At 36.6% G+C, this 57671-nt stretch carries 56 protein-coding genes and 1 pseudogene (1 of these 57 only partly in view); 25 read left to right on the forward strand and 32 right to left on the reverse strand.

What is annotated here, in order from left to right; all coding sequences use genetic code 11:
• The 6 genes from rny to AAEU33_RS18565 all read right to left on the reverse strand — a co-directional run.
• Positions 1-885, reverse strand: the 5' portion of a protein-coding gene (rny, locus tag AAEU33_RS18540) for a ribonuclease Y (RefSeq protein WP_172277676.1). The gene continues 684 nt to the left of window position 1, outside the view; only the first 885 of its 1569 coding nucleotides appear in the window; its start codon is at positions 883-885; its stop codon lies beyond the left edge, outside the window.
• A 226-nt stretch (positions 886-1111) separates the two neighbouring features.
• A complete protein-coding gene (locus AAEU33_RS18545) occupies positions 1112-1399 on the reverse strand; it encodes a cell division protein ZapA (RefSeq protein WP_172277674.1) in 288 nt (95 codons plus the stop codon).
• On the reverse strand, positions 1399-1701 hold the full coding sequence (locus tag AAEU33_RS18550) for a hypothetical protein (protein ID WP_172277672.1): 303 nt from the start codon (positions 1699-1701) through the stop codon (positions 1399-1401). The genes AAEU33_RS18545 and AAEU33_RS18550 overlap by 1 nt, the downstream gene beginning before the upstream one ends.
• 138 nt (positions 1702-1839) lie before the next feature.
• Complete coding sequence (locus AAEU33_RS18555) at positions 1840-2622, reverse strand: porin family protein (protein ID WP_172277670.1); 783 nt, start codon at positions 2620-2622, stop codon at positions 1840-1842.
• Positions 2623-2625: 3 nt separating this feature from the next.
• Positions 2626-3357 (reverse strand): bifunctional demethylmenaquinone methyltransferase/2-methoxy-6-polyprenyl-1,4-benzoquinol methylase UbiE, encoded by a 732-nt coding sequence (ubiE, locus tag AAEU33_RS18560; protein ID WP_172277668.1) that lies wholly within the window; start codon positions 3355-3357, stop codon positions 2626-2628.
• Positions 3354-3923: a hypothetical protein gene (locus tag AAEU33_RS18565; protein WP_172277666.1), complete on the reverse strand. Its 570-nt coding sequence runs from the start codon at positions 3921-3923 to the stop codon at positions 3354-3356. Before AAEU33_RS18565 ends, ubiE begins: the two co-directional genes overlap by 4 nt.
• Positions 3924-4023: 100 nt before the next feature.
• Between AAEU33_RS18565 and AAEU33_RS18570 the strand changes: the two genes are divergently transcribed.
• Complete coding sequence (locus AAEU33_RS18570) at positions 4024-5091, forward strand: ketoacyl-ACP synthase III (protein WP_172277664.1); 1068 nt, start codon at positions 4024-4026, stop codon at positions 5089-5091.
• Between the two features lie 67 nt (positions 5092-5158).
• Entirely contained in the window at positions 5159-6364 is a 1206-nt protein-coding gene (locus AAEU33_RS18575; RefSeq protein ID WP_345989579.1) for a metallophosphoesterase, read from the forward strand.
• 82 nt (positions 6365-6446) lie between these two features.
• Here AAEU33_RS18575 and AAEU33_RS18580 read toward each other — a convergent pair whose 3' ends face one another.
• The 3 genes and pseudogenes from AAEU33_RS18580 to AAEU33_RS18590 all read right to left on the reverse strand — a co-directional run bounded on the left by AAEU33_RS18580 (position 6447) and on the right by AAEU33_RS18590 (position 11189).
• On the reverse strand, positions 6447-7199 hold the full coding sequence (locus AAEU33_RS18580) for a polysaccharide deacetylase family protein (RefSeq protein WP_345989582.1): 753 nt from the start codon (positions 7197-7199) through the stop codon (positions 6447-6449).
• An 84-nt stretch (positions 7200-7283) separates the two neighbouring features.
• Positions 7284-8249 (reverse strand): NAD-dependent epimerase/dehydratase family protein, encoded by a 966-nt coding sequence (locus AAEU33_RS18585; RefSeq protein WP_345989584.1) that lies wholly within the window; start codon positions 8247-8249, stop codon positions 7284-7286.
• A 106-nt stretch (positions 8250-8355) separates the two neighbouring features.
• Positions 8356-11189: pseudogene (locus tag AAEU33_RS18590) on the reverse strand (TonB-dependent receptor).
• Between the two features lie 253 nt (positions 11190-11442).
• Between AAEU33_RS18590 and ggt the strand changes: the two are divergent.
• Entirely contained in the window at positions 11443-13131 is a 1689-nt protein-coding gene (gene ggt, locus AAEU33_RS18595) for a gamma-glutamyltransferase (RefSeq protein ID WP_345989586.1), read from the forward strand.
• A gap of 134 nt (positions 13132-13265) precedes the next feature.
• The gene (locus AAEU33_RS18600; RefSeq protein WP_345989587.1) at positions 13266-14546 is read left to right on the forward strand and encodes a dicarboxylate/amino acid:cation symporter; all 1281 of its coding nucleotides are present in this window, start codon (positions 13266-13268) and stop codon (positions 14544-14546) included.
• Here AAEU33_RS18600 and AAEU33_RS18605 read toward each other — a convergent pair.
• From AAEU33_RS18605 to gyrB, 6 genes are all read right to left on the reverse strand, one after another.
• The gene (locus AAEU33_RS18605) at positions 14543-15394 is read right to left on the reverse strand and encodes a YegS/Rv2252/BmrU family lipid kinase (protein WP_345992791.1); all 852 of its coding nucleotides are present in this window, start codon (positions 15392-15394) and stop codon (positions 14543-14545) included. The two genes, AAEU33_RS18600 and AAEU33_RS18605, sit on opposite strands and share 4 nt — an antisense overlap.
• A gap of 44 nt (positions 15395-15438) precedes the next feature.
• Entirely contained in the window at positions 15439-16260 is an 822-nt protein-coding gene (locus AAEU33_RS18610; RefSeq protein WP_172277650.1) for an RsiV family protein, read from the reverse strand.
• Positions 16261-16332: 72 nt separating this feature from the next.
• The gene (locus AAEU33_RS18615; RefSeq protein WP_345989589.1) at positions 16333-16746 is read right to left on the reverse strand and encodes a DUF5684 domain-containing protein; all 414 of its coding nucleotides are present in this window, start codon (positions 16744-16746) and stop codon (positions 16333-16335) included.
• A 65-nt stretch (positions 16747-16811) separates the two neighbouring features.
• Positions 16812-18740 (reverse strand): DUF3857 domain-containing protein, encoded by a 1929-nt coding sequence (locus AAEU33_RS18620; protein WP_345989590.1) that lies wholly within the window; start codon positions 18738-18740, stop codon positions 16812-16814.
• Between the two features lie 2 nt (positions 18741-18742).
• On the reverse strand, positions 18743-20635 hold the full coding sequence (locus AAEU33_RS18625; RefSeq protein ID WP_345989592.1) for a DUF3857 domain-containing protein: 1893 nt from the start codon (positions 20633-20635) through the stop codon (positions 18743-18745).
• Positions 20636-20753: 118 nt separating this feature from the next.
• A complete protein-coding gene (gene gyrB, locus AAEU33_RS18630; protein ID WP_172277642.1) occupies positions 20754-22688 on the reverse strand; it encodes a DNA topoisomerase (ATP-hydrolyzing) subunit B in 1935 nt (644 codons plus the stop codon).
• Positions 22689-22915: 227 nt separating this feature from the next.
• On the opposite strand from gyrB, the gene AAEU33_RS18635 reads away from it, so the two are divergent.
• Together AAEU33_RS18635 and AAEU33_RS18640 are read left to right on the forward strand one after the other, a co-directional pair.
• Positions 22916-24259, forward strand: coding sequence for a cytochrome ubiquinol oxidase subunit I (locus tag AAEU33_RS18635; protein ID WP_345989594.1), 1344 nt, complete (start codon positions 22916-22918; stop codon positions 24257-24259).
• Positions 24256-25260, forward strand: coding sequence for a cytochrome d ubiquinol oxidase subunit II (locus AAEU33_RS18640; RefSeq protein ID WP_172277638.1), 1005 nt, complete (start codon positions 24256-24258; stop codon positions 25258-25260). The genes AAEU33_RS18635 and AAEU33_RS18640 overlap by 4 nt, the downstream gene beginning before the upstream one ends.
• Positions 25261-25263: 3 nt before the next feature.
• Here the strand turns inward: AAEU33_RS18640 and AAEU33_RS18645 are convergent, their stop codons facing one another.
• The 5 genes from AAEU33_RS18645 to AAEU33_RS18665 all read right to left on the reverse strand — a co-directional run bounded on the left by AAEU33_RS18645 (position 25264) and on the right by AAEU33_RS18665 (position 29534).
• Positions 25264-26085: an OmpA family protein gene (locus tag AAEU33_RS18645; protein ID WP_345989596.1), complete on the reverse strand. Its 822-nt coding sequence runs from the start codon at positions 26083-26085 to the stop codon at positions 25264-25266.
• A gap of 103 nt (positions 26086-26188) precedes the next feature.
• Positions 26189-27886 (reverse strand): lysine--tRNA ligase, encoded by a 1698-nt coding sequence (lysS, locus tag AAEU33_RS18650; RefSeq protein ID WP_172277634.1) that lies wholly within the window; start codon positions 27884-27886, stop codon positions 26189-26191.
• 110 nt (positions 27887-27996) lie between these two features.
• Complete coding sequence (gene rlmF, locus AAEU33_RS18655) at positions 27997-28932, reverse strand: 23S rRNA (adenine(1618)-N(6))-methyltransferase RlmF (protein ID WP_345989597.1); 936 nt, start codon at positions 28930-28932, stop codon at positions 27997-27999.
• Positions 28933-28935: 3 nt separating this feature from the next.
• Positions 28936-29310: a c-type cytochrome gene (locus AAEU33_RS18660; RefSeq protein ID WP_345989599.1), complete on the reverse strand. Its 375-nt coding sequence runs from the start codon at positions 29308-29310 to the stop codon at positions 28936-28938.
• Positions 29310-29534 carry a hypothetical protein gene (locus tag AAEU33_RS18665; RefSeq protein WP_172276484.1) on the reverse strand — a complete coding sequence of 75 codons (225 nt, stop codon included), beginning with the start codon at positions 29532-29534 and terminating at the stop codon, positions 29310-29312. The genes AAEU33_RS18660 and AAEU33_RS18665 overlap by 1 nt, the downstream gene beginning before the upstream one ends.
• A gap of 138 nt (positions 29535-29672) precedes the next feature.
• Between AAEU33_RS18665 and AAEU33_RS18670 the strand changes: the two genes are divergently transcribed.
• The 15 genes from AAEU33_RS18670 to AAEU33_RS18740 all read left to right on the forward strand — a co-directional run bounded on the left by AAEU33_RS18670 (position 29673) and on the right by AAEU33_RS18740 (position 42217).
• Positions 29673-30317, forward strand: a complete 645-nt coding sequence (locus AAEU33_RS18670) for a hypothetical protein (RefSeq protein WP_345989601.1) — start codon at positions 29673-29675, stop codon at positions 30315-30317.
• Between the two features lie 263 nt (positions 30318-30580).
• Positions 30581-32002, forward strand: coding sequence for an anthranilate synthase component I family protein (locus AAEU33_RS18675; protein ID WP_273647465.1), 1422 nt, complete (start codon positions 30581-30583; stop codon positions 32000-32002).
• Positions 32003-32012: 10 nt separating this feature from the next.
• Positions 32013-32612, forward strand: coding sequence for an aminodeoxychorismate/anthranilate synthase component II (locus AAEU33_RS18680; RefSeq protein ID WP_273647464.1), 600 nt, complete (start codon positions 32013-32015; stop codon positions 32610-32612).
• A gap of 38 nt (positions 32613-32650) precedes the next feature.
• A complete protein-coding gene (trpD, locus tag AAEU33_RS18685; protein WP_345992793.1) occupies positions 32651-33637 on the forward strand; it encodes an anthranilate phosphoribosyltransferase in 987 nt (328 codons plus the stop codon).
• A 60-nt stretch (positions 33638-33697) separates the two neighbouring features.
• Positions 33698-34480, forward strand: a complete 783-nt coding sequence (gene trpC, locus AAEU33_RS18690) for an indole-3-glycerol phosphate synthase TrpC (protein ID WP_345989603.1) — start codon at positions 33698-33700, stop codon at positions 34478-34480.
• Positions 34480-35133 (forward strand): phosphoribosylanthranilate isomerase, encoded by a 654-nt coding sequence (locus tag AAEU33_RS18695; protein ID WP_345989605.1) that lies wholly within the window; start codon positions 34480-34482, stop codon positions 35131-35133. Before trpC ends, AAEU33_RS18695 begins: the two co-directional genes overlap by 1 nt.
• Positions 35130-35651: a hypothetical protein gene (locus tag AAEU33_RS18700; protein ID WP_345989606.1), complete on the forward strand. Its 522-nt coding sequence runs from the start codon at positions 35130-35132 to the stop codon at positions 35649-35651. Before AAEU33_RS18695 ends, AAEU33_RS18700 begins: the two co-directional genes overlap by 4 nt.
• Positions 35635-36174, forward strand: a complete 540-nt coding sequence (locus tag AAEU33_RS18705; protein ID WP_345989608.1) for a hypothetical protein — start codon at positions 35635-35637, stop codon at positions 36172-36174. Before AAEU33_RS18700 ends, AAEU33_RS18705 begins: the two co-directional genes overlap by 17 nt.
• Before the next feature lie 11 nt (positions 36175-36185).
• Positions 36186-37370 carry a tryptophan synthase subunit beta gene (gene trpB, locus AAEU33_RS18710; RefSeq protein WP_345989609.1) on the forward strand — a complete coding sequence of 395 codons (1185 nt, stop codon included), beginning with the start codon at positions 36186-36188 and terminating at the stop codon, positions 37368-37370.
• Positions 37371-37457: 87 nt separating this feature from the next.
• The gene (gene trpA, locus AAEU33_RS18715) at positions 37458-38192 is read left to right on the forward strand and encodes a tryptophan synthase subunit alpha (protein ID WP_345989611.1); all 735 of its coding nucleotides are present in this window, start codon (positions 37458-37460) and stop codon (positions 38190-38192) included.
• A gap of 75 nt (positions 38193-38267) precedes the next feature.
• A complete protein-coding gene (gene lipB / locus AAEU33_RS18720; RefSeq protein ID WP_345992795.1) occupies positions 38268-38996 on the forward strand; it encodes a lipoyl(octanoyl) transferase LipB in 729 nt (242 codons plus the stop codon).
• 17 nt (positions 38997-39013) lie between these two features.
• A complete protein-coding gene (locus AAEU33_RS18725; protein WP_345989612.1) occupies positions 39014-39388 on the forward strand; it encodes a hypothetical protein in 375 nt (124 codons plus the stop codon).
• Between the two features lie 179 nt (positions 39389-39567).
• Positions 39568-40602 carry a serine hydrolase domain-containing protein gene (locus tag AAEU33_RS18730; protein WP_345989614.1) on the forward strand — a complete coding sequence of 345 codons (1035 nt, stop codon included), beginning with the start codon at positions 39568-39570 and terminating at the stop codon, positions 40600-40602.
• A 271-nt stretch (positions 40603-40873) separates the two neighbouring features.
• On the forward strand, positions 40874-41836 hold the full coding sequence (locus tag AAEU33_RS18735) for a protein-glutamine glutaminase (RefSeq protein ID WP_273647455.1): 963 nt from the start codon (positions 40874-40876) through the stop codon (positions 41834-41836).
• A 105-nt stretch (positions 41837-41941) separates the two neighbouring features.
• Entirely contained in the window at positions 41942-42217 is a 276-nt protein-coding gene (locus AAEU33_RS18740; protein ID WP_345989616.1) for a hypothetical protein, read from the forward strand.
• A 7-nt stretch (positions 42218-42224) separates the two neighbouring features.
• Here the strand turns inward: AAEU33_RS18740 and AAEU33_RS18745 are convergent, their stop codons facing one another.
• A complete protein-coding gene (locus AAEU33_RS18745) occupies positions 42225-42980 on the reverse strand; it encodes an SDR family oxidoreductase (RefSeq protein ID WP_345989617.1) in 756 nt (251 codons plus the stop codon).
• A 179-nt stretch (positions 42981-43159) separates the two neighbouring features.
• Here AAEU33_RS18745 and AAEU33_RS18750 point away from each other — a divergent pair, with 179 nt between their 5' ends.
• Entirely contained in the window at positions 43160-43792 is a 633-nt protein-coding gene (locus tag AAEU33_RS18750; protein WP_345989619.1) for an NAD(P)H-dependent oxidoreductase, read from the forward strand.
• A gap of 29 nt (positions 43793-43821) precedes the next feature.
• Complete coding sequence (locus tag AAEU33_RS18755) at positions 43822-44256, forward strand: MarR family transcriptional regulator (RefSeq protein WP_172277597.1); 435 nt, start codon at positions 43822-43824, stop codon at positions 44254-44256.
• 34 nt (positions 44257-44290) lie between these two features.
• Here AAEU33_RS18755 and AAEU33_RS18760 read toward each other — a convergent pair whose 3' ends face one another.
• The 9 genes from AAEU33_RS18760 to AAEU33_RS18800 all read right to left on the reverse strand — a co-directional run bounded on the left by AAEU33_RS18760 (position 44291) and on the right by AAEU33_RS18800 (position 53836).
• A complete protein-coding gene (locus AAEU33_RS18760; protein WP_345989621.1) occupies positions 44291-44908 on the reverse strand; it encodes a peptide deformylase in 618 nt (205 codons plus the stop codon).
• Between the two features lie 247 nt (positions 44909-45155).
• On the reverse strand, positions 45156-46028 hold the full coding sequence (locus AAEU33_RS18765; protein ID WP_345989623.1) for a ChaN family lipoprotein: 873 nt from the start codon (positions 46026-46028) through the stop codon (positions 45156-45158).
• 194 nt (positions 46029-46222) lie between these two features.
• Positions 46223-47251, reverse strand: a complete 1029-nt coding sequence (locus tag AAEU33_RS18770) for a ChuX/HutX family heme-like substrate-binding protein (protein WP_345989624.1) — start codon at positions 47249-47251, stop codon at positions 46223-46225.
• Positions 47252-47256: 5 nt separating this feature from the next.
• Positions 47257-47907: a class I SAM-dependent methyltransferase gene (locus AAEU33_RS18775; RefSeq protein ID WP_345989626.1), complete on the reverse strand. Its 651-nt coding sequence runs from the start codon at positions 47905-47907 to the stop codon at positions 47257-47259.
• Between the two features lie 2 nt (positions 47908-47909).
• Positions 47910-48683, reverse strand: coding sequence for a heme ABC transporter ATP-binding protein (locus AAEU33_RS18780; protein WP_172277582.1), 774 nt, complete (start codon positions 48681-48683; stop codon positions 47910-47912).
• On the reverse strand, positions 48683-49723 hold the full coding sequence (locus AAEU33_RS18785) for an iron ABC transporter permease (RefSeq protein ID WP_345989628.1): 1041 nt from the start codon (positions 49721-49723) through the stop codon (positions 48683-48685). The genes AAEU33_RS18780 and AAEU33_RS18785 overlap by 1 nt, the downstream gene beginning before the upstream one ends.
• Positions 49707-50588: an ABC transporter substrate-binding protein gene (locus AAEU33_RS18790; protein WP_345989630.1), complete on the reverse strand. Its 882-nt coding sequence runs from the start codon at positions 50586-50588 to the stop codon at positions 49707-49709. Before AAEU33_RS18790 ends, AAEU33_RS18785 begins: the two co-directional genes overlap by 17 nt.
• A gap of 21 nt (positions 50589-50609) precedes the next feature.
• The gene (locus AAEU33_RS18795) at positions 50610-51722 is read right to left on the reverse strand and encodes an HmuY family protein (RefSeq protein ID WP_345989631.1); all 1113 of its coding nucleotides are present in this window, start codon (positions 51720-51722) and stop codon (positions 50610-50612) included.
• An 11-nt stretch (positions 51723-51733) separates the two neighbouring features.
• Positions 51734-53836, reverse strand: coding sequence for a TonB-dependent receptor (locus tag AAEU33_RS18800; RefSeq protein WP_345989633.1), 2103 nt, complete (start codon positions 53834-53836; stop codon positions 51734-51736).
• Positions 53837-53929: 93 nt separating this feature from the next.
• Here AAEU33_RS18800 and AAEU33_RS18805 point away from each other — a divergent pair, with 93 nt between their 5' ends.
• Both AAEU33_RS18805 and AAEU33_RS18810 read left to right on the forward strand, forming a co-directional pair.
• Entirely contained in the window at positions 53930-54733 is an 804-nt protein-coding gene (locus tag AAEU33_RS18805; RefSeq protein WP_345989634.1) for a choice-of-anchor J domain-containing protein, read from the forward strand.
• A 207-nt stretch (positions 54734-54940) separates the two neighbouring features.
• Positions 54941-56212, forward strand: a complete 1272-nt coding sequence (locus tag AAEU33_RS18810) for a T9SS type A sorting domain-containing protein (RefSeq protein ID WP_345989636.1) — start codon at positions 54941-54943, stop codon at positions 56210-56212.
• Positions 56213-56293: 81 nt separating this feature from the next.
• On the opposite strand, the gene AAEU33_RS18815 is transcribed toward AAEU33_RS18810, so the two are convergent.
• Both AAEU33_RS18815 and AAEU33_RS18820 read right to left on the reverse strand, forming a co-directional pair.
• Positions 56294-56584, reverse strand: a complete 291-nt coding sequence (locus tag AAEU33_RS18815) for a putative quinol monooxygenase (protein WP_172277563.1) — start codon at positions 56582-56584, stop codon at positions 56294-56296.
• A gap of 83 nt (positions 56585-56667) precedes the next feature.
• On the reverse strand, positions 56668-57555 hold the full coding sequence (locus AAEU33_RS18820) for a sulfite exporter TauE/SafE family protein (protein WP_345989638.1): 888 nt from the start codon (positions 57553-57555) through the stop codon (positions 56668-56670).
• Positions 57556-57671 lie beyond the last annotated feature (116 nt).

A 57671-nucleotide genomic window follows, 5' to 3' on the forward strand; every position in this document is an offset into this window, starting at 1 on the left:
TTTTCTCGTTTTTTCAACAACTTCTTCAATTCTTGCTGGGTGGATTCTTCCATCTGTAACCAATCTGTGAAGTGATAATCTTGCAATCTCTCTTCTTACAGGGTCAAAACATGAAAGAAGAATAGCTTCCGGGGTATCATCTACGATAATCTCAACTCCTGTTACCGCTTCCAGTGCACGGATATTTCTACCCTCTCTACCGATAATTCTACCTTTTACTTCATCAGATTCGATATTGAAAACCGATACTGAGTTTTCGATAGCCTGCTCTGTCCCGATTCTTTGAATCGTTTGAATTACGATTTTTCTGGCTTCACTCTTGGCATTAAGCTGGGCTTCTTCCATGATGCTCTGAACATGCGCCTGAGCTCTGGTTTTAGCTTCTGCTTTCATGGATTCTACCAATTCAGCTTTTGCTTCTTCTGCCGTATAGTTAGATATTTTCTCAAGAATTTCAACTTTTTTAGAAGTCACAGAATCCAATTCCTGTTGTTTTCTTTCTAAAATTTCGTTCTTCTTTGCATAATCTGCAATCTGCTTATCCAGATCCTTTTCAAGCTTTCCGGTCTTACTAAGCTCATCATTCAGCTTATGTTCCTTATCTTTTGTTCTTTTCTCAATCTCCTGTATTTTCTTTTCACGGGCCTGGATATCGGCATCGTGCTGAGATTTTAATTCAAGGAATTTCTCTTTAGCTTGAAGGTTCTTTTCTTTTTTTATGGATTCGGCTTGTACGTTAGCTTTTTCTATAAGGTTTTCAGCATTTTTCTTTGCATCATCTATAATAAATTTTGCCTTGGCATTGAGTGAGCTCTTAGAGAAAAGAATCCCTATAACCGCACCAACTACCAAGCAAATAACGCCGACTATAATGGCTGTTGTCATATATATTGAGTTTTAATTGTCTTTAATCATTTAAATAAAAAAAGCCTACAATAATCCAGTGATATAGAGTAAACTCCTAATCAACACGATTTGAACTGATTTCCACTGTCTGTAATCCGGAGAACCGGCACGCCATTCGATGGACATTTGTTCGGTAATTGTTTAGCGTTGAGTTTACCTTTAATGTGTTAGAACTATTGTAGGCAGTTGTTTCAGGAAAAAAAATCTATTTCCCAATTTCATTCAACGTCTGATTAATCTTTACTAATCTTTCGTTGGTTGAATTTATGTTTTTTTCGTAGTTAAGTGATACTACTTCAGCATTGGTTCCTAATTTAAGGGCACACATGGCCAAAGCATCCTGTTTATCTCTTACATCGAAGTTTTGTTCAAAATCTTTAATCATACTTTCAATCTGCTTCCCTACTTTACGCAAAGTCTCTTCCTCTGCGGCCGGTACGTTCAGCGGATACACTCTTCCTGCAATGTTGATGGTTATTCTCCTTACCTCCATTATAATCCACTGTTTTGAAGCTGAGCAATACAGAAATCAATTTCCTTTACTAATCGATTGATATGGTTTTTCATTAATCTATTATGTTCGGGATTTCCTGATATTGCTGAATAAAGTTTTATCTTTTTTTGTTCTTCTGCTAATACCTGACTTTTTTTTCTTTCCTCATCATATTTCTTCTTCAATTCTTCATGCTCTGTATTCAATTCCGTAAATTTCTCAGTAAGATTCTGATAGTTTTTATGTAAATTCAAAATCTTTTTTTCCAGCTCTGAAAAATTATTCTCTAAATCTTGAAGCATTCCAGGTTTTATATATTCTAACTGTTAGCAAAAATATAAAAATATTGACATTAACAAAAATAAAAGTCTCTATATTTTGATATGATGAACAAAAAAGGAGATGCTTTCGCATCTCCTTTTTATATTTTAAGTCTTTTCTTATTCAAATTTCAATACAAACATGATGGCTCTTGTCTGTAAAGTAGACATTGCAGCTGCCCAGTAAGGAGGAGTGTTTGCGTTATCCGCAACAACTTCGTTGTTCATAATGAACGTACCTCTGATGGCCGGAGTCAGTTTAAACTTATTGAAGTAAAACTGGATTCCCATCTCCGCAGACCACGCAAAGTTATGTGTAGTGGATCTGAAAACCTGCTGAAGGTTATCATCAGTGGAAGTAGAGTTGGATTGAAGATTCACGATATAATTTACCCCTGCAGCGACATAGGGTCTGGAATTGTACCATCTCTGTCCGTGAAGCTCAAGCATGACCGGAATATCCACCAATGTTGATTTTACCTGTCTTACTTTATCTTTTTCCGTTAAAGGAAATGGAGTAAAAGGAGCATTTGTTAAAGTACCAGCCGCATACTGGTCATTAGACTGCGTGTTGAAAGTAAGTTCCCTTTGAGCAAATTGCAAGCCTGGTTCTGCTCTTAAATCTAAATAGTCATTCAATCTCCATTTACCGATTAATCCGGCTCCGAAGCTTGTACTGCTCTTAGATGTAACAAGATTTTGATTCCCATTCATACCATATCTTGGGTTTAATACGATACGGTAGTCCAGTATATTGCCATTCAGATAAAAACCCCAACTGAAGACTTGTTGATCAAATTCCTCCAACTTATCCATTCTGTTTCGGGTTCTAAATTGCGCATCCGCAAAGATTGCAATATTTACTGAGGCTAACACCAGTGCTTTTAATAAAAATTTATTCATAGGTTACTTTGTTGCTTTATAAATTGTGGCTATACCTAAACTTAGTTTTTTATATTCTACTTTCTTAAATCCTGTATCTAAAAGAATTTGTCTCATCTTCTCCCCGTAAGGAAAAGCATTTACAGAATCCGGAAGGTATGTGTATGCCCTATTATCTTTAGAAACCAATTTCCCTATGGCAGGTAATATGTTTTTAAAATAAAACATATAAAATGGCCCCAAGAACCCCTCAACCTTTGAAAACTCAAGTATAAAAACACTTTTGTTATCTTTTACTACTCTTCTTAACTCTGCTAAACCTTTTGTAAGGTTTTCAAAATTCCTCACTCCAAATGCAACGGAAACAGAGTCGAATCTATTGTCCTCGAAGGGTAAATTTTCTGCATCCCCCTTCTGCATGGAAATTTTGCCGTCTAATTTAAGTTTTTTTATTTTAATAACGCCAACATTTAACATTTGTTGCGATAAATCCAAACCAACTACTTTTGCATTGGTTCCTTTTTCAATTGTAATGGCAAGATCCCCCGTTCCTGTAGCCACATCCAGCACTTCCTGAGGGTTGTCATTTTTCATCCATTTGACCAATTTATTTCTCCATATGATATCAATCTTCATTGATAAAACACGGTTTAAAAGATCATACTTGGGTGCAATATTGTCGAACATATCCTCTACCTGGCTTTTTTTTGTAGCATCAGAATTGTAGGGAGTTACTTGGTTGATATCTTTTGTCAAAACTTGTAATATTCTTTATAGTAATTAAGGTAATCTTGCTTTCTGAAAATCTTTGAACGGGATTCTACTTTGTCAATATTTTTAATGATCTTATCATAATCCTCATCTACATTATAATAAAAATCATCAGTAAACAGTTTATTGAAATGCTTTGCCCCGCCCAGATATTCTTTTCCGTCTATTACGGTTTTATTAAGCTCCAAAAGTAATGAATCTTTTTTAAGATTGTATCCATAATATTGGCGGTTAATATAATAATCCTGATGAGCGATGTTCAATAACCCGCGAATTTTATTTACCTCAAAGGCAGAATCGTAAAGTATTTTTTTATTCTGATCGAAAACTTTAATAGAATTTTTTCCTTTATTCAAATCAACCTTCACCGACTGTCCTGCTGAAATAATTCCTTCAGAACCGTTATTAATTCTATAGTAATAGGTATTGGGAGTGGGGTTGTCTACTAAGTAATAATTTTTCTTAGCTAAAAAAAGGAAATAAATCCCAAAGGCAATGATAAACGCCACAACAGCAATAAGTAAGCCTTTTAAGGATGGATTATTTTTCATAGACTGTAAAGTACAATTTTTGCAAATTTAATAATATTTTTAATTCTTTCTTATTAAGATTAATTATTAACTTTGCGTTTTTAAAAAATCATTTAAACGAATGCCGAATACGATCATTATTGGTTCTGGATCTTACCTTCCTAAAAGGATTATCGGAAGAGACTTTTTTCTAGGTTCAGAATTCTATACAGAAGACGGGGTAAAGATTGACAAGCCTACTGAAGAAACGATTGCCAAGTTTGTAGAAATTACAGAAATAGAAAACAGAAGATTCATTGACGAAGATCTTTCAAACTCACAAATAGGTTACGAAGCTGCAAAGCTAGCCATTGCAGATGCTAAAATTGACGGTGAAGAACTGGATTATATTATTTATGCCAGTAATTTTGGAGAAGTTACTGTAAACGGATACGCTGATTTCATGCCTACAATGGCTGCCAGAGTAAAGAATAAACTGGGTATTACGAACAGAAAATGTGTAACCTATGACATGCTTTTCGGATGTCCGGGATGGGTGGAAGCAATGATCTTAGCAGATAATCTGATCAAAGCCAAAGCAGCAAAAACCATTTTAGTAATCGGTGCGGAAACTTTAAGCCGTGTTACAGATCCACACGACCGAAACAGAATGATTTTTGCAGACGGAGCCGGAGCTGTAGTAGTAAGAGCTACAGATGAGGAAAATGTAGGAATTATTGCACACAATACAATTTGCGATAATGGAATTGAATTGAACTACCTTGCCAACGGACCTTCGATCAATAAAGACTCTGATCAGACCCGCTTATTTGTAAGAATGCAGGGTAGAAAGATCTATGAATACGCATTAAAAAATGTTCCGGCAGCTATCAAAGAAACTATTGATGACGCTGGGCTTTCTATTGAGGATATCGACAAAATATTAATCCACCAGGCTAATGCAAAAATGGATTACGCTATGATCGAAAGACTTCACAAGCTTTATGATGTAAAAGATTATGATCATACTATCTCTCCGATGACCATTCAGGAGTTTGGAAATTCGTCTGTAGCAACCATTCCTACCATGTATGATTTAATAATTAAAGGAAAAATGGCCGGTCATTCGTTTAAAGAAAAAGGTAACGTTGTTATGACTTCGGTAGGTGCCGGAATGAACATCAATGCTATCGTTTATAAATTTCCTTAAGAATAAATAATTTAAAAATATTAAAAGCACAAAGGGAAATTTTCTTTTGTGCTTTTTTAATCTGATTATGCAAAAAAATTTTTTAATTATTGCCGCCATATTTCTGTTTTTGGAAATATACATTTATCAGGCGATAAGGACATTGACGGATAATTCCTGGGTGAAAATCGGTTACTGTGTTTTATCATTAGCTATTTACGGGCTTTTCGCCTATGAGCTTGCCCATTTTCAGAAAGCAGACCGGAGTTCTGTAAGAATTCAATGGATGATGTCCCTATTTCTCATTTTCATCCTTCCCAAAATTTTCATTGTTCTGTTTTTATTGATCGATGATATTTTCAGGACCGGTACCTATATCCTTGGATTCCGGAACCCTGCGGAAAACTTTTTCCCGGAAAGAAGAAAGTTTTTAAGCTTAATGGGACTCGGTCTGGGAGGTGTACTTTCGGCACTTTTTATTGATGGAATTACATTTGGTAAGTACAGGCATAAAGTGAGAAAGGTTAAAGTAAAAATTGCTAATCTTCCTAAAAACTTCAAAGGTTATAAGGTCATACAGATCTCCGATGTCCACAGCGGGAGTTTCGCCGATCCAAGCAAATTAGAGCACGCCATTGAGCTGATTAATGAGCAAAAACCTGATCTGGTCTTATTTACTGGAGATATGGTCAATAATGTTTCTGAAGAGTTCAAACCATTTATACCCTTATTTTCAAAAATAACAGCCAAGGATGGCAAATTTGCAGTACTGGGAAACCATGATTACGGTGATTATGTTACCTGGACTTCTCTAGATGCCAAGAAAAAGAACCTGGAAACGCTTATTGACTATGAAAAACAGGCCGGATTTGACATGCTGAGAAATGAACACAGAATCATCGAAAAAGATGGTGAAAAGCTTTTTATTCTGGGTGTAGAAAACTGGGGGCTTAAACCGTTCCCTCAATTCGGAGATCTTGATAAGGCGATTGCAGGAGTACCGGAATCAGCCGCAAAAATATTAATGAGCCACGACCCTACTCACTTTGATTCCATTGTAAAACAACACCCCGGAAATGTTCAGCTGACATTATCAGGCCATACCCACGGAATGCAGTTCGGTCTTGATCTTAAAAACATCAAATGGTCACCGGTCCAGTACCGTTATCCAAAATGGGCGGATATCTATGAGAGCGAAGGTAAATTCCTGTATGTAAACAGAGGGTTCGGAGTGCTTGGATATCCAGGGAGAGTTGGAGTTTTACCTGAAATCACACTTTTTGAGTTGAGTTAGAAGACAAAATTAGATCTTAGGTATCATTTCAATAAACTACTTAAGACATTTTTCAATTCGTCTGTTACTGTAAACTTTCTTATTAAAAAATATAATCTTTCATGCGGGAAGTAGCCATTTCTTTCTCGTTGATCCAGGTAAGGAGGGCATTTAATTTGTCCTCCATTTTTTTTCCTGACGAAAAGCTTCTGTAAAAAGGAATATCAAAGGGATAGGTCTTAAAATCCGTAAACTGCCAGGAGTTAAGATAGATCAAAACAAATTCATCATTCTTTAATGTTTCAAAAACCATATTCTGGTAATATTTCATGGGCAATATCTGAAATACAAAATCATTATAGGGTAATTGACTGTACGGCGAAATACTTTCAGGAACAATACTTAACCCATCTTCTTCTGTAATCTCAGTATCTCTTTTCAGCCTTTTGAACGGAAAAAGAATATTGGCATTATCGATATTGGAAACATAATTAAACTCTAGTAATTTTAAATTCTCCTGCGGATGTTTTACATCTTTCTGGCGAATTCCCCGGATCTGTTTTCCAAAACATTCTTCTATATTTTTCTTAACCACTTCGATCTCCTGAAGGGAAGAATTTTTATTATAAAAAGCAATTTCATGCCCACGGGTTGAAATTGCTTTTATAAGATGATGGAGTTTTTCAACGATAGAGACCTCAATAAAAAATGTGGCTTTCGTATCGTGAATATCCAAAATTCTGAGAATAGCTTTTGTATTATCAACTGTTATTTTTAAACGGTCATCGCCTGTAATCTGAGCATTAGTTTTAGTCTTTGCTTCAATATCAAGGATGTTAAAAGTTAATAATACCATTTAAACTTAATTTTATATAAATTTTATAATACATTAAAAATGAGACGTTAAAAACATTTTTAATTAAAGCTATACTTTAAGTAATTAATTTTTATCTAATTTTACTTTAAGATTCTTGATCATGTCTTTTGTCATTTCAGAAATTCCAAAATCATACGTCAGTCCCCAATCTTTTTTGGCGATTGAATCATCAATTGAAGCTGGCCATGAATCTGCAATTTCCTGTCTGAAATCAGGTTTATAATCGATCTCAAAATCCGGAATTTCTTTCTTGATTTCTTCTGCCAATTCTTTTGGAGTAAATGACATTCCACCTAAATTATAAGAAGAACGAACCGTTAAACTTTCTTTTGGAGCCTCCATTAATTTCAATGTCGCATTGATAGCATCATCCATATACAACATAGGCATCCCTGTATTTTCAGAAATAAAACTCGTATACTTCCCCTCTTCTATCGCTTCGTAAAAAATCTCTACCGCATAATCCGTAGTTCCTCCTCCTGCCGGAGTCTTCCATGAAATCAACCCCGGATAACGGATACTTCTCACATCCACTCCGTGTTTGTCAAAGTAATACTCACACCATTTTTCACCTGCCATTTTAGAAATACCATAAACGGTAGTAGGATTCAGGACTACATCCTGCTCAACATTTTCTTTTGGAATTCCTTTTCCGAATACTGCAATTGAACTTGGCCAGAAGATCTTTTTAAGCAATCCTTCTCTTGCCATTTCACAAAAATGAAGGAGAGGCTCCAGGTTTAGCTTCCATGCAAAAATAGGCTGCTTTTCTGAGGTTCCGGACAATAAAGAAGCTAAGTGATAGACAGTCGTGATATCATAATCTTTAATGATTTGTCTCACAAGCTGGGTGTTGGTAACATCCATTCTCTCATAATAGCCGGCTGATGTAATTCCCTTCTGCCATCTGTCGAGGCCTGAGGCTACAACATTTTCCGCTCCGTGGATCTCAACAAGTCTGTTGGTAAGTTCAGTTCCGATTTGCCCTAAAGCACCGGTAATCAGTATTTTTTCCGTATAGGATTCCATTTTTATTTCTTTTAGGTTTTGAATTTTACAAAAGTAAAAAAATCATGCTTATCATAATAAAAAAAGGTGCGTAAAAACACACCTTCAGAACATTGTCAGAAGTTCTCTAAAAACTAAAATTCAGCCTTGTAAAAAGAAATCTTCCATTCATCCCAAACTGCGAGACATTTCTGGAATATACAAACTGATTTTGATTAGAGAGATCAATTGTAGCGGGTGTATAAACAATATTTCCTGCAGCATCCACAGATGGCCTCTGCACCGGCGTTGGCCCATAATTTTTATCAGGATAGATATCGAACAGGTTATTGGCACCAATCGTCAGGATAAAGCTCTTATTGAATTTAAAACCAACGGAAAGATCGGTTATTACCTTAGCACCCCAAACCGGATGTTCATTTTCAACAACACTGCCATTGATTATTTCATAGCCAATTTTACCATCTCCATTAACATCCATTGTATTAGGATCGGTCACCTTTCCAAAATATACATTTCTTAGTAAAACATTAAATCTACCAATCTCCAGGCCATTATTAAGAGATGCTTTAAACCTCGGAACGGCTTCTTCTACATAGATGCGACTGGTCTCGGAATAATAACGATTGATCTGCCCTGCATTAATTAAAACATCAGAGCCGTGGATATTCCCTACCCTATTTGTTTTGGAAATAGTGACAGCCAGATCGGAATTTAGTGAAATGTTTGATGAGAATTTAGCACGGTGGGAAATAACACCCTCCAATCCTTTTGTCTGAGTATCAATAGCATTGGCGAAAAAAGTTGCCGCATTGGCATTAGCCTTATCAAACTCCCTTTGAAGGTTAAACAAAGGACTTCCGCCTGGATACGTCCCGCTTGGCCTCAAAAACTGGTCCGTTAAAACAACTCTGTTTTTAATTTTAATATAATATCCATCCACCGTAAATGTAAGGTTGGCATTAGGTATTTTAGCAGTAAAGCCGGCGGAATAGCTTACAGATTCCTCCTGTTTCAATTGTGGAATTCCTAAATTTTTTGCTATTTCAGAATCATTAGAGAATGTACCAACTTCATATGCTATACCACCCACAAACTGAGTAGATGTCGCATTATAGTAGATCTGCTGTAAAGAAGGTGCACGAAATCCGGTAGAATGTGCGGCTCTAAGGTTGATCTGATTAGTAAGCTTATATCTTGTCGCAATTTTGTAATTAAATGTGGATCCAAAGTCAGAATAATTCTCATATCTCACGGCACCGCTTATCAGCCATTTATCCGTAACATCAAGCTCAGTATCTATATAGCCCGCGACGGAACTTCTCCCCTTATTTAAGCTATTGGCTGGTCTGAATCCCGGAAATACCTGGGCTCCACCGGGTCTCACCGCACCAAAAAAATCAGTCGGTTTAAGATTAGCAGGTGTTGAAACATCCTGAATATTGCCATTAATATCATAGAGTGCCCAGGAATCCTGTTCTCCACTTTGAATTTTATACCTCTCAAATCTGGCCTCTCCCCCAAATGCAATATTAAACCCCTGAAGCCAGTCAACTTTTGTATCAAAATCCGCATTAACGGTATTCTGTGAAAAATTAAGCCCACCTGCTTTAAATTCTGTTTTACTCGGATAAAGCATAGAAGCATTCGCCGTATTTTTAATGGTATAATCGAAAGTATTCCGACCGTATGTGTTGCTTATATCATAATTAATATTCCCTATTTTACCTTTAAAACCTGTTGCCAGGGAAAGATCTATAACATCAGAAGCGATTTCAGGCAGTAAATAGAAGTAGAAGCCCTACTCTCATAAGGCCTGCGGAAAAAACCTCCCGCATTGCCACTTCTATAGGAAATCCCCCCAAAAGCATATCCTTTTACGGAAGAAGCAAGATCAAATTCAGAATTCATGAAAAACTGCCCCGATGTCAACCTGGACTGTCCTACTCTCATATTAAAATCGTTTCTCGCAAGCCCTCTGTATGTCATTTCATTTTCTGAAACATCAGTTTTTAAAAGTGTTTGAAGCTGAGAAATACTATTGGCATTCTGAATCTCAGTTTGAAAAGCGGGACTAAAATAATTTACATTTTGAGCATATTGATGAATATAATCAATAATCTGTTGGGAATTGGGAGTGTTCCCGATATTTCCGAAAAGGGAGGAAATATTGACACCGTTCTCCAGCGCCCTTTGTTCGATAGCATTATAGGCATTAAAAATCTGCCCGGTAGCAGCATTGGCTCTTCGTGTCTCTTCCCGCTTCATTAAACTTGCCGTAAAATTGATGAATCCATTCTTTCCTATAGCTGTACCATAATTAAGGTCTAATTGATATTTACCTCCATCCCAGCCTCCGCTGTGGTCATTGGATCCTTTGGAATTAAATCCCCCTGCTGTAATTGCCGAAGTAAATGCATTGGTATTCTTCTTCATGATAACATTAATCACCCCCGCAATAGCATCGGAACCATATTGTGCAGAAGCTCCATCTCTCAGGACTTCCAGACGTTCTATAGCAAATGCAGGCAATGCATTCAGATCGGTTCCCACAGAACCTCTTCCGGGAGAACCATTTACATTAACCAGCGAAGAGGTATGTCTTCTTTTACCATTAAGCAAAACCAATACCTGGTCGGGACCCAACCCTCTCAACTGAGCCGGATCAATATGATCCGTACCGTCTGCAACTGTGGTTGAATTTGAGGTAAACGAAGGAGCTGCATAATTCAGAATCTGGTTGAGATCCATCTGCGGAGTGATAACAGACTGTGAGCTGATATTGATAACATCTACAGGTACAGGCGTATCCGTTGCTACTCTTGCTTTGTTTCTGGACCCTAAGGTAATTTTGATTTCTTCTATATTCTTTGTTTTTGTAGAATCGGTTTGCGCATGGGCATAAACGGAAACAAAAAATAATGCAGCGAGAGAAGCTGCCTTCTGGTAATTTTTGATCATACGGTTGTTTTTTTTCCAAAAGTAATGAATTATCTTTTAAAAACAATTTAAACGCAAACAAAAACCGATTTTATTAAATTATAATTATTTAAAACGAATAAAAATTACATAAAATAAACACCATGTGTTGTTTTAATAAAAATAACATAATACGTAATTAATCTTTCAACTGATCAATTATACATATAGACCTGAAAAAGAAATTTTTCATTTAAAAATATATAATTTTGCTATCAATAAAAAGCAAAATGGTATGAAGAACCTATTATTCGCCGCCGTGTTTTTAAGCACAAACCTGTACTGGAGTCAGTATACAGATTTTAATATCGTAAAAGAAGTTAAGGTAAAAAACAAAGGAGTTATTGTTTCTGCCCATCCGCTAGCAAGTGAAGCAGGAGCAAAAATCATGAAGCTAGGAGGAAATGCTTATGATGCTGTCATAGCCACTCAATATGCATTAGCTGTGGTTTATCCTCAGGCAGGAAATATAGGCGGTGGCGGATTTTTAGTGGGTGTAAAAAATAATGGTGAAAAATTTACGATCGATTATAGAGAAACAGCTCCAAGGAATGCATCGAGAGATATGTACGTCGACAAAACAGGAAAAGCCAATACAGACCTTTCGCAGAACGGCAGATTAGCTGTAGGAATCCCTGGTAGTATTGCAGGCTTTTTTGCTACCCTAAAATATTGCAACCTCCCCATGGAAAAAATCATTCAGCCAGCCATAGATCTCGCTGAGAAGGGGTTTGCTATTACAGAGAAAGAAGCTGATATGCTTAATACCCACAAGGTAAATTTCCAAAAACACAATCAATCACCAATTCCTTTTGTAAAAGACACCCCGTGGAAAGCGGGTGATATTTTGGTTCAGAAAGAATTAGCTGAAACTTTAAAACTTATACAGAAAGAAGGAGCAAAAGGATTTTATAAAGGTAAAACCGCAGCCCTTATTGTTGCTGAAATGAAAAGAGGAAACGGAATTATCACTTCTGAAGATTTAAAAAACTATAAGGTTGCCCAGAGAAAAGCTCTTGAATTTGATTACAAAGGAAATAATGTTGTTTCCATGCCCTTACCGTCCAGTGGTGGCGTTCTTTTAGCCCAGATGCTGAGAATGGCAAGTTTCGAAAATTTAGAAAAATACCAGCTGAATTCTACTCCTGCCGTACAGATTATGGTAGAAGCCGAAAGAAGAGCCTATGCTGACCGTGCAGAATATATGGGGGATCCGGATTTTATAGAAGATAAGACCTCTTATCTTATCTCTGATGATTATTTGAAAAAGAGATGGAAAAGCTTTAGTTTTTCTAAGGCCACGCCTAGCTCTGAGGTTGGAAAGATTATTAAGCAACCTAAAGAATCAACACAAACGACCCACATTTCAGTAATTGATAAGGATGGAAATGCTGCATCTGTAACCACTACCCTTAACGGGTATTACGGAAGTAAAGTGGTTGTGTCCGGAGCAGGATTCTTTTTAAATAATGAAATGGATGACTTTTCTATCAAACCGGGAGTTCCGAATATGTTTGGGGCTGTAGGCGGGGAAGCCAATTCTATTCAACCGAATAAGAGGATGCTCTCATCCATGACTCCTACCATACTCTTAAAAAACGGAAGACCTTTTATGGTAGTAGGAACACCGGGCGGAACAACAATTCCGACATCGGTATATCAATCCATCGTAGATGTTGTTGATTTTAAATTGAACGCCAATATTTCCGTAAACGCACCTAAATTCCATCACCAATGGCTTCCAGAAACCGTATCTGTGGAAAACAATTTTCCGGAATCAACAATTTCTGAATTAAAGGCTAAAAATTATGTTATCGAAAAAGTAAAACAGATCGGAAAAACAGAAATGATCGTTATTGATGAGAATGGAAACATACATGCAGTAGCGGACGGACGTGGTGACGACTCTGTCGCAACAGAATAACTTCTGCTTACCTATTTGTAATTTTCAACTAAATATTTAAAGGACGAAAAAAGGAAAAGATCATTTTTTCATGACATCTATCATGATTCCTGATATTTTTTCTTACTTTTCGTCCTTTAAATTAAAACACCCCATTGAAAGCAAAAAAAATCTATCAGCAGCTCTATTTTCAGGTAATCATCGCCATCATTGCAGGTATACTTCTGGGAAGGTTCTATCCCGAACTGGGAGAGAAAATGAAGCCTTTAGGCGATGGCTTTATCAAACTTGTAAAAATGATTATTGCTCCGGTAATTTTTATTACGCTTACATTAGGAATTGCCCATATGACCGACCTGAAAAAGGTAGGGAGAATTGCAGTAAAGGCAATGATCTATTTCTTTACTTTTTCAACATTAGCTTTAATCATCGGATTAATCGTCGGTAACATCCTTCAACCCGGCACAGGCTTGAATATTGATCCGGCCTCGCTTTCTGGAGATATTTCCCAGTATCAGCAAAAAGCCCACGAATCCACACTTACGGGTTTTATGATGAATATTATTCCTGAAACCCTTTTCAGTCCCCTGGTCGGTGAAAATATTCTTCAGGTCTTATTGGTCGCTATTTTAATGGGAGTTGCACTTGTATTGACGAAAGAAAAAAGCCAAAGGATAACCAACTTTCTACAGGATCTTTCAACACCTGTTTTTAAAATTGTGCATATGCTTATGAAACTGGCTCCCATCGGAGCTTTCGGGGCAATGGCTTTTACCATCGGAAAATATGGTCTTCATTCAGTTCTCAATCTTCTGTTCCTGGTAGGGACATTTTATATCACCTCATTACTATTTGTTGTTTTGGTACTGGGTGCTGTTGCCTGGTACAATGGTTTCAGCATTTTTAAGCTGATGTTTTATCTTAAAGAGGAGCTTCTTTTAGTTCTGGGAACCAGCTCTTCAGAATCCGCATTACCGGGAATTATGGAAAAGCTTGAAAAAGCAGGATGCTCCAAAGCTATCGTAGGATTGGTGGTTCCAACCGGCTATTCTTTCAACCTCGATGGTACTAATATTTACATGACACTGGCTTCATTGTTCATAGCACAAGCCCTGAATATTCATCTGCCTTTGGAAAAACAATTAATACTACTCCTTGTCGCTATGCTAAGTTCTAAAGGTGCAGCGGGCGTAACAGGAGCCGGATTTGTAACTTTGGCCGCCACATTGGCTGTAGTTCCGGAGATTCCGATTGCAGGAATGACACTGATCCTGGGAATCGATAAATTCATGAGCGAGTGCCGGGCATTGACCAACGTTATAGGAAATTCCGTAGCCACTGTAGTGGTTGCAAATTGGGAAAAACAACTGGATAAAGAACAGCTCCATTACTCCCTGAACCATCCACAAGAAGTAGAAAAGAAGTTAGAGGCTTAAATTAGAATCGTCAGACTGGCAGGAAGCACCTTAATATGGATCGGGGATTTTATTTTATTAAATTCACCGTCCAGGTGCCAGTTTTTGGTATTGACACTGAACTCGATTTCTGAAACCGGAAGATAGGTCACATAATCATCATCTTTCAGTTTTTTGGTAAACATCCTGTATGCAAATAATGCAGAATAGGTTAATGGAAATTTCTTAACCAAAACCATATCTACCAATCCGTCACTTTTACTCGCGTGCGGAGCAATATATGCATTATTTCCAAACTGACGGGTATTAGCAATATTCAGCATCAGATATCTGCCGTTATATTGCTCGTAAGCTTCATCAACAAATTTAACCTTAATGGGTTTATAATTAAAAAAGGTTTTAAGGGAAACCTTGATGTAATTTTTGAAACCCCTGTCCGTCTTTTCAAATTCTTTTACCACCTTGCCATCAAATCCTGTTCCTGAAACATTGATGGAAAGTCTTTCATTTACGGTAAAAGTGTCAATTTTTCTGGATTTTTTCGCCTTTAGCTTATCCAGTAGCTCATCTAGATTTTTGCTGAATTGGGTTTCGTTCGAGAATCCGTTTCCTGAACCTGCCGGAAAAATAGCTAAAATTTTAGGTGTATTAATCAACTTCCTTGCTACTGTAGAAATAGTGCCATCCCCTCCTATTGCAACAAAAATTTCTATTTCATTGAAGTGCTCTTCAATAAAATCATCTGTTCCCTGAATGGATTCTGAAATATAGTAAAGGGGATTTTTCACCTTTTTTTTCAACTCATTGAGAAATGGCTGATAATTCCTTTTGGCAGAAAACGGGTTGATGATAAAAGCTACTTTTTCCATTACAGCAAAAATAAAAAATGCTTCCTGATTTGGAAGCATTATTCTTATTTAATTTTCATTCTTTCTTTAAACTCGGGCTTAAGCGTCCCTTTAAGATCCTCCCATGATACGGGGATTGTGATGTCTCCAGCTGCGAAAGCTGCAATTTCGTATGGACTATAATGGAAATACAGGTTCTTATCATCAAAGTAGAAATTGCTACTTGCAGGAATTACTTCTACCAGAAGCATATCAGAATTTTTCACCTCTCCTTTCTCATCAGTCGTTCCACTATTCATCTTATTGATATTCTTCATCAGAATTCCCTCAATTTGTTTTTTAGGCATGGTGGTAATATCCGCCAACTGTACTTTCTTATTGTTTTTCAGGTCAAACACCCGCTCGGAAAACCCGTAATTATCGTGGGCTCCCCCTTCATACGCACTGTAAACATATTCAATGTGCATATAATCATTGGTTGTGGATTTCAGATTCATATAGTTACTGGTATACCATTCCTGAGGAAATGATACTCCAAGATCCTTCGCCTCCTTCTTGATAGAATTGAAATATTCTGCCTTTTCTCTTTCCAGGTAGGACTGAATCCCGTTTTTAGAAAAATCTGTTGCCCCTTTATTGATAAAATAGATGCTGTCGAGAAGTTTTTGGTCTTTCAAAGAAGGAAATACTAAAAGTTTCGAAGTATATTTTACAGTTAAAGAATCATTGACCTTCGTAGAGTCGCTAACTTTTACTGAATCGACTACAAATTTTTCGGACTGATTCACTTCTGTTTTTTCTGTCGATGAATCCTTTTTTTCATTCTTTTTACACGCTGCCAGAGCAAAGAACGAGGAAAGCAAAATAGCTGCAATTGTATTTTTCATATTCTATATTTGTGATGTCAATACAAAAACCATTCACAAAATGAATGGTTTTGTAAATTATAATGAATTTTTTTAGTTCGCCGGTATTTTCTGGCTTTCAAATTGATCATTCCCAAAAGCTAAAACAGGAATGAATATAAATCCTAAGAAGAATAAAAGAATCGTGTATAAAGGCGTTTCTTTGCTAAATCCTTTGGCAAGACCATCATTAACCATCCATGATGCAAACAGGTTAACAAGCGGAATAAAAAATAAAATAATCCACCAAGCCGGTTTCTTTACAATATCAAGCAAAACGATGATGTTATAAATAGGAATGAAAGCCGCCCATGCATCTTGGCGCCCAGCTTTCTGAAATATTTTATACATACAATATCCATAGAACAAATATATAATCAGATAAAAGAATAACATTCCGATTCCAATTCCGGCCGCTGCCGCAGAATCCATCCCATCGTAAGGATCTGTTTGTAAAAGAGTTAACATATTATTAATTTTTATTGGTTTGCTCAAATATAACGAAAAAGCTTCTATAAATAGAAGCTTTTAATTTATTTTTTAATTAAACTTATCACCTGATTTTCACTTTTTGAAGCTACTCCCCAAATCTGCTTAAATGCGGGATAATAATCTTTAGGATAATCCGGACTGCTTACTTTGGTCTTTGAGGTGACCTCCAGTTTATTTCCTTTTTGCTCTGCAACATAGCTGTATTCAATCTCCTTATCATCCGTTATTATCTTTTTATTTTTTGGCATTTCTTCAATAACATAACCTTCGGGAATTTCGAAAATGATTTTTTTCGTTCTTGTGTAGGCTGATATAAAATCTATGGGGTATTTTCTTTCATCGGTCTGATCAAATTCATTGGAGTTTTTATTAAGAAACAACATAGGATTTATGATCATTTTTTTCCCTATTCTATCGATTAGGTTTTCTGATGTAAATTTCATTGTACTTTCGAAATCACCATTTTCTAGAACTTTTGAGTTAATATCCGTAAAATCAATAGCAAAGTTTTCCTTGTACTGCTTTTTGTATTTATCCATATTCTCGTCATAGCTTTCTTTGGCAAACATCGCATAGCTACCTGTATCTTTGTCGGAATAAGTTCCGGAAATACTTCCATCTTCATTGATCTTAGCCTCAGCCGTAAGGTAAGTAAAACTTGGTTGTGCATTGGTCATAGATAATTCCTGTACTTTTTCCTTTGGAGCCAGGATCCCAAATTGATTCCAATCTCTTGGAGGCAGCATATCCCTTGAAGATTGCTTGGATGTAGCATCATATAAATGATATTGGTCTTTAATTTTAACGGCTGCCAGGACAAAGTTTAAATTCGAGACATTCGGAGATGCAATATTGATCATTCCGTTACTAACAGTAGAGATCAATAACGGATCTGCCTTTAGTCCTGCTTCTCTAAGCATCATGATTAAAAAAAGATTGATCTCCGCAGCGTTTCCGGTTTTTGTTTCGAGAAGTTTTTTTATTCCATCTTCTGTCCTTACTCCCGAATATTTATTCCAGGTAAAGGCCTTTTGGACATATTTAAAAATAGCATCCGCCTTGTCCATATCTGTAAGCCCCGAAATTCCTGAAGGCATATTTTCTTTCGCCAATTTTGTTCTTTTCAGTTCTCCACCAAAATCTTCATTCTCATATAACCTTTCTTTGATCTTCTCCCAGGATGATGAATACAACTTCAGTTCTTTAAAATTGGTGGAATGCAATTCCGCACTGATCTTCGTTCTGTAATTTCTATCATTTTTTATGAATTTCTCCGTTTTAAAACCTTTCAGGTTTTCATACCCGAAACGATACGTTCTGTAATTGGAGCCATACAGAATCTTTTCCTCAACCTGCTTGTATTTCGGACTTAGCGATCCTGTATAATTGATATTATATGCAATATTGGAAGGAGTATCCAGAATATATTCAGTATATAATGATGGCGTATCAGATTCTATTAATATTTCCGGAATGGAATACAGAAACGGAGAAGTGATCTCATACTGGTATTCAATAACGGAACCATTTTTTACATTAGGAAAAGCAAATTTGGTAACCGATATATACTTATTTTCTTTACTCTTGTACTTTGAACTTTTATCTACTTTAGTCGTGACCACATTTCCGTTTTCAAGATTATAGGTATAAGCTTTCATTTTAGATAAGCTTTCCTGGCTGCTGCCATCCTGATAAAGGGGCACTTCAAGATTAAGCCAGTCTTCGGCTTTTTCTTTATCATAAATCTTCACCCTGTAAAAGGCTCTTTTCTCCAAAGTACCATTATTGGAATCTATATTAAAAGACACAGATTTATACAAAATTTCTGCCGGAGCATTCTCGTCCAGCAATGATTTTTGCTTTGATAAATCGGTATCATTAAATTTAGGAGGGTTGAGAAATTCCTGTTTTTGGGCTTTGAGGCAAACAATACTGATTGAACTTAAAATGACGAATATAATTTTTTTCATGCTTAGATTTTAGTTATTAGAATTTTAGAATTGTCCATGTTTATGGTTTTCTTTCTGAATTTGATGTAATCATTGTATTTTTCTTTAGGATACATTCCTTTATTCACATGAATAGTCCTGGTAACGGTAAGCTCTTGTCCATTCTTTATAAAGTTAAGCTGATAAGTTCCAAACTCAGACGGAAGTTTTACATCCTCAGGAACCTCATCGATCTTATAATTTTTAGGGATTTCAAATGTAATCTTATATTCATCTTCAAAAGACTGCATGATCTCAAACGGCAATTCCCTTTTATCATCTGCTTTATAATTATTATCAGAAAAGATAGGTACCGCTCGGAATACTATACTGCTTCCGGCATTCTTGGAGTAGTTATTAGCCTTAAAATCAAGATTATATTTTATAACTGCATTATCCCTGTCATTAATAAAATCTTTCATTTCAATATTTTCAAAATGTAAAATATTTAAAAGGCTTTTTACTGATTCATTTTTTTCCTTGGGAGATAATGTGGCAAATCTTAAGTTATAATCATATTGACTGCCTGTAAAAGCAAACTCTCCTTTTCCTGCAATACTATTATCTTCATTAAGCTTAATTTTAAGGATTTGCTTTTCTTTATTTTGTTCTGCAGAATATGAAGGCGTATCCATCACTTCAATTCCATCCTTTTTAACCAAAAGAACATTTCGGTCCGTTGTACTGTAGCTCAAATGGTTAAAAGCAATCTGCTGGGATGTATTTTCCAGCCATATGTTTCCCTTTTCAGTAGGCACCATTAAGATAACATGGTTCCCTCCCATTTTTGGAAAATCTTTATCGAAAGACACCGGTGAAGAGCCGGAGTTGATGGTACAATAGTACGATGGAATTCCCGCTTCATCAAGCAAGGTCTTCATATAATTGGATAACCCTTTACAGTCTCCATATCCTTTTTTCTGTACTTCATCCGGCATCATAGGCTGCCATCCCCCAATTCCCAACGCAACAAATATATATCGGGTTTTACCCTGCATATACTGATACAGTTTTCTCACCTTTTCTTCTGTAGACCCCTGTAAATTAAGCGCTGCAACATCAGCTTTTATAGAGGGTGTGGAAACAGACACAGGTTGCAAAATGCTATTATAATACCAGGATCCGAAATCTTTCCAGCTCGTAATACTTCCCTGCTTTCCTTCCAGATTGAATTTTGCCAGTGAAAAACTCACTTTAGGTAAGATCTTAAGTGGTGAAGGAAGTAAAGAAGCATCTTCTATAGCAGGAACATTTTTATATGAATATATTTTTTCTGCCCCATTACTGCTTTCTGCAACCGTAGTATAATTGTACTTCGAAGGATAGGTTTTAGTACGCAGCTCAATACCTGAATTATTAAGAATCTTAAACTGGCTTTCCTCCAATGCTACATTGGTGCCTGAAAAAGGTACAAAATCCGGTATGAAAATAGTGTTTTCATTAGTGATCTGGTACGAAAACTCGAGTGTATAAGGATATTGGGTTGGAGTATAAGCCAATGATAAATATCTGCTATCCGAATAAAAGACTCCCTGGGAATTGTTAGCAAAGTCTCCGAAATCCGATTTGGAATAAGACTTTATTTTTTTACCGGATTCGTCATACACTGTAACTTTTACGTCAGAAATATGATCTCCTTTGTCATATGGAATATAAGCATGAGCCTGGGAATCCCCGTCTTTATTTAAAACCGTAGTTACGGTATTTATCTGATATTTTACCTCATCTATCTTGTTGATCTGGATCGTGGTAAAATCTTTTCGGATCACCGCATTGGCATCCTTCTTTAAATTCTCCGGGATTGCTGATACCGGATAGCTCTGGGCGTAGTAAAGAGAAGCAATACAAACGGCACCAACTGTTAAGATTTTCATCATTGTTTTAAAAAATTTAACAAAAGTAATGAAATCTTAATAAATGTTAAAATTTAATTTTCGAAGACAAAAAAAGGCTCCATAACGGAGCCTTTTTCATTATATTTTTTAGAAAAATAAATTATGCATCAATTTTAGCATATTTTGCATTTTTCTCAATAAACTCTCTTCTTGGCGGAACTTCATCTCCCATCAACATAGAGAAAACACTATCTGCTTCTACAGCATTATCAATAGTTACCTGTTTCAATATTCTATGCTCAGGATTTAAGGTCGTTTCCCAAAGCTGCTCAGGATTCATTTCCCCAAGACCTTTGTAACGTTGTACCTCTACTCCTTTTCCATCCGGAGACATATCCAGAGTAAATTCCTCACGCTCTTTTTCATTATAGGCATACACTTTTTTGTTACCTTTCTTCAATAAATATAAAGGCGGTTGAGCAATATAGATGTAACCATTTTCAATCAATTCTTTCATATATCTGAAGAAGAATGTCAGAATCAATGTAGAAATGTGGGAACCGTCAATATCGGCATCGGTCATGATGACAATCTTATGATATCTCAGTTTCGCCATATTCAACGCCTTGCTGTCTTCTTCCGTTCCTACAGAAACCCCAAGAGCTGTATAAATATTTTTAATTTCCTCGTTGTCATAAACTTTATGAAGCATAGATTTTTCTACGTTCAAAATTTTACCTCTTAATGGAAGGATAGCCTGGAAATGTCTGTCACGACCTTGTTTTGCAGTCCCTCCTGCGGAATCTCCCTCAACAAGGAATATTTCAGATTCTTCAGGACTTTTAGAAGAACAGTCGGACAATTTCCCAGGAAGTCCGGAACCTCCCATCGGAGATTTTCTTTGAACCATTTCACGGGCTTTTTTCGCAGCCTGTCTTGCTTTTGCTGCTAAAACAACCTTCTGAACGATAATTTTAGCTTCGTTAGGATTTTCTTCTAAGAAGTTCGTAAGCATTTCCCCCACAATTTTATCAACTGCTCCGGAAACTTCGGAATTACCCAATTTTGTTTTGGTTTGCCCTTCAAACTGGGGTTCCATTACTTTTACGGAAACCACGGCTGTAAGACCTTCACGGAAGTCATCTCCCGTAATTTCTACCTTTTCTTTCTGAGGGATCCCCAGATCATCGGCATATTTCTTTAAGGTTCTCGTTAATGCACGTCTGAAACCTGCAAGGTGTGTTCCCCCTTCATGGGTATTGATATTATTAACGTAAGAGTGAAGATTCTCATTAAATGAAGTATTGTAACGCATTGCCACTTCAACCGGAATATCATCTCTTTCGCCCTCCATGAAGATTACATTCTCCATAATGGCCTCACGGCTTCCGTCAATATAGGCAACAAATTCCTTTAACCCGCCTTCGGAATGAAAGACTTCTGATTTGAAAGAACCATCTTCCAGAGTCTCTCTTTCATCGGTAAGGGTAATGGTAATACCTTTATTAAGATAAGAAAGCTCTCGTAAACGGCTTGCTAACGTATCATAGTTATATACTAATTCAGTGAAAATGGTATCATCAGGCTGGAAGAACTGCTTAGTTCCTCTTTTGTCACTATTCCCTATTTCTTCAACTCCCGTTTGTGCTTTTCCTTTGGAATATACCTGCTGGTAAACGTTTCCGTCTCTGTATACGGTTGTAATCATTTCATTGGAAAGTGCATTCACACAAGATACCCCAACACCATGAAGACCTCCGGAAACTTTATAGGAATCTTTATCGAACTTACCTCCTGCTCCGATCTTCGTCATTACAACTTCAAGAGCAGATTTTTGTTCTTTTTCGTGGAAGTCAACCGGAATACCTCTACCGTTATCCATTACTTCGATTCCGTTTCCTTCTTTAATGCTAACGAAAATGGTATCGCAGTATCCTGCTAACGCTTCGTCAATAGAGTTATCTACTACTTCATAAACCAAATGATGGAGACCTCTTACTCCTACATCACCAATGTACATTGAAGGACGCATACGAACGTGCTCCATTCCTTCCAATGCCTGAATACTACTAGCTGTATATTGTTTCTGACTCATATCAAATTATTAAACTTTGCCAATTGCAAAGACCTACAAATATCGTGATTTTTTTCGAGATATGAAAGTTAAAATATGTCAAAAAAGATGGAGTTTTCAACACGAATCACGTGCATTTTTATCTTAAAAAAATACAAAGTTATATTGCATTTCAATAATATCAACTGTTTTAAATCATGTGTTCTTCTATAATTAATGCTTAAATTTATTTACTCAAAATTGATATTATGGACGATTTCATTGCAGCCCGTGCCCAGATGGCCATGTCCCTCGGCTTCCACATTATATTTTCGTGTGTAGGTATGGTTATGCCATTTTTAATGGCCTTTGCCCACTGGAAATACCTTAAAACAAAAAACGAAGTATATAAGGGACTTACAAAAGCATGGAGCAAAGGAGTCGCCATTCTTTTTGCAACAGGAGCTGTTTCCGGAACTATGCTTTCTTTTGAATTGGGACTTCTTTGGCCACAGTTCATGAAACACGCCGGCCCCATCTTCGGAATGCCTTTTTCTCTTGAAGGAACAGCATTTTTTATCGAAGCAATTGCTATCGGTTTTTTTCTTTACGGATGGGATAAGTTCAACAAATGGTTTCACTGGTTCTGTGGATTTTTAGTCGGACTCAGTGGATTGGCTTCCGGCATCCTTGTCGTTGCCGCCAATGCGTGGATGAACGCTCCCGCAGGCTTTGATTATATCAACGGACAATATGTAAATATAGATCCTATCAAAGCGATGTTTAATGAAGCCTGGTTTCCACAGGCATTGCATATGACGGTAGCTGCATTTTGTGCAACCGGTTTTGCCGTTGCAGGAGTTCATGCTTTTTTAATTATGCGAAAAAGAAATGTGGAATTTCACACCAAAGCATTTAGAATTGCCGCAGGTTTTGCCCTCATAGGAGCTTTCGGAGCTCCTTTAAGTGGTGATATCGCTGCCAAATCGGTTGCAGAAAGACAGCCTATAAAATTAGCTGCAATGGAAGCTCATTTTAAAACAGAAAAGGGGGCCTCTTTTGTGATCGGAGGAATTCCGGATGAAAAGAAAGGCGAAATCAAATATGCATTAAAAATCCCTAAATTATTAAGTTTTCTCGTCAGTAATGATTTTAATGCCGAAGTAAAGGGATTGAATGATTTCAGCAGAGATGAATGGCCTCCTGTTGCCGTTGTCCACTACTCTTTCCAGATCATGATCTTCTTTGGTGTCATAATGATCTGCATAGGTTCTCTATATGTCTATTCACTATTCTTTAAAAAAGAATGGCTGAGCAAGAACTGGCTGCTGAAAACATTTCTGATCGCCACTCCTTTTGGATATATAGCATTGGAAGCAGGCTGGACTGTAACAGAAGTAGGCCGCCAGCCCTGGATTATTTATGGTATTATGCGAACCGTAGATGCCGTAACACCTATGCCGGGCATCCAGTATTCCTTCTATTTCTTCACCGCAATTTTTGTTTCGCTGTCATTGATTTTAATATTTCTTCTCAAAAGACAAATTCAAATGGTTCCGAAATTATATGACCCTACCGATATTCAGTTTAACGCTAAAAATACAAAATCATGATCTACGTTGTTATAGGCTTTCTTTGGCTGTCAATTTGCCTGTATGTAATCTTGGGAGGAGCTGATTTTGGCGCAGGGATCGTGGAGTTATTTACCAATAAAAAATCCCGTCATAAAACAGAGGAGATTATGTATGAATCAATCGCTCCGGTTTGGGAAGCGAATCATATGTGGGTCATTATTGCTATTGTGATCCTGTTTGTAGGATTTCCTGAAATTTACACAACGATGTCCACTTACCTGCATATTCCGTTAGTTCTTATGCTTGTAGGAATTATTGCAAGAGGTACCGCTTTTACATTCAGGCATTATGATGCGGTGAAAGATGACTGGCAGTTTTTATATACCCACATTTTTTATTATGCAAGCCTTCTCACTCCTTTTTTCTTAGGGCTGATTGCGGCAGCTACAGTTTCTCAATCCATTAATCCGGACGCCACCACTTTCCTGGATCTCTATATTTTCAGCTGGCTGAATTGGTTCGGAGTGACCGTTGGTTTATTCACAGTGGCCCTCTGTGCCTATCTGGCTTCCATATTTTCTCTTAGGGAAACCAAGGACCGTGTGCAACTTAATCTGATGATCAGAAAATCCAAACAAACGATGATCTTTGTAGTGATCACCGGAGCTCTGGTTTTTCTTTCAGCCTATCTTTCGGGCATTCCTCTAGTTACCTGGGTTTTCTCCAAACCTTTGGGAATTATGGCTATTGCCTTTGCAACGATAGCACTGTTATTGATTTTCCGGGCTATGAAACAACGGAAGCTCCTTCCCGTTCGTGCCTTAGCAGGATTCCAGGTTATTATGATCCTGGTGGCCGCAACGTATCAGCATAACCCTGATATCATATTATTAGGGAATGGGCAGCATCTTTCGTTATTAGAACATGTAGCAGCTCCGAAAACGATTTCTGCTTTAGCGTGGGCATTAATGTTAGGATCTTTATTTATTCTGCCGTTTTTATTTTACCTGATGGCTTCATTCAGTAAACTAAGGAAGTAAGGATTATTTTTTAAGTAAAACAATTTCAACCCTCCTATTCATAATCCGGTCCGCTTCCGTTTGTTCGGGATAAGCAACCGGATTAAGATGTCCTTGTCCGCTTGCTTTTATACGGGTGGAATCTATACCTTGCATCTGGAGGAATTCCTTTATGGAATCAGCCCTTGTATGTGAAAGATTAAAAGTACCCAAATCAAGATCTTCACCATCAAAATTATTATAATCACAGCAAATATGCCCCTGTAATTCTACCTGCATAGCCGGATTATCTCTTAGTATTTTAAGCAGCTTAAGAATTGTTTCATTTCCACCCGGGAGCCAGACATGACGGCCGCCAATAAAATTAACATTAGGAAGAGAATATGTATTTTGAACTTTCAGCTCAGCAACACTCAGATCTACAAAACTTGGAGGAACTTTTCGTAGAATTTTTTCTCCCTTAGCCCATTCCCTGTCTATAAAAATATCTACCCTTCTGTTTTTCTTCCGTAATTCTTCTGAACTGTTATCATTGATCTGTTTCCCCTCACTAAGACCTACAACATTTTCAATTGTAATATGAGTTTTAATTTTCTCCTGCAGGTATTTTTTAACTGCATTTGCACGGTTTTCAGACAATACTTTATTGTAATGTATGCTTCCCGTAGAATCACAATTTCCAAAAATCCTGAATCTTAAATTGCCTTTTAACTGAGCCAAACTATCTAATTTCTTTTGGGATTGCTTATCAAGTTTATAGTCATCATGCACAAAGTAAACAGATTCAATCGTTTGCGACTTAATGACAAGACATTGTAACAGAAAAAATAAAACAAAAATTTTCATCGAAATTGAGTTTTTATACACAACGGGAAATAGCAATTTATAGTTTATCGCAAAAAAAAATCCTGAAATATTTCAGGATTTTTTTTAGTATTGTTGTGAACTTTTAAACCAATTTCATCAAAACATTTTCGTCAATCTTTTCAACTTTCACCAAATTATTTTTAGTTAGAGTCTTAGATGCTTTATCCCATTTTTTACCGGATAACTGACTTCTTTCTTTAACTTCTGCTAAAGAGAATGCTTCTTCCTGAGAGTTTAAAATTTCAAGAATTACTTTCTCATCTTCTCCCAATTCAATCTGAGGAACTGTTTTTTCAGGTCTCATCTGAGGGAAGAATAATACTTCCTGGATGGATGCATTATCCGTTAAGAACATGATCAATCTGTCCATACCAATTCCTAATCCGGAAGTTGGAGGCATTCCGTATTCCAAAGCTCTAAGGAAATCCTGGTCGATAAACATCGCTTCATCATCACCTCTTTCAGAAAGAGCCATCTGCGCTTCGAAACGTTCTCTCTGATCAATAGGGTCATTTAACTCAGAATAAGCATTAGCTATTTCCTTTCCGCAAACCATCAACTCAAAACGCTCTGTTAAGCCTTCTTTGCTTCTGTGTTTTTTAGTTAAAGGAGACATTTCGATCGGATAATCGGTAATGAAAGTTGGCTGAATGAAATTTCCTTCACATTTTTCTCCGAAGATCTCATCAATTAATTTTCCTTTACCCATTGTTTCATTAACCTCAATCCCAATAGATTTAGCAAAATCAAACAATTCCTTTTCAGTTTTTCCTGTGATATCGAATCCTGTATATTTTTGGATCGCTTCAGTCATTGAAACTCTAGGATAAGGTGCTTTCCAATTTATCTTATGCTCTCCGAAAGTAGATTCGGCATTTCCATTAACCTGAGTAGCACAGAATTCCAATAGCTTTTCTGTGAAATCCATCATCCAGTTGTAATCCTTGTAAGCCACATAAATTTCCATCGCTGTAAATTCCGGATTATGTGTTCTGTCCATACCCTCATTTCTGAAGTTTTTGGAAAACTCATATACCCCATCAAATCCTCCAACGATCAATCTTTTAAGATAAAGCTCGTTTGCAATTCTTAAATATAATGGAATATCCAAGGCATTATGGTGTGTAATGAACGGTTTTGCCGCAGCTCCTCCCGGAATCGATTGAAGAATCGGAGTTTCAACTTCAAAATATCCTGCATCATTAAAGAAGGTTCTCATGGCATTGAACAATTTTGTTCTCTTCACAAAAATTTCTTTAATATGCGGGTTTACGGTTAAATCAACATAACGTTGTCTGTATCTTAGTTCAGGATCATTAAATCCATCATGTATTACTCCATTCTCATCCGTTTTGGATTGTGGTAGCGGACGTAAAGATTTCGTAAGGAGAGTAAAATTCTTTACCAGTACAGTTTTCTCCCCTACTTGTGTGGTAAAAAGTTCCCCTTCGATACCGATAATATCCCCGATATCTAAAAGGTGTTTGTATACTTCATTATACAAAGTTTTATCTTCTCCTGTACAGATCTCATCTCTGTTGAAATATACCTGAATTTTACCTGTAGAATCCTGCAATTCAGCAAAAGAAGCCTTCCCTTGAATTCTTCGGGACATCAATCTGCCAGCAATCTTCACCTGTTTACTCTCAGAAAAATCCTGTTTTATAGATTCTGTTGTATCTGTAATTTTGTATTCATCTGCCGGGAACGCGTTGATCCCCATTTCAACAAGCTTATTAAGCTTTTCTCTTCTAATGATTTCTTGTTCTGATAATTGCATTTCTTATTTTTCTAAAAGCCTACAAATTTAGGTATTTTTGAGTTGACTGTCAATGACTTTTCCCAGAAATATATTTATTTCTGTAAAAATACGGTTAAAGAGAGGTTTGCCTACAGGAACCAGCCTTTTCTGTCTTGTTGAGGAATAAATGTCCAGGCCAGAATTCTGCTTATTTTTTGGCCCTGAGCCATATCGATGGTTTTGAACTCTACTGTCTTACTCTTTTTCAGGAGTGTGGTAAGGGGATACAGATTATCTTTTTTAGAAACCAGACAGGTAAACCACAGGACCTGCGAAGCGAATAAACTGCTTTCATGTATCATCCTGGTGATAAAAGCAAGCTCCCCACCTTCGCACCATAATTCCGATTGTTGTCCCCCAAAATTGAGTAAAGGCTTCTTAACTCTGGATTGACGGAGATTTTTAGTCTTTCTGAGATTTCCTTTTATGGCAGATTCCTCAGAGTCATGAAAAGGAGGATTACACATTGAAAACATAAATTTGTCTCCTTCTTGGATCACATTCCTAAATATACATTCAGAAGCCGGCTGATGCTTCAAATGAATAAAAGATGACAGATCCGGGTTATTGTCCAGAATACGTTGTGCATTTTGTAACGAGTCTTTATTAATATCTGTTCCCGTCATTGTCCATCCGTAAGACCTGTGAGCAAGTAAAGGATACACGAGATTAGCTCCAACACCTATATCCAGGCAACTTATTGAAGAGCCCTTAGGGATTTCACCGGATTCAGATTCGAGAGCGAGTAAATCAGCAATGTAATGGATATAATCTGCTCTTCCGGGAATCGGAGGGCATAAATTATTTTCAGGAATATCCCAGTTCCGGATATGGTAAAAATGTTGTAAAAGGGCTTTGTTGAGTAGTTTTACCGCCTTTGGAAGGCTGAAGTTGATCGTTAATGTTTGGTGTGCATTAACAAAAACATAGTGCTTCAGTTCTGGCACACAAGAAATGAGCTGATCAAAATCATAGGGATCACGATGAAGATTTCTTGTGTGCAGACTGGATTTTTCAGCAGACATATTTTATTTCTTCTGACTTAAAATATATTCTACCATTTTTTTTGCATCCTCTTTAGATACCTGAGGATGGGGCTGCATAGGAACACTTCCCCAAACTCCGCTTCCGCCTTCTATAATCTTGGAGGCCAGCATTTCAATATCTTTTTCAGAATATTTGTCAGCTATTTCCTGATAAGAAGGTCCTATCATTCTCTCATTAACCGTGTGACATCCTGTACAATCCAACGTTTCTATGATCTGGCTCCCGGAAAGATTGGTTTTTGCCGGTTCAGAAGCAGCAGTTGTTTCTGATGAAGGAGTATCAACAGGTGTATTTTCTTTTTTGGAACAGGAAAGAATAAAAAATCCTATGCATCCTGTCAAAAACAGTTTTTTCATTATTTAGTCAATGTATCTGCTTTTGCGTCCTTTGCAGGTACGGATACTGCTGCATTTACATCTGCTTCTGGTTTGTTGCGGGCTGTTGCGGTAGTGTCTACAACTGTAGTTGCTTCAGGCTCTTCAAGCATTGTGTTGCTATCTTGTAGTGAATGATCTGGTTTCTTTTTGCAGTTTACAACTAATAAACCTCCGATAAATGCAAGTGCTAATACTTTTTTCATTATTTTTTCTATAAAATTTAAGCAAAAGTATAAAAAATAAATTTTTAAAGTGATGATAAATATCCGTTTCAACAATAATTTATCTGGAATAAGATTACTAATGTTCTTTTATCTAAATAAAAATTTTAATTTTAAAGTATGATATTCATTTCTAAAATTCTGTTTTTCACCAGTCATCATGGTTTTTACACCGTGGTCCTCCTGATTGTTTTCTTCAGCTTAGTATCATTCCTTACTAAAAAATGGTGGTTATTACTGCCGATTATCCCTTTAGGAATAGCCAATGCCTTTGCGGGACAGTTTTTGAATGCCTGGTTTTTAAACAAATACGGAACTGAAAGTACTGCAATCATTACCTCCGATGTGGAGACAAGTTCTACATTAAACGATATGTATATCCATGATTATGAAGCAATTGTCAAAAAGCAGGACGGTAAATATATTACAACTTTTTTCTCTACAACTTCGGCTTCCATATACCCTATTGAAAATGCAATCCGTATTCCACAGGTAAACAGTCCGTTTCCCGTAAAATATATTCCGGGATATGAGAAAAATATCGTGATTTTATATGATCAGTCCGAAGAAGGCAGACGTCTTCGCCAATATGAAATGCGGGCTCCTATCAATACAGCAAAAATAAAATATGAGGCAGATCCCACCAATAAAGAATTCATCAAAGAATACCTAACTGCATTAGAAAATTATGTAGAAGTTTATAAAGATGATAACTACAATATTCAAATTGAAAAGCTGAAGAAAGAATTGGAAGAGGGCCGATAGTTAATTTTATCTTAAGTTTTTTTAATTTTATTCTTTTTTGGTTTTGATATTAAAAAAAATTTTTACATTTGTGCCATGTTTAATACGAGCAATAATTTTTGGTGGTGGCTTTCAAACTCTTCGTCGGGTCTGAAAGGATTATCGTATTGCTAATTGTTAAGCTGCTTCGCAATAAAATAAGATAAACAAAATATCAAGACTTTGACGGATTCCGTTGAAGTCTTTTTTTATTATTTAATCTCAAACAAAAATAAAAACATCAAATGTTTAATAAGAATATAAAGGTAAAAACCGTATCAAAGAAAACACTGGGAGATCTTCAGACTCCCATGAATATTTATCTGCAGATCCGTGACAAGTTCAGGGACACCATTCTTTTAGAAAGTTCGGATTCTAAAAACATAGATAATAATTTTTCATTTATCGCCATAAATGCCATAGCAGGAATTGAGGTTAAGAACCTTAATGAATTCGAGGTTAAGTTCCCCAATTCAGAACCTGTAAAACAGTTTATCATTGATCACAAGATCGCAGATATCCTGCATGACTTTTCTTCTGTTTTTGATTGTGAAAAAACAACGGATCCCATTGAAGAAACAGCACAAAACCTTTTCGGATATACCAGCTTTGAGGCGGTTCAGTTTTTCGAGAACATCAATTTTAAAGCACAAAGCCCGGAGGTTGAAATTCCCCTTGTGAGATACAGATTATACCAGTACGTTATTGCAATCAATCATTACAATGATGAAATGCATTTTATCGAAAATCAAATCGAAGGGATCAAATCAGAACTTTATACTTTAGAAAATTTAATAAAAAATAAAAGCTCAGTAGTCTACCCTTTTGAGAAAACGGGTGAAGAAACCTCAAATATTACTGATGAAGAATATCTGGAACTGGTTAAAACGGCTCAAAAACACTGCATGCGGGGAGATGTTTTTCAATTGGTATTGAGCAGAAGATTCGAACAAAAGTTTCTGGGTGACGAATTCAACGTATACCGTGCTTTAAGAAATATCAATCCTTCTCCTTATCTGTTCTTTTTCGATTACGGAGATTACAAATTATTCGGATCGAGCCCCGAGAGCCAACTGATTATTAAAGATCATAAGGCCATCATCCATCCTATTGCGGGAACTTTTAAAAGAACCGGAAACTTTGATGTAGATCTTCAATCTATAGAAGAATTAAAAAATGACCCCAAAGAAAATGCTGAACATACTATGCTGGTAGACCTGGCAAGAAATGATCTGGGAAAAATGGGAAGAAATGTAACGGTAACAAAGTTAAAGGAAATCCAACTTTTTTCTCACGTTATTCATATGGTAAGTGAAGTAACATCGGAATTACCGGAAAATACCAATCCTTTTGAAGTGGTTGCTTCCACCTTTCCTCAGGGGACTTTAAGTGGTGCTCCTAAGCATAAAGCCCTTCAATTGATCAATCAATATGAGAAGGATTCCCGGGGTTACTATGGAGGCTGTATCGGAATGGTAGGTCTGAACGGAAGCTGCAATCAAGCTATTATGATCAGAACCTTTTTAAGTAAAAACAATACTCTTTTTTATCAGGCCGGTGCAGGACTGGTGGCCAAATCCAATCCTGAAAGTGAACTTCAGGAAGTCAACAATAAGCTTAACGCACTCAAGAAAGCTGTAGAAAAGGCAGATAAACTCAAATACTAATTTAAATAAGATGAACGAAAATATAAAAACCCAATCAACAGCTAAAGTTTTAGTATTTGATAATTACGATAGCTTTACCTATAATCTGGTTCAGATTATTGAAAGAATTCTAAACCAGAAAGTGGATATCTATCGGAATGATGAAATCAGCCTGGAAGAAGTGGAAAAGTATGATAAAATCATTTTGTCTCCAGGTCCCGGCATACCTGAGGAGTCCGGTATATTACTTGATCTGATCAGGAAATATGCTCCTACTAAAAGCATTCTCGGAGTTTGTCTGGGGCAACAAGCCATTGCTGAGGCTTTCGGAGGAAGACTGATTAATCTTTCAGAAATTTTTCATGGTGTGGCAACCACCACAGAGCTGGTGAAAGAAAAAACCAAACTTTTCCAAAACCTGTCATCAGGAATGGAAGTAGGAAGATACCACAGTTGGGCTGTGGATCCCGATCAGTTCCCCGAAGAACTGGAGATCACTGCCGTAGATAAAGATGGAATGATCATGGCCCTGCAACATAAAACCTATGATGTACATGGTGTCCAGTTTCATCCTGAAAGTATTTTAACTCCGGACGGAGAAGTTATCATTAAAAATTTCTTATTACATTGAAAACACAAGATATTCCCTCAACAATAAAAACACCTCAAATGAAAGAGATCCTGCAATATTTATTCAATCATCATACCTTATCTAAATCTGAGGCCAAAGCGATCATGATTGAAATTGCCCAGAATAAATTCAATTCAACGGAAGTTACTGCTTTTATGAGCGTTTTCCTGATGCGCAATATTACATTGAGAGAACTGGAAGGCTTCAGGGAAGCATTATTGCAAATGGCAGTTCCTGTAAGCCTTGATGCCACTGATGCTTTAGATATCGTAGGAACGGGAGGTGATGGCAAAAACACGATCAATATTTCAACGCTGGCCGGTTTTGTTATTGCCGGAGCAGGACAAAGAGTAACAAAACATGGAAATTATGGGGCCTCAGCTGTTACCGGTTCTTCAAATGTTTTGGAAGAGCTGGGTTATCAGATGAATAATGATTCTGATAAGCTGAACAGAGATCTGGAGAAAGCGAATATCTGCTTTTTACATGCTCCCTACTTCCATCCTGCCCTTCAGTCTGTCGGAGCATTGAGGAAATCACTGGGGCTAAGAACCTTTTTCAACCTATTAGGTCCATTGGTAAATCCGGCAAAACCAAAATTTTCTGTGATCGGAGTATACAACCTGGAAATCGCAAGGATTTATCAATATCTTTTACAAAAAGAACCTCAGGAGTTCGTCCTGGTTCATGGTTTGGATGGATATGATGAGATCAGCCTTACCCATGACAGTAAAATTATAACCAAAAAAGGTGAAAATATTTATTCTTCTGAAGATCTGGGATTCGATCCGGTAAGTCCTGAAAGTATCCAGGCAGGTAAAACCATTCAGGAAGCAGCAAGAATCTTCAGGAATATTTTGGAAGGAAAGGGAACAGATTCTCAAAATGCCGTTGTTTTAGCGAATGCTGCGGTAGCACTTTATCATACGGAAAAATTCGGTTCCTATGATGATTGCCTCCTTTTGGCACAGGAAAGTTTACATGGCGGAAAAGCATTGAGAAGCCTGGAACTGTTATTAGAATAATACATTTTGAGGTTTTGAATAGAATTAATTAGTTTCAGGAAATATAAAAACACACAATAAATGACCATATTAGATAAAATTATATCGAGAAAAAAAGAAGAAGTCAATTTTTCAAAAGCAAATGTTTCTGTAGAAGAATTAGAGGATTCTGCTTTTTTTGAAAGAAAAACCGCTTCTTTAAAATCTTCTCTTAAAGAGAAAAGTGGAATAATCGCTGAATTTAAAAGACAATCTCCTTCAAAGGGAGTAATTAATGATAAGGTTTCTCCTTTTGAAGTAGTGTCTGCTTATGAGAATTTTGGAGCAAGCGGAATTTCAATACTTACCGACACCGATTTTTTTGGTGGTAGTTTTAAAGATATTATGGATCTCAGAAGTCAGATTAAAACGCCCGTTCTCAGGAAAGATTTTATGATCGACGAATATCAGTTCTATGAGGCTAAAAATATAGGTGCGGATGTTATTTTACTGATTGCCGCCTGTCTTTCACCATCACAGGTTCTGGAGTTCACCCATTTATCACACGAACTGGGATTGGAAGTTTTACTGGAAATCCATACAGAAGAAGAATTGCAACACTTCCATCCAGATATTGATCTGGTAGGAATTAATAACAGAAACCTAAAAGATTTTAAAGTAGATCTTCAACATTCTGTCCGATTAAAAAATCAACTGCCTGAACAAACTTTATCTGTTGCTGAAAGTGGAATTTACAGTATTGAGGATTTCAGTTACCTGAAAGAAAAGGGTTTCGACGGATTCTTAATGGGTGAATATTTTATGAAGAATGAAGATCCTGCCAAAGCCTTTAAAGAATTCATCAACCATATAAACCTATCGTGATGAACCAGCAGCTACAAATAAAAGTATGTGGTCTTACACTGCCTGATCAAATTCTGGAATTAATTTCCATGAATATTGATTTTATAGGATTTATATTCTACAAAAAATCGCCGCGGTATGCACTTAATCGTTTAAGTTTAGATGATATTTCGAAAATCATTCACAAAGGAAAGGTAGGAGTTTTCGTGAACGAGGATATAGAAAATGTAGCGGATATTACTCAAAAAGCTGAGCTTAATTTTATTCAGTTGCACGGTGATGAAAGTGATGAATATATTAAGGTATTAAAACAAAAAACAGATCCGGAAGTAAAAATAATCAAAGCCTTAAGGATTGGTGAAACAATGGGACATCTTTCTTCTGAAATTGACCGGATACAATCCGTTATTGATTATTTGTTATTTGATACGGATAGTCAATCATTTGGAGGAACTGGAAAACAGTTTGACTGGTCGCTGTTAAATGATATCAAAATAAATGTTCCCTACCTGCTGAGCGGGGGCATTTCAGAACAGAATATAAAAGATATCAAAGTATTGGATCAGAAACCTTTTGCCTTGGATATCAATTCAAAATTTGAAACCGGACCAGGAATTAAAGATGTAGAGAAAATTAAAGTATTTAAGTCAAACCCATTAATCTCATCCTTATGAATATACAATCATTGAAAAAACAGTTCTATAAAACTTTATTCCCACCGAGGTTTGAGAATGAAAGGGTAAAAAAACTGCATGATTTCATATGTGAAAATGACAGCACCACAGACTTCTGGGAAATGGGTGGTTTATTATCCATATTTATAAGTATCATTAAGGATTTTAATGAAGATGATATTGAGTATTTTTTTGAAACCATTCATTTATGGGATGGATATCATTTGGTAATAATTGCGGATAAACTGATGGAAAATACGGTCAAAGCTAATGTTAATTATGACCTGGGAAAAATCTATTTTAAGATATTCTTATCTTATGAAAAACTGGATTCTTATTATTTGCTGGATAACCTGGAACTGATCTTTAAAATGTATCGTTCAAAGCTAGATATCCAAACCCTGATCAGCATTTCAAGTAAAATAAAATACCTGTACCAGAATAAACAAATAACAAGACAGCAATTCGATCATAATCTGTCCTATCTAAATACCCTGAACCATGACGTACCACATTAAAAATCCGGAACAACTTACCGTACAGGAAATAGGAGTAATAATAAAGCTTTGGGAAAACAAGGAATGGACAGGTATGAAAGCTGATGATTTCAGACAGCTATTTAAAAATTCTGAATTTCATTTATTACTGGACACTGATGGAAATATCAAATCTGTATTGCGTCTGAATTTTGATTTTACATTAAAGATATCGGGAAATCTACATTCTTATACAGAAATGGTGGGCTTTGTTTCTGCACAAAAAGGACATGGCTATGGCAGCCAATTGCTGAAGCTTTCAGCAGAAAATGTTACTGAGAGGGACCTGCAGGTTATTGGATTCTGTATTTCCGATTTGCGCCCCTTTTATAAAAAGTGCAAAATTGATATATTATACGATAAAGCAAAAAAAATTCTGGAGCAGGAAGATGATCACTGGATCAGTTCTGAAGATGATGACATCCTGATCATCCATTTGTCTGAAGAAAATAGAAATCTTTTCAAGCAGCTTGATTCAGAAAAAACTGCTTATTTAATACAATAACAACAATGAAAATGAATTATAAAAACCCTGATCAAAATGGATATTATGGAGAATTCGGAGGAGCTTTTATCCCTGAAATGCTTTATCCAAATGTAGAAGAGCTTCAAAAAAACTATCTTGAAATTATAGAATCTGAGGAGTTTCAGGCAGAATATCAGGATTTACTGAAAAATTATGTGGGGCGTGCTACTCCTCTTTATTTTGCCAAAAATCTGAGCAACCAGTACAAAACGAACATTTATCTGAAAAGAGAAGATCTTAACCATACCGGTGCCCACAAGATCAATAACGCACTAGGCCAGGTTTTACTGGCAAAACGATTGGGAAAAACCAGAATTATTGCAGAAACCGGAGCCGGACAACACGGCGTTGCTACTGCTACCGCCTGCGCATTGCTTGGTTTGAAATGTATCGTTTATATGGGTGAAATTGACATTCAGAGGCAGGCTCCGAATGTAGCAAGAATGAAGATGCTGGGTGCAGAAGTAGTTCCGGCAACTTCGGGATCAAAAACATTAAAAGACGCAGTAAATGAAGCCTTAAGAGATTGGATCAATAATCCAGTGACAACTCATTATGTTATAGGCAGCGTTGTGGGACCTCATCCCTTTCCCGATTTGGTTGCAAGATTTCAAAGCGTCATATCAAAAGAGATCAGGGAACAGCTTCATGAACAAACAGGAAGAGAGAATCCTGACTATGTGATTGCCTGCGTAGGAGGTGGTAGTAACGCAGCAGGAACTTTTTACCATTTTGTGGAAGAAGAAAATGTAAAAATTATTGCGGCAGAAGCAGGAGGCTTCGGTGTGGAATCCGGAAAATCTGCGGCCACCACTTTTCTTGGAACTTTAGGCGTTTTACACGGAAGCAAAAGCCTTGTCATGCAGACCCGCGACGGTCAGGTAATCGAACCCCATTCAATTTCTGCCGGTTTGGATTATCCCGGAATCGGGCCTTTCCATGCTCATTTATTTAAGGAAAAGCGTGCGGAATTTTTCAGCATCAACGATGATGAAGCCTTGAAATCAGCTTTTGAGCTCACAAAACTGGAAGGAATTATTCCTGCCCTTGAAAGCTCACATGGCCTGGCCGTCCTGGATAAAAAGAAATTCGACGAAAATGACATCGTGGTGATCTGCCTGAGCGGACGTGGTGATAAGGATATGGAAACTTATTTAAGAGAAATTAGAAGTTAGAGATTAGAAATTAGAATTTTTCTTAATTTCTAAATACAAAATTCAGCTTCTAAACTCTACTATCTAACATCTAACCTCTATACAAAAATGAAAAAACTCAATATATACTTCACAGCAGGGATTCCTAAATTGGAAGATACTGCAGATATTATAAAACTCATACAGGATGCCGGTGCGGACATGATGGAAATCGGAATGCCTTATTCGGATCCGGTTGCCGACGGTCCCGTTATACAGAAAGCACATGAACTTGCATTGAAAAATGGAATGACCATTGAGAAATTACTATCACAACTGAAATCCATTAAAACTGAAATTAAAATTCCTATTATTTTAATGGGATATATCAATCCGGTTTTAAGTTTTGGTTTTGAAAATTTCTGTAAAGAATGCTCGGAAAGTGGCGTTACCGGACTCATTATCCCTGATCTCCCTCCTATTGAATTTGAAAAGAATTATCAGCAAATCCTGAAGAAATATCATCTCAACTTCACATTTCTGATCACACCTGAAACCTCAGATGAAAGGATCTTATATCTTGATTCTTTAAGCTCAGGGTTCCTGTATGCGGTAAGTTCTTCATCCACAACAGGAAATAAAAATGCCGTATTAAAAAATGAAGATTATCTTTCCCGGATATCTCTTCTTCAGTTAAAAAATCCGGTAATGATCGGTTTTGGTATAAAATCGAAAAAAGATTTTGAAAGTGTAACGGAAAAAGCAGACGGCGGAATCATAGGAACAGCATTCGTTAATGTTCTATTACAGGATAAAGATTGGAAGAATAATGCCATAGATTTTATAAATTCAATAAAGAATTAAAAATCACTAAATTTGTATGTCTAAAAAATGGTACAAGTCTTTCCACAGGACCATAAAAAAAGACAGACGCTCATTATGAATACACATCAAAATAAAGTAGTAGAATTCGAAGATCTGGGTACAAGAGATTATCAGTCCTCATGGGACTATCAGGAAAAACTGATGAAAGATATCATTGATACCAAAATAAAAAACCGCGATTTACCTGCTGAAGAACATATTACCACACCCAATCATTTGCTTTTGGTGGAGCATCCCCATGTTTATACTTTAGGAAAAAGCGGACATGAAGAAAATATGCTGGCGGGAATTGATAAACTCAGAGAGATTGATGCTACTTTTGTAAAAGTAAACCGTGGCGGAGATATTACCTATCATGGATACGGACAGGTTGTAGGTTATCCGATCTTAGACCTTGAAAATTTCTTTACAGATATTCATTTATACATGAGAAACCTGGAAGAAGTGATCATCAGAACCATTGGCGAATATGGCCTTAAGGGCGAGCGTTCCCAGGGAGAGACCGGGGTCTGGCTGGATGTGGGAAAACCGTATGCCCGGAAAATTTGTGCAATGGGTGTGAAAGCTTCCCGTTGGGTAACTTTACATGGTTTTGCCCTTAATGTAAACACCGATATGCGCTATTTTGAATATATCATTCCTTGTGGTATCAAAGATAAACAGGTGACCTCTCTGAAAAGAGAACTTGAAAGAGAACTTTCCCCTCAGGAAATGGAAGATATCAAATCTAAAATTACAAAACATTTTGCAGATGTTTTTGGAGCTCAGCTTACCAATAGATAGTACTTTTCCGCAGACCTTTGAAAAGTAATAATATTGAATTAGAGCCTGGAATGGAAAGGAAGATTAAAATTTCCTTTGCTGTTTTCTTTGGATTTATTATATGTGTCATCATTATATATCAATATTTTTACGGGGAAGAAAATGTAAAAAAGCAACTTTTACACATAGAGAATCATTCTAGGGTTATTGATATTTACAATAACCAAAAAGAACATAATTTCTTATTTGTAAAGTATTCTAATGGCAGAAAAAAAATTTTAGAGTTTGACTATAAAATTGGTGATTCCATATCAAAAAATAAAGGAGATTCCATTGAGTATATTTTCAGAAATGGAAAAATAATTGAAAACAATTTATTTGATGAATATCGGAGAAATAGTGGAAAAAATTAAAAATTATTTATCATTCGGCTATTCCACAGAGTCTTTGATCATATATGATTTGCCTTATTAAAAAATAGTATTTAAATATACTTTTGGCTGAATCATATGGATAAAAAATCGAAAAATCTCCTACATATTTAGTATTTTGCATTGTGTTTTTAGCGCAATTAATAAAATCTGAAAGTCCAATGAAACTATTAACCCGGTTCTTTTGCTACCTGTTATTATCCATTTCTTCGATCTGTTTTGCGCAAAAGGATAAATACAAACAAAAGATCGATAGCCTAATTCAGGTTAAGAGCCCAAGAACTTTCAATGGGGTTGTTCTCGTTACCAGAAACGGAAAGGTTGAATACTCCAGAGCTTACGGTATAGAAAATGCTAAGACACGAATTCCTTTAAAACCAAATGATCAGTTTGAAATCATGTCCAACACCAAACAGATCACCGCCGTTTTATTGTTAAAAGAGGTTGAAAAAGGAAAAGTTGATTTACATTCTCCTATAAAAAAGTACCTTCCATCACTATCTCAGCCCTGGGCTGATTCAGTAACAGTTCATCAGCTGCTTAACCATACCCATGGGATTGTTGATCTCGAGAAACCTTTGGCATTTAAACCGAGCTCTGATTTCAAATATGGTAACCTTTCCTATATCTTGTTAGGGAAAATCATCGAAAATGTCAGCCATCAATCTTACACGCAATTGGCTAATGAACTGTTCAAGCAACTTAAAATGAAAGATACTTTCTGCTATGCGAAATCGGATCTGAAGAAGCTGGTTTCGGGGCATATGAGTAATGAAAAAGGATTAACTGTTTCCAATGACTCTTTTATCAATGATGAAAATATGCCAGCAGATGGAGTAATAAGCACAGCAAAGGACTTATCTGTCTGGAATGATCTTCTTCATAAAGGCAAAATCCTAAACGCAGACACCTATCAATTATTAATAAGCCCATCGGTATTGTCCGAACATGATGTATTCGGAACCGGTAAGATGGGTTACGGATATGCCATTCGTATTGTAAAGGACCACGGAGTGAGCTATTTTGGTCATACCGGTCTCGGAGATGGCTTTACTTCATTGAATGTTTATATGCCCTCTTCTGATGTGAGTATTGTTATCCTGGAAAATCAAATGAGCGAGATAAATACGCTGTACTATTATTTTGAAAAATTAATCAGAGATATTGTATTGCAAAGCAGCTTAATTATGAAATAACCAATCCGTTGGCAACCTGCACAGATAAAATAGTAAACCAGATTTTTTTTATAGTAAAATTCACAAAGCCATTATTAGCACTTATAAAACAGTAGTTTTTAATGAACAAAACACTATAATTATTACTAAAAATTTTGGTTTTTATAAAAATAACTTGCTTATATTATTTTTTTTATTAATTTTATTTTCACCAAAAAGTGAAGTAAACAAGAATTAAAATAACCAATCAACTTAACAAAAACTCACCATTAAACTACAAATTACAATTATTATGAAAAATCTTTTTTTATCAATGATGGCCTTTGTGACCGTCTTAACTTTTAATTCCTGTGCCGATTCCAACGGGAATCAGGAAATCAACGGAAAAGAAAAACTAAGTGTAAATGATTCTAAGCTGAAAGATTTCGGAAAGACTGTACCGGTAGGGATAGACGAAGAAAACGGAATGATAAAAGTGTCATTTATGTTAACTGCGCAATTCTATGAAATTAAGCCGACCAAAGAAAATGAGCAGTATATCGGAATGCTTAGACAGGCTGTTAAGAATGAATCTCCTGTACACATTTTCTTAAAGCCTAATAGCAATGAAATAGGAAAAGTGGAGTCTGCAAGTCCGGAAGACGTAAGATATTTTAAAACGATCCTGACAAAAGAAGTAAAAGGGCAAACCAATAAATTGGCGAGTGTAATTCCTGATGTAGCTACATTAAATTCTTTATTCAATCAAATAAAGAATCAGTCTTGCGGTACCTCTACGGCGTCCTCACCATGCATCACATTCAGATATCCTGTAGACGGATGTTATGCTAGAGCCCATAAGATGAGACAAATCTTAATGAACAACGGCTATGACTGTGAAAAACAATTTGTATACGGAAACCTAAAGGCATCAACAGGAACTTGCTGTGTGGCGTGGAGCTACCACGTTGCAATATTGGTAAGCTATAAAAATGCTTCCGGAGTAACGGAAAAAAGAATTATTGATCCTTCACTATTTTCAAGCGGTCCTGTAACAGATACAGCATGGAGAAACGCTTGCGTTAACACCTCTTGCGGATCTGCATCCGTTTCCTCTTATGCTAATACTGCAGGAAATGTTTATTACAGAAGTCCGAGTAATTCTTACCTGTATGACAACAATCTGATCAATACCAACTGTGTACTGACTAAATTTTCACTGCTTTCCGGATGTTCTCCTTCACCTGCACCGGATGTATCCAGCTGTGGATTTTAATTAATTGATAATTTTACAGCACCTGCTCATTTACAGAATCAGCAGGTGCTGTTATATAATAATACTATTTTTATGAAAGTATGGACATTACTATTATTTTTTTGTATGATAACATCCTGCTCCGGTAGTTCGGGTTCACAGAATTTAACCTGGTACAAAAATGCAACAATCAGTCAGATTACGGAAGACCCCGATCATCCCGGAGATTTTATGCGTGTCTCTATTGGAATCAGCGCGCAGGTTTTTTATGTGTCAAAAAAAGATTCTTCCTATAAAACTCTTCTGGAAAAGTTAAACCAAAGCCTGAAAAAAGGTAAGGCCTATAATATTGGTATTGAGAACAAAACCAATATTATTAAACAGGTTAATGACATCCAATAACTTTTTCCTAGGATCTTATCACAGAAATTCCGGCATCTACTTTTATTTCGGCTCCATGGATATAAGACGCTTCCTTGGAAGCAAGGAAAAGCACCGTATTTGCTATTTCCGATGGATCTCCCTGCCGTTTAAACGGAATTGTAGGAATAATATGCTGAACGGCATCTTCAATCTGCTCTTTATTCAATCCGGTATTATTGAAGATATTGGTTTTAATATGTCCGGGACTTATAGCGTTTACCCGGATTCCCCTTTCCAACAGCTCAGTGGCAAAAGTCTTCACAAAAGATTGCACAGCTGATTTTGCAGCCGAGTAGACAGAGAAATTTGGCATTGAAATCTCTGTAGCTACTGAAGTATTAAAAATAACCGAACTTCCCTTTTTCATTAATGGTAACATTTGTTGAACGGTAAAGAAAGGTCCTTTTACCAGAATATTAAACAGTTCATCGAAATCCTCAGGGTCCACATTTTCAATAGGCTTAAATTTCCCATACCCTGCATTGGCAAAAACGAGATCAATATTTTCAGTGTATTGTTTTATTTCATTTTGTAAATGCATCAGGTCTTTCATATTACCTGCATCGGACACTATCCCTACTGCTTTTCTTCCTAACTTTTCAGTTGCTTTAAGCACGGTTTCTTCGGATCTTCCGGTAATTATAGCAGTTCCGCCTTCTCCAATAAACTGCTCAGCAACTGCATACCCCATTCCATTCGTTCCTCCCGTTATCAGCGCATAGTGATTGATAAATCTTTGCATTGTATTTTGTTTTAAAATTGTACAGCAAAGATTGGAATATGGTCTATTTTACGAAATCCGAAACTTGTGATATTTCTATTATCGATTTTATCTAAAATATATTATTTAAAATTAAATTGCAAGCAATTTAATTTTGTCATAACTTTGTCCCATAAAATTATTTCACAAAAAATAAAACAATGTCATTAATAGAAAATTTAAACTGGAGACATGCTGTGAAAGCATATGATCCGACAAAAAAAGTATCGGAAAAAGATTTAAATACGATTTTAGAAGCTGCAAGGTTGGCTCCTACTTCATCCGGCTTACAGCCTTTCCGTATCATTGTAGTAGAGAATCAGGAATTAAAGGAAAAAATGGTTCAGGGCGCTTTAAACCCTGAAGTGATGAGAGATTCTTCTCATGTGCTTGTATTTGCAGCGTGGGATAATTATTCCAATGAGAAAATTGATAAAGTGTATGACTACCATACTGATGTAAGAGATCTTCCGAAAGGCCGTTTTAACAGCTATACAGATAAATTGAAAGAAATTTACGGTGCGCAGACTCCTGAACAGCATTTTTTACATACTGCCCGTCAGACTTACATCTCCTTAGGCTTAGCTTTGGCTCAGGCAGCAGAATTAAAAATCGACAGTACACCGGCAGAAGGATTCAGTAATGAGGTGGTAGATGAAATTCTTGGTTTGAAAGAATTAGGATTAAAAAGTGTAAGTTTGCTGTACTTGGGATACCAAGATGAAGAAAAAGACTGGCTGGCTTCTATGAAAAAAGTACGTATTCCTATGGATGAATTTATCATCAGAAAATAATATCAATTCCCAATTCATATTCTATTGTTATGGAAAATTCGGAAAACCTAAAACTGGAAAATCAGATCTGCTTTCCTTTATATGCAATCGCAAAGGAGATCACAGGTTTGTACCGTCCTTTTCTTGATGAACTGGATATTACCTATCCTCAATATCTCGTGATGATGGTATTGTGGGAACAGGATGGCCTGCCAGTTACTCAGATCGGTGACAAACTCCTGCTGGATAGTGGTACATTAACGCCTTTACTCAAAAGATTAGAAGGCAAAGGCTTTATTTCGAGAAACCGTAAAAAAGAAGATGAAAGAGTGGTGCAGGTATTTCTGACTGAACAGGGGAAAAATTTAAAGGAAAATGCGTGTGGTGTCCCTGAAAAGATTATGAAAAAGATCAATGTTCAACCTGAAGACCTGTTGCAACTTAAAAATTCCATCAATATTATTTTAAGTAAAATTGAAAAATAAAAAACCGGCAGCCAAAAATTGGCTGCCGGTTTTTTTATTTAACTTTCTGAAAAGCATCTACTTTCAGATAAGCATCGTTTTTTTCTTTTTCTTTTTTATCAGAAATCAAAATTCCAAAAAGGTGGTCTATCTCATGCTGAAAAATAACGGCTGTAAAACCTTCTACAATCTCAGAGTATTTCTGACCTTTCAAATCAACATATTCGAGTTGTATAACTTTGCTCCTGTAAAACTGATCCCTGAATTCAGGAATGGACAGATCTCCTTCGGGTCCCAGGTTTTGAAGCTCGGATCTCCAGATGATCACAGGATTTATAAAATACTCCAAAGGATTATTCTTTTTATCAAAACGCTGAACCCAGATTATTTTCCTGTTAATACCCACCTGCGGAGCTGCTATTCCTACTCCTCCATCGGTAGAAAGAAGAGATTCCTTCATCCTTTTAACCAGTATCGCCGTATTAGGATCAACAGGATCAGCCTCACTGGAAATACTCAGTAATGTTTTGTGCTGATCAGCATTTGTTGTCTGATAAATCGGAAGCGGAGAACCAATATCTCCCTGATTAATTATTGTAATTTCATTTGAGGTCAGCTTTTGCGCATTAGCCAGGCTAACGAAGCAAAGCAGCAGGAAAGATAATTTTTTCATTTTTTAATTATTAATGTATTCATGTATTGATGTAAAATGTATTCATGATTATCTAAGCTGCCTTTGTTATTGTTGTCACTTCGAATGAAACAAAGTGTAATGAGAAATCTTTTTAAATAATTATATTAATGTATATTAAATTACATATTCCTCCTGCATCTATTAAAAGAATACAATCTCTCAGCTGACCTCCAAAATCATTATACATGAATACTTTTACATTGTACAACCTTTTTAACATTCAAAATTAAAAAGTTTTCGTCATATCGGCTGGAATAATCAAATTAAAATCTGTTGGGATATAGTCTTTCCCGGGAACTTTCAATTCAGGATCGTCCGATTCAAAAACTGAGATCACCGCCATTTTAAGATTGGGGTTCTTTTGTTTAACATACCAATAGGTTCCACCGAATTCCTTGCTATGATAATTACCATTATAATGGATAAAAGTTTTACCGGGCTGGATATTTTTGAGGATGGATTCTGCCATCGTAGCATCTTTGGTTGCCTGAGCTGAAATGAAGTTCATCACTTTTGTTCCTTCTGCATGGTCTCCCATCATTTTTTTCATTTCAGGATATCCTGGTGTGTCTAAACTCACTTTGATAGGCAACTGGGCAATGTATGTTTTTTCTTTGGCAGACAATTTATTCAAGGATTCCAGACCTTCTTTTGCCGTCTGGGAAGCGTACCTTCTGGGAATATTTGTTGCAATGAAACCTAGTTTTTTTTCTTTAGCAAAGTCAACCAGTGGCTTATAGTCCGTTGCATAATTATTCCACAAGCGTGCAGAGTCCTTTAGTGTTTTGGCATCGAATTTCCCATTTAAATAATCATTTAACTTAGCTTGATTATCTCTCTCGAACATTTCCGCTCCTAAAATAATCTGTCCGTTTTTCTTCTGGTATAATGCTTCGGTTACTTTCAGCTGAAGCCAATGATTGATGGAGCTGTTGTGATTCTCACCAAAAAAAATAACATCATAATTGGCAAGTTCTTTCACCAAACGCTCTGTTTCTATTTCTTTTCCTTCTTTATCATAAAACCGATAAGCTCTGAAATTTTGGGCATTTAATGCACAAAACATAATCAGTAATATTGATACGAAAATATTTTTCATTGTAATTATTTTTGGTTAAGGGTGAAAGGACTTAAAGGCTGGATCGCTGAACTATTTAATCGCAAATGAGCCTTTTTACTATCATCTTTTTGCCTTTCAATCCTTTTGCAATTTAGTCTTTTTTCGATGTAACACCTAAAAAAAGACCGCTCTGATCTTAAAAACAAAACGGTCCAAATCAAATCATCTAACTATTACTTTTCTAATTCTGCTACAAGGTCTTTCCACTCTTGCAGTTCAGGAATTCCAGGTTTTCTTTTTCCAAAAAACTGAACGATAAAATCACCTTCCTTATTGAAAATTTCAATAGCCGTTACTTCACCGTCTTCAGTTGGCTTTTTTACGATCCATGCTTCTTCAATCTTGGTAGCATCCAGATGCAGGTTAAAATCAGGATCCATTACGTTGAACCACTGCTGGTGCCAAAGCGTCTTTTTCACATGACCGGTATGGATCTGAATAATTCCTCTGTTTCCAACGAAAACCATAATCGGAACATTCTTCTCGGAAGCATCCTCCAGGACGTTTACCACTTTAGCATTATCTATTTTCTTCGCATAACCATCCGGAGCCAGTCTTAGAGCCTGAGTTCTGCTCACTCCGAATTTTCTTGTCATCATGAAAAAATCATGGGTATCTTTCAATTCAACCCATGCTTTTTTGAAAGCTTCGGCATCAATTTCAGAATCCGGTTTTTCTGCCGGTTTCGGAGCAATAGCTTCAAAAGAGAACACTCCGTTCTGATCTTCGGCCTTATATTTTTCAACGATTGCATCAAAAGCCTTTTCGTCGCTATCTTTTGTCAGGTAGATCTTGTGAAGAGCTAAACCGTCTTTTCCGAAAAACTGAAGGCTTTTTTTATCTCCTTCCACAACTGCAAAAGCAAACTTCCAGGAGTTCAGGAAGATCCTCAGATCAATATCTTCTCCCACGAAAAGCTGTGCATGAGGGCTGCTGAAGTCACCGTTCTGGTAAATTCCTTTTCTCTCGTGTACACATTCGTCATTACGGGTAAGAGCCATCACCTTACCCAATTGCTCAACATCAGTTAAAATATTTTGAAATTCCGGTTTCAGAACGGTTACCCCTTCACCGATATTAGTCACTAATAGATCAGCTTCGCTTACACCTAACTGTAAAGCCGCATTTCTTATTCTTAAATGTGGATTCTCTTCTTTTAGAGCGTCCCACTTTTCTCTTAATTCGTTAACTAATGTGCTCATTTTATTTATTTTTTTATGGTTAAAACTGTATAAATTCTATGTATGGTTTCAGCTCCGGATTTACTTGGGATATCCTCCTCTTTCTCCGAAATTTTCATTCTTTTGAAATGGCTCCTTGAGATCAATTCTTCCATTTCATTATTGCTGTACATGGTAAAGTTGTATTCTGTAAACGGTAAGGTTTCCATGAATCTTCGCTGCCCGAAGGTGAGTACGAAAGTCCCGTCATCCTTCAAAACCCTGTAAATTTCATTCAGGAATGCCACTGGCTCTTCCCAGAAATAAACCGTATTAACAGTGAAAACCTTATCAAAAACCCTATCTTCAAAAGGGAGCTTTTGTCCCTCGTACAATATAAAATCCGCCTGACCTTCAAAGTCTTTATTCATTTTCCGGGCCTCATTATACATTGTTTCGGAAATGTCAACCCCTGTATATTTCAGATTTTGAGCTCTGCTCAGGATATTTTTCAGATGCCCCGCATTTCCGTGTCCTATTTCAAGGATAGATTCATTATCTTCTATCAAAAGTGTTTTGATGCTTTCCAAAGTCATGCTGATATTGGTTGCATTCATCATCTCGCCTATCTCAATGCCTTTTTCTCCCTGTGGATTGGCTAAGTTTTGAGCGAGTATTTTAAGTTCATCTTTTTCCATGGTTATCCAAAAATGATCATTGGGTTATTAGTAATAGGATGCTCGCAGATGGTACAGGGAAAGTTGTATGCCTTAGTTATATTTTCGGCAGTAAAAACTTCCTGTGGTGTTCCATAGGCTGAAACCCTTCCCGATTTCATGAGTAATATCTTATCGGCGTACTGAGCCGCCAAATTTAAATCATGTAAAACCACAACAGCACTGTTTGCTTGTTTTGTAAAACTCTTCATGATCTCCAATGCCTTGTATTGATGTTTAACATCAAGGTTATTGAGTGGTTCATCAAGGAACAGTAGTTTGTGGGCAATATCATTCTGTAGCTGTGCCAGTACCCGTGAAAGATGTACTCTCTGCTTTTCCCCTCCGGACAGGGTATTGTATTCACGGTCTTTCAGATGAAAAACATCTGTTTCATACATCATATTGTTCATGGCTTCCAGATCCTCTTTTCTCGGCTGAGCATCAAAATAGGGATAACGCCCCATCATGACAACATCTTTTACTTCCAAAGGAATATCATTGCTGTTGTGCTGGGAGAATTTAGCCTTATGCCTGGAAAGCTCAACCACATTCCACTCGTTAACAGGTTTGTTTTTAAACAAAACTTTTTGCTTTCCGGATTTCACCTCGTTGGCCAGAACACTTAATAAACTTGATTTTCCAGCTCCATTGGGTCCTACAATAGCTAAAAACTCACCATATTCCAATGATACGTCCACTCCATCCAGAATATGAAATTCTTTGTGTTTATAGCTGATCTGATGCGCCTTTATCATTAGAGTGATTTTTTAAATTTAATTAAAATGGCTATAAAAATCGGCCCTCCCATTAATGCCGTGAGGATACCGATTGGCAATTCCGAAGGCTCCACAATACTTCTGCTGAATGTATCGCCGGTCAACAGCAAAATACTTCCGCAAACAGCAGACAACGGTAATATAAAGGTATAATCCGATTTGAACAAAAGCCTTAAAATATAAGGTACAATAAGACCTACAAAACCAATCGTTCCCGAAAATGCCACCGAAGTTCCCACCATTAACGCTACGACAATAATGATTTCTTTTTTAAGTTTTTCTACATTGATCCCTAAGTGCTGTGCATCTTTTTCACCCAACATCATGGCATTCAATGCTTTTCCTTTTGGGATTAAAACGATATATGAGATAATCAAAACAATGACTAAAACAATATTTTTTGTCCAGGTGGCTGCAGCCAAGCTCCCAAGATTCCAGAAAGTAAGATCTCTCAATTGTTCATCTTTTGAAATGTAGATCAGAAACCCGGTAATTGAAAAACCAATTGCCGTAATAGCTACACCGGTTAGCAACATCATTACTACGTTTGTTTTACCTCCGCTGGTAGAAATCCTGTATACCAGCATCATGGATAGAAAAGCCCCGATAAAAGCAGAAATACCCACCAGTGAAAATTGTACTACCTCAGGAAGATACTGTTTGAAATGTCCTCCTAAAACAATAGCAATGGCTGCAAGTAATGTTGCTCCCGAGGTAAGTCCTATTAGATCCCCCGTCGCCAAAGGATTCTTAAAAAGTCCTTGCAATCCTGTTCCGGACACCGCCAGCATGCTTCCAATTAAGATTGCCATAACGATTCTCGCAGCACGGACATCCCATATCACATATGTATCGCTAGGCGATATATTTTCATTTCCTTTTACAACCTCCCACAAAACTTTATACGGAGAAGCTCCGTTAAAATTATAAACTCCTGTACTAAGCGACCATACTGCTATGGTAGCAAGCAGTATGGCACTTATAGATAGATAAAAGTATAGTTTACTTTGTGTTTTCAATTAATAACTTATTTAATCCTACTGCAGCCTCTCCTAATCTTGGTCCGAATCCTGAAACAAGTCCTCCGTCCATAGCAATGATCTTTTTATTCTTGCCGGCATTTGTTTGAGAAACACCTGGCATTTTAAGCGCTCCTTCGTTTCCTCCTGCACCCTGTAAGCCTGATGAGAAGAAGAATAATACATCCGGATTCGCTTTTACTACAGCCTCAGGGGTCAGCGGTTTGAAATCTTCAAATTCCGTAACTGCATTTTGTCCGCCTGCAAGACCGATCAAAGCATCCATTGGTGTCTTCGTACCGGAAACCATCAGCATATTTCCTCTTGCATAAATAAACAGTACTTTAGGTTTTTTAGCAATCGGTTGAACCTGTTTCAGATCCGCATCGATTTTATCATTCAGTTTCTGATAATCTGTGTTGCCAATAGCTTTTGCTACCTGCTCAATTAATTTTTTAGTTCCTTCCACTGAATATTCCTGTTTGAAGATTTCAGTTTTTATCCCTGAAGACTTTATTTTTCCTAATAACTCAGGGTTTATATCTTTATCAGACGCTAAAATTAATGTAGGATTTACGCCCATAATCGGCTCAATGGTCATTGATCTTACATGTCCCAGATCTTTAGCTGTTGCTTTTAAAGTTTCAGGATAGGTACTGGTAACATCAGTTCCTACAATTTCTTTTTCATGACCTAAAGCACTCACTATTTCTGTGATGCCTCCATTTAAGGTCACAATTTTATTATTTGTTTTCGGCGTTTGTGAGGCATTTGTTTCTGCTGTATTTTCCTGTTTTGCGCTTTCGGCTTTTTTGCAGGAAGCTACTGCTAGAAGGATTGATGCTACTAAAATTATCTTTTTCATGATATATTATTTATTGATTTATTATAAAGGTTCAAATTCAAAACTGGCATGACCCCGATTTCCCTGAGGATCTTTCATTTTATTAAATCTAAGCTTGAAGTAAAAGCCCTCAGCATCTTTTAATACAAAGAAACGGTCAGCGTATACGAATGCTCCCGGCACTTCGCTTGTTCCGGTAGTCGTTCTCCATTTATCCCCAATTGCTCTTTGATCAGTAGATACAAGCTTCGCCTGATCTACATTGCTTAACTTAAATGAGTTATAGGCCTGATCCAGGTTTCCGGAAGCCGTTACCTGATACGCACTCACTCCACTGGCCGTATTGGTGATTATGAAATCAGCATAAAAATAGCTTCCTGCGCTATTTCCCGGACCCATAAAAACTTCATTGGTAAATGTGGTAAAGGCTAAATCCCAATTCTTTTTCTTTGGCTGGATTGTAGCTGGAGCACCCGTTTTAAGATTGAAGAAATTAAAATTGTATTCTGTATCTTTTGTTATCATATACTCCTGGTAGGTAGTTGCATTGATGTCGGCATATCTTAGTTTATATCCGTTAGGAGCTCTTAAAATCTGAATTTTTTTCCATCCTCTGGGATCGGATGATAATGAAACAGATCCTGCAGCAATATTAGAGTTTGGATCTGCTAAATTTCGCCCCAGGTTAACCAAATAAACAGGATTGTCAGCATCGTTCTCTTTGATTGGCTCTATCCCTGAAGACTGGTTTAAAAAATTACCATCAGGATTATCCACATACTTCATATTAGCAGCATCAAATGTACCTACCTGAACTTTTTCTTTAAGATCGGCTACATCAGATTCTTTTACAGTATTGATGTTCGTAGCATTAGGAATTTTAGCAACAGCCATTGCGATAGACCCATTTAAAATTACCCTATATTCATCTCCTGTATAAAATCCAAGATCCCAGTCTGTCCTTTTATTGATCGTATGATTTTTTGCATCACTTAAGTCGATCCAAACCTGATTGGCTTCTGTGGGTCCGCCTACATCGGCGCTTACTTCAGAACCTGTCATCTTAGGAACCTGAACAGGATCTTCATCAGCTGAAAGACAAGACTGTACAGCAGCAATAATGAATAGAAATGAAAATATCTTTAAATACTTCATGATATATTTTTTTAGAATTGATACATTAATCTTGCGAAATAGCTTCTTCCATAGTACAAATTCAAACGATCAGATCCTGCAGTATGTGCATTTCCTCCGTTTGCAGTGGAATTAATGGTAGTAACATCAAAAATGTTTTTAACTCCTGCAGAAAGCTCAAGCTGATTTTTCCAGAATGGCTGGCTTACAATAAAATCCATCATGTGGAATCCATCATTTTTCCCTAAGCGGAATGCATTGCCTTCTAATACATACAGCCTTGACGGCCCCGTATACTTATAATAAAGATTAAAAGCAGTTCCTGCATTTTTTAGTTTATAGGAAACATTAGCTCCTGTCTGAAAATTATACTGAAAGTCCGTTGGTGAGGCAATATCCATATCTTGTTTTGACACAGAAATACCATTTAAGGAAGTCCTTACTCCTAAAGTAAACTGGTCTTTGACAATATTGGCATTGGCGCCAAACAAAAGGCTTCTGTAGGTATCTATGTTCATGTACTTATAAGTGGACGGTCTTTTAATCATAACCATTTCAATTTTATCTTTCAGATCAACGTACAGAGCTTCCAGATTGTAATTGAATTTCCATCCATCTCCTATGGTGAAGCCCTGATCCCAGAATGCACCGACAGAATATCCTTTTTCAGGAGTAAGATCAGGATTTCCCTGAATGTCGTGATTTACGTTAACGAAATAAGTGAACATTTCATCATAGGTAGGATAGCGATTGGCTGTTCCGAAAATACCTCTTAGATTGGAATTTTCAGATGTTTTCAGCCTTGCAGACACCGAATAGTTGAATTGATTATCAAATTTATTGCTAAGGGATAATCTTGCTCCGGGTCTTACTGAGAATTTATCCGAAACATTCCACTCTGCAGAAATAAAGTTGCCATAGGTAAAAATCTTTCTTCTGATATTCTGCCCGTCAAAATCCCCTGCAATTAATGCAGCATACCCATTGGTATGGTCTAATTCGTAGCCTAACTGGAAGTCAAATTTCTTGTTATCGAGAAAATTACTGAACATTCCTCTTGAATAAAATACATCGGTCTTGTAATAAGATCTTTCATCATAATGGGTATCTTTAGCTCTGTTGGGTATATCATATACATAATCAAAGTACTTCCGATCCTGATTCTGATAAGAGAAATCTCCCGTGTAGCGGATCTGGCCCAGGCTGGTCTGAATATTCAACTGATGAAGCCAACGCTCTGTATTATATTCTCTGTCCGTACTTGTATAGGTTACACCACCCTGCCCGTCATTAAGTGAAATTCTGTCAACTTTAGGATTATAAAAATTAAATTTTTCGCTTAAGTAAGATATTTTATAGAAAACTGAAGTTTTATTCTTGGTGTACTTGATCAATCCTGTTGCTTCATACTGATCTTTTGGATTCCATTCATAGCCCCGTTTATTATCTTGTCCGAAATATTTGTATCCTTCACTATTTCCCTGATATCCCATAAACTGATTATGGTTAAAACTTATATTGGTAAACCAGTGATCGTTAAAGTTGTAACCTACATTCACATTCTGAATATGTCTGCCTTTCCCTCTTTTCCTTAAATCATAGCCATCCCTCACCGTTTCCTCCTGTAGTGCCGCTCTTATGCTTAATTTTTTATGACTGCTTTTTTTTGTGATGATATTAATTACGCCTGCCAGTGCACCATTACCATATTCCACGCCCATGCTTCCTTTTACAACTTCAATCCTCTCAATATTACTTAAACTGATCTTCGTAAGGTCTATATTACTTCCTAAACCTGTATCTCCTACAACCGGAATATTATCTATCAAAATTTTGACATAGCTCCCGCCTAATCCCATGATATTAGCAGTTGAATTTCCGGAATTGGTATCTGGAGTGATTTGTATGTTAAGTGTTTGGTTAAGAACGTCAGCAGCGTTGGTCGCCGCCATATTTTTTATTTGTTCAGCATCAATAACTTCAACTTTATAAATCGATTTATTGATCGATTGTTGCATATACTGTCCTGTGATAACAACTTCTTCAATTTTTTTCTGATTAAGAGAATCTTTTTCCTGTGCATTCATCCAAAAGACGATGGATAATGAGAGTATAGAAAGCACCTTCTTCTTCATAGACACAAATTTTCGACAAATATAATGCTTTATTTAGAACAGATAAAAATAATTTATTACTTTTGTCGAATAATTCTAAATAAAAATAATGTTATGAAACTAAAATTACTTTCTGGAGTTTTAATGTTTTCTGCGATTGCCATTAATGCTCAGTTACCAACAATAAATGAGAATTTTGATAATTTCACTTCAGGCAGCACAACTTTCCCACAAAACGGATGGACTGCTAAACTAGCGCCCAATCCGATGCCCTTTCCCCCAGCGCCGTTAATGATCGTTACAACTGATGCAAACAAAGCTGTTCAGGCTTACTCGGGAAACAATACAAGCGAGCCTTCGTATTTAATTACCCCTCAGATTGTTGCTCCTGCAGGAGATAAATCGTTATCATTTACTACCAGCTTAGTATCTCCTTCGCCTGGTCCGGGCAGTATTCAAATTGGGCTGGCTTCCAATCCAACAGATATGTCTACATTTACACCTGTTGGAAATCCTGTAACATTATCAACCGTAGGTACTAATGTGAATGTGAATGTAAATATTCCTGCATCCGCTTCTACCTACATTGTTTTCAAATTTACACCAACAGCAAGCCATGTGGCGATCCAAATTGATAATGTGGTCTATAATACAACATCAAGTCTGGCTGTATCTGACCCTATCAAATCAAAAGATGCTATCCAATTTGCTGTTAACCCAGAAAACACAGCATTGCAATTTGTAACTAAGAAAGATCTTAAAAATATTGAGGTTTATTCTTCAGCGGGTCAAAAAGTAGCTGAAGGAAAGTTAAATAATCAAAGATTCGATATCAGCACATTACAAACAGGTATCTATTATATTGCTATTGAAACAAAAGACGGCTCAGTCACAAAATCAAAATTCCTCAAAAAATAAGATCTATTAGAAATTAACTTATGTTTTGTTAAGGCTGGCTTTTTGAAGTCAGCCTTTTCTGTTCAAAATCCATGAAAGGGTCTACTGTCACGCTAAAGTTTAAAAAAAATTAATCTTAAAACACGACAAAAGTCATGTTTTTATTTAGAATCATTAAAAATAAATATATACTTTTGTAGAATAATTCTAAATAATTAACAATAAGAGATGAGAACAAAACTACTTTTGACTTCAATGCTTGCACTGGCTGTACATCAAACAGTATTAGCCCAAACAGATGTTAATGGGTATACAACGGTCAATTTAACCACTGGTCCCAACTATCAAAACCGGGTATTCTTTGACTTTAGTACAAATAATATTATTTCGCAACCTGCAGATTCATGGGATATTGCATTTTTTAGAAATTCAAGTATGAGTTTTGGAACAAGGATCAATGACGCCCAAAATATAGAGGTTTATCAAGCCTCTGCAGTACCAGGGGATTGGGACAATATTAATATCGCCAATATAGCATCATGGGGATCTCCATTATATAATCCGGACCAGACGACTTCTCTACAGGAAGGAGCATTTGAGCAAGGTTCAGCTACGTACGGATGGGGAGATTATAACGGAGGAACCCATCATATCGATGGAAAAGTAATTTTTGTTTTAAAATACCTTTCTAGCAATACTTATGTAAAATTTATGATTACCGATTACTTTGGTGGTTATACTTTTAAGTATTCTAAATGGAACGGATCATCGTGGGAAGCAACGCAAACCAAAACAATTGCGAACGGAACAGATGATGCCTACTTTAATTACTTTTCATTTACTACAGGAGACAAAGTAGCTAATCTTGAACCACCAAAGGCAAACTGGGATTTGATGTTTACAAGATATTGGACATTCTATATGAATATTATGATGTACAGAATGTCTGGAGTTATTCAGAGTCCCACTACTAAAGTTGCAAAAGTTCAACCGGAAACACAGGAAGTTGCAACTTCAAACATTCCAGTATCCACCGCTTTTTCCTCGAATATTACATCAATCGGCCATTCATGGAAGCCAACATCCGGGATTTATAATGATGTTGTTTACTATGTAAAACAAGGTTCGGAATATTACAGAATGTATTTTACTTCTAACGGTGGAGCGTCTACAGGAAATATGTACTTTAAATATAAAAATATCAGTTCAACTTTAGGAATCAAAGAGGTTGGCACCAAAGCTTCCTTTGGATTGTATCCTAATCCTACAACAGCTGATAAAAAAGTGACCGTACTTTTTGATGTAAAAGAAAAGGCAAACAATAAAGGAAGTGTAGAAGTATATGATCTTTCAGGAAAACAGGTCTATAAATCAGAGCTTACCAATCAAACTGGTTTCTATAAGCAAGACCTTAATTTATCTATGCTTCCTTCAGGAACCTATCTTGTTAAAATAACTTATGGTGGAAATAGTGAAACCAAAAAGTTAATCGTAAAATAAAAATCTTAAATTTTAATACTTTCTATTTTTTCTAATAAAAGGCTGTCTACAATGGTAAACAGCCTTTTAACATTGGGTTTGTTAATAGATTTTAAATCCTTTGTATACTTCCGTTGAGCTTTCCATCATTCTGGAAGAATCCGTACGGAAATTGAGAAGATGATCCTGCCCCAGATGATTATTATGGTGTTCTGATGTTTCCCATAATTCTATCAGAAAAAAAGTTCCTTTATTATCCTTATCTTCAATAAGGTCGTACTGCAGGCAGCCTTCTTCTTTTCTTGTTTCTCTTACCAGGGTCTGAAACAATTCTACCGCTTCCATCAAGTAATTTTCATTAAACTTAAAAAGCGCAACAATATGTAAATTCATATGCTATTTATTATGCTGTAAAAGTAAAATATTTTCAAAACTGAAAATCGTTTTGACCCTTTTATTTTTCCACAATAATCGTACTATTTGAAAATGGATTTGTATATGGTTATCAGACTCATTACAATAACCAGACTTCCTATGAATAAAAACATCTTTTTCACCGGTAATCTGGCAGTGAGCATTGCTGAAAACGGCGCGGTTATGATTCCTCCGATCAAAAGACCCAGAATAATATTCCAATGCTGAATTCCCAGGGTAAAAAAGAAGGTTATTGCAGCAGTTATTGTTAAAATAAACTTGGCTACAGTAGAACTTCCTACTGCAAATCTGGGAGTAAAAGCATTCTTAATTAAAGTCCCTGTAACCAAGGGGCCCCATCCTCCCCCTGCAAAAGAATCTATGAACCCTCCGATCAGCCCCAGGCTGGTGAGATTCGTTTTTCTTTTCAGAGCTTTATTTTGTTTAGGCTTAAAAGCATTGGATAAGATTTGAAAACCAAGATATAAAGTATAAAATGCAATAATGGTTTTGGTAATTTTAGAGTAGTATTCTCCAAGATACGTAAGGGATAATGCACCGATGATGGCTCCTATAATCGCCGGAATAGCTAGTTTTCTAACCAAGGTCTTGCTTACATTCTTCAATTTGATATGACTGATGCTTCCCGCAGCAGTTGTAAAGCTTTCAGCAGAATGAATACTTGCACTTACAATATGGGGCGGAATATTAAGAAAAAGCAGTGTTGTTGTACAAATCACACCATAACCCATTCCCATTGACCCGGCAACAATTTCTGCAAAAACCCCCACCAGCAACATCCAATAAAATATATAATTGTCTTTTGCGAGGATATGGGTCAGTTCATCAAGATACCCCATGCTGTACATGGAAAAAACAACAATAACCAATATAGCAACCGTTACCAGTAATACATTCAACCTTACCTGCATTTTTCTTGAGATGACCATTCTATACAAGTATTAGTTTAACAACACTTTCAGGTAAGAACATATTTTTGGTAAGCTGGCCTCTGCATTCCTTCTGCAAAAGCCACATTAGTGTATCTGCAACATTTTTTGAAATC

Source organism: Chryseobacterium sp. Chry.R1 (assembly GCF_039645525.1).
Classification (GTDB): Bacteria; Bacteroidota; Bacteroidia; order Flavobacteriales; family Weeksellaceae; genus Chryseobacterium; species Chryseobacterium proteolyticum.

Coding starts and splice junctions, on each gene's coding strand:
- AAEU33_RS18545 (WP_172277674.1), bottom strand. CDS start 1,399: ATGGAGGTAAGGAGAATAACCATCAACATTGCAGGAAGAGTGTATCCG.
- AAEU33_RS18550 (WP_172277672.1), bottom strand. CDS start 1,701: ATGCTTCAAGATTTAGAGAATAATTTTTCAGAGCTGGAAAAAAAGATT.
- AAEU33_RS18555 (WP_172277670.1), bottom strand. CDS start 2,622: ATGAATAAATTTTTATTAAAAGCACTGGTGTTAGCCTCAGTAAATATT.
- AAEU33_RS18565 (WP_172277666.1), bottom strand. CDS start 3,923: ATGAAAAATAATCCATCCTTAAAAGGCTTACTTATTGCTGTTGTGGCG.
- AAEU33_RS18570 (WP_172277664.1), top strand. CDS start 4,024: ATGCCGAATACGATCATTATTGGTTCTGGATCTTACCTTCCTAAAAGG.
- AAEU33_RS18575 (WP_345989579.1), top strand. CDS start 5,159: ATGCAAAAAAATTTTTTAATTATTGCCGCCATATTTCTGTTTTTGGAA.
- AAEU33_RS18580 (WP_345989582.1), bottom strand. CDS start 7,199: ATGGTATTATTAACTTTTAACATCCTTGATATTGAAGCAAAGACTAAA.
- AAEU33_RS18585 (WP_345989584.1), bottom strand. CDS start 8,249: ATGGAATCCTATACGGAAAAAATACTGATTACCGGTGCTTTAGGGCAA.
- ggt (WP_345989586.1), top strand. CDS start 11,443: ATGAAGAACCTATTATTCGCCGCCGTGTTTTTAAGCACAAACCTGTAC.
- AAEU33_RS18605 (WP_345992791.1), bottom strand. CDS start 15,394: ATGGAAAAAGTAGCTTTTATCATCAACCCGTTTTCTGCCAAAAGGAAT.
- AAEU33_RS18610 (WP_172277650.1), bottom strand. CDS start 16,260: ATGAAAAATACAATTGCAGCTATTTTGCTTTCCTCGTTCTTTGCTCTG.
- AAEU33_RS18615 (WP_345989589.1), bottom strand. CDS start 16,746: ATGTTAACTCTTTTACAAACAGATCCTTACGATGGGATGGATTCTGCG.
- AAEU33_RS18620 (WP_345989590.1), bottom strand. CDS start 18,740: ATGAAAAAAATTATATTCGTCATTTTAAGTTCAATCAGTATTGTTTGC.
- AAEU33_RS18625 (WP_345989592.1), bottom strand. CDS start 20,635: ATGATGAAAATCTTAACAGTTGGTGCCGTTTGTATTGCTTCTCTTTAC.
- gyrB (WP_172277642.1), bottom strand. CDS start 22,688: ATGAGTCAGAAACAATATACAGCTAGTAGTATTCAGGCATTGGAAGGA.
- AAEU33_RS18635 (WP_345989594.1), top strand. CDS start 22,916: ATGGACGATTTCATTGCAGCCCGTGCCCAGATGGCCATGTCCCTCGGC.
- AAEU33_RS18640 (WP_172277638.1), top strand. CDS start 24,256: ATGATCTACGTTGTTATAGGCTTTCTTTGGCTGTCAATTTGCCTGTAT.
- AAEU33_RS18645 (WP_345989596.1), bottom strand. CDS start 26,085: ATGAAAATTTTTGTTTTATTTTTTCTGTTACAATGTCTTGTCATTAAG.
- lysS (WP_172277634.1), bottom strand. CDS start 27,886: ATGCAATTATCAGAACAAGAAATCATTAGAAGAGAAAAGCTTAATAAG.
- rlmF (WP_345989597.1), bottom strand. CDS start 28,932: ATGTCTGCTGAAAAATCCAGTCTGCACACAAGAAATCTTCATCGTGAT.
- AAEU33_RS18660 (WP_345989599.1), bottom strand. CDS start 29,310: ATGAAAAAACTGTTTTTGACAGGATGCATAGGATTTTTTATTCTTTCC.
- AAEU33_RS18665 (WP_172276484.1), bottom strand. CDS start 29,534: ATGAAAAAAGTATTAGCACTTGCATTTATCGGAGGTTTATTAGTTGTA.
- AAEU33_RS18670 (WP_345989601.1), top strand. CDS start 29,673: ATGATATTCATTTCTAAAATTCTGTTTTTCACCAGTCATCATGGTTTT.
- AAEU33_RS18675 (WP_273647465.1), top strand. CDS start 30,581: ATGTTTAATAAGAATATAAAGGTAAAAACCGTATCAAAGAAAACACTG.
- AAEU33_RS18680 (WP_273647464.1), top strand. CDS start 32,013: ATGAACGAAAATATAAAAACCCAATCAACAGCTAAAGTTTTAGTATTT.
- trpD (WP_345992793.1), top strand. CDS start 32,651: ATGAAAGAGATCCTGCAATATTTATTCAATCATCATACCTTATCTAAA.
- trpC (WP_345989603.1), top strand. CDS start 33,698: ATGACCATATTAGATAAAATTATATCGAGAAAAAAAGAAGAAGTCAAT.
- AAEU33_RS18695 (WP_345989605.1), top strand. CDS start 34,480: ATGAACCAGCAGCTACAAATAAAAGTATGTGGTCTTACACTGCCTGAT.
- AAEU33_RS18700 (WP_345989606.1), top strand. CDS start 35,130: ATGAATATACAATCATTGAAAAAACAGTTCTATAAAACTTTATTCCCA.
- AAEU33_RS18705 (WP_345989608.1), top strand. CDS start 35,635: ATGACGTACCACATTAAAAATCCGGAACAACTTACCGTACAGGAAATA.
- trpB (WP_345989609.1), top strand. CDS start 36,186: ATGAATTATAAAAACCCTGATCAAAATGGATATTATGGAGAATTCGGA.
- trpA (WP_345989611.1), top strand. CDS start 37,458: ATGAAAAAACTCAATATATACTTCACAGCAGGGATTCCTAAATTGGAA.
- lipB (WP_345992795.1), top strand. CDS start 38,268: ATGAATACACATCAAAATAAAGTAGTAGAATTCGAAGATCTGGGTACA.
- AAEU33_RS18730 (WP_345989614.1), top strand. CDS start 39,568: ATGAAACTATTAACCCGGTTCTTTTGCTACCTGTTATTATCCATTTCT.
- AAEU33_RS18735 (WP_273647455.1), top strand. CDS start 40,874: ATGAAAAATCTTTTTTTATCAATGATGGCCTTTGTGACCGTCTTAACT.
- AAEU33_RS18740 (WP_345989616.1), top strand. CDS start 41,942: ATGATAACATCCTGCTCCGGTAGTTCGGGTTCACAGAATTTAACCTGG.
- AAEU33_RS18745 (WP_345989617.1), bottom strand. CDS start 42,980: ATGCAAAGATTTATCAATCACTATGCGCTGATAACGGGAGGAACGAAT.
- AAEU33_RS18750 (WP_345989619.1), top strand. CDS start 43,160: ATGTCATTAATAGAAAATTTAAACTGGAGACATGCTGTGAAAGCATAT.
- AAEU33_RS18755 (WP_172277597.1), top strand. CDS start 43,822: ATGGAAAATTCGGAAAACCTAAAACTGGAAAATCAGATCTGCTTTCCT.
- AAEU33_RS18760 (WP_345989621.1), bottom strand. CDS start 44,908: ATGAAAAAATTATCTTTCCTGCTGCTTTGCTTCGTTAGCCTGGCTAAT.
- AAEU33_RS18765 (WP_345989623.1), bottom strand. CDS start 46,028: ATGAAAAATATTTTCGTATCAATATTACTGATTATGTTTTGTGCATTA.
- AAEU33_RS18770 (WP_345989624.1), bottom strand. CDS start 47,251: ATGAGCACATTAGTTAACGAATTAAGAGAAAAGTGGGACGCTCTAAAA.
- AAEU33_RS18775 (WP_345989626.1), bottom strand. CDS start 47,907: ATGGAAAAAGATGAACTTAAAATACTCGCTCAAAACTTAGCCAATCCA.
- AAEU33_RS18780 (WP_172277582.1), bottom strand. CDS start 48,683: ATGATAAAGGCGCATCAGATCAGCTATAAACACAAAGAATTTCATATT.
- AAEU33_RS18790 (WP_345989630.1), bottom strand. CDS start 50,588: ATGAAAAAGATAATTTTAGTAGCATCAATCCTTCTAGCAGTAGCTTCC.
- AAEU33_RS18795 (WP_345989631.1), bottom strand. CDS start 51,722: ATGAAGTATTTAAAGATATTTTCATTTCTATTCATTATTGCTGCTGTA.
- AAEU33_RS18800 (WP_345989633.1), bottom strand. CDS start 53,836: ATGAAGAAGAAGGTGCTTTCTATACTCTCATTATCCATCGTCTTTTGG.
- AAEU33_RS18805 (WP_345989634.1), top strand. CDS start 53,930: ATGAAACTAAAATTACTTTCTGGAGTTTTAATGTTTTCTGCGATTGCC.
- AAEU33_RS18810 (WP_345989636.1), top strand. CDS start 54,941: ATGAGAACAAAACTACTTTTGACTTCAATGCTTGCACTGGCTGTACAT.
- AAEU33_RS18815 (WP_172277563.1), bottom strand. CDS start 56,584: ATGAATTTACATATTGTTGCGCTTTTTAAGTTTAATGAAAATTACTTG.
- AAEU33_RS18820 (WP_345989638.1), bottom strand. CDS start 57,555: ATGGTCATCTCAAGAAAAATGCAGGTAAGGTTGAATGTATTACTGGTA.